This is a genomic window from Jannaschia seosinensis, assembly GCF_001408515.1.
Classification (GTDB): Bacteria; Pseudomonadota; Alphaproteobacteria; order Rhodobacterales; family Rhodobacteraceae; genus Jannaschia; species Jannaschia seosinensis.
In genome coordinates this window covers 1-54125 of sequence record NZ_CYPR01000018.1, presented here as the reverse complement: position 1 = coordinate 54125, position 54125 = coordinate 1, and the positions used below count along the sequence as shown (strand labels likewise).

The 54125-nt window shown below is 68.0% G+C and carries 55 protein-coding genes and 1 pseudogene (1 of these 56 running past the window's edge); 24 read left to right on the top strand and 32 right to left on the bottom strand.

All coding sequences use genetic code 11. The annotated features are described in order from the left end of the window. Positions 1 to 1055: the 3' portion of an alanine dehydrogenase gene (ald, locus tag JSE7799_RS01770; RefSeq protein WP_055662064.1), read on the top strand. 64 nt of this gene lie to the left of the window's left edge; 1055 of the gene's 1119 nt are visible here — the last part of the coding sequence; the start codon falls outside the window, past its left edge; it ends in the stop codon at positions 1053 to 1055. A 38-nt stretch (positions 1056 to 1093) separates the two neighbouring features. Here ald and mscL read toward each other — a convergent pair whose 3' ends face one another. Continuing rightward, positions 1094 to 1495, bottom strand: a complete 402-nt coding sequence (gene mscL / locus JSE7799_RS01765; protein WP_055662063.1) for a large conductance mechanosensitive channel protein MscL — start codon at positions 1493 to 1495, stop codon at positions 1094 to 1096. A gap of 152 nt (positions 1496 to 1647) precedes the next feature. Between mscL and JSE7799_RS01760 the strand changes: the two genes are divergently transcribed. Then, the gene (locus JSE7799_RS01760) at positions 1648 to 2346 is read left to right on the top strand and encodes a glutathione S-transferase family protein (RefSeq protein ID WP_055662062.1); all 699 of its coding nucleotides are present in this window, start codon (positions 1648 to 1650) and stop codon (positions 2344 to 2346) included. A gap of 430 nt (positions 2347 to 2776) precedes the next feature. Here the strand turns inward: JSE7799_RS01760 and pnp are convergent, their stop codons facing one another. Together pnp and rpsO are read right to left on the bottom strand one after the other, a co-directional pair. Further along, positions 2777 to 4921: a polyribonucleotide nucleotidyltransferase gene (pnp, locus tag JSE7799_RS01755; protein ID WP_055662061.1), complete on the bottom strand. Its 2145-nt coding sequence runs from the start codon at positions 4919 to 4921 to the stop codon at positions 2777 to 2779. Between the two features lie 230 nt (positions 4922 to 5151). Then, positions 5152 to 5421, bottom strand: coding sequence for a 30S ribosomal protein S15 (gene rpsO / locus JSE7799_RS01750; RefSeq protein WP_055662060.1), 270 nt, complete (start codon positions 5419 to 5421; stop codon positions 5152 to 5154). A 234-nt stretch (positions 5422 to 5655) separates the two neighbouring features. Here rpsO and JSE7799_RS01745 point away from each other — a divergent pair, with 234 nt between their 5' ends. Then, positions 5656 to 6507 carry a hypothetical protein gene (locus JSE7799_RS01745; RefSeq protein ID WP_055662059.1) on the top strand — a complete coding sequence of 284 codons (852 nt, stop codon included), beginning with the start codon at positions 5656 to 5658 and terminating at the stop codon, positions 6505 to 6507. Between the two features lie 114 nt (positions 6508 to 6621). Here the strand turns inward: JSE7799_RS01745 and JSE7799_RS01740 are convergent, their stop codons facing one another. The 5 genes from JSE7799_RS01740 to rbfA all read right to left on the bottom strand — a co-directional run bounded on the left by JSE7799_RS01740 (position 6622) and on the right by rbfA (position 10147). Then, complete coding sequence (locus tag JSE7799_RS01740; RefSeq protein WP_055662058.1) at positions 6622 to 7500, bottom strand: alpha/beta hydrolase; 879 nt, start codon at positions 7498 to 7500, stop codon at positions 6622 to 6624. Next, a complete protein-coding gene (locus JSE7799_RS01735) occupies positions 7497 to 8027 on the bottom strand; it encodes a DUF1643 domain-containing protein (protein ID WP_055662057.1) in 531 nt (176 codons plus the stop codon). Before JSE7799_RS01735 ends, JSE7799_RS01740 begins: the two co-directional genes overlap by 4 nt. 70 nt (positions 8028 to 8097) lie before the next feature. Then, positions 8098 to 8997: a tRNA pseudouridine(55) synthase TruB gene (gene truB, locus JSE7799_RS01730; protein ID WP_055662056.1), complete on the bottom strand. Its 900-nt coding sequence runs from the start codon at positions 8995 to 8997 to the stop codon at positions 8098 to 8100. Then, positions 8997 to 9713: a phosphodiester glycosidase family protein gene (locus JSE7799_RS01725; protein ID WP_055662055.1), complete on the bottom strand. Its 717-nt coding sequence runs from the start codon at positions 9711 to 9713 to the stop codon at positions 8997 to 8999. Before JSE7799_RS01725 ends, truB begins: the two co-directional genes overlap by 1 nt. Next, on the bottom strand, positions 9710 to 10147 hold the full coding sequence (gene rbfA, locus JSE7799_RS01720; RefSeq protein ID WP_055662054.1) for a 30S ribosome-binding factor RbfA: 438 nt from the start codon (positions 10145 to 10147) through the stop codon (positions 9710 to 9712). The genes JSE7799_RS01725 and rbfA overlap by 4 nt, the downstream gene beginning before the upstream one ends. Before the next feature lie 106 nt (positions 10148 to 10253). On the opposite strand from rbfA, the gene dapB reads away from it, so the two are divergent. Next, positions 10254 to 11063: a 4-hydroxy-tetrahydrodipicolinate reductase gene (gene dapB / locus JSE7799_RS01715; protein ID WP_055662053.1), complete on the top strand. Its 810-nt coding sequence runs from the start codon at positions 10254 to 10256 to the stop codon at positions 11061 to 11063. A gap of 65 nt (positions 11064 to 11128) precedes the next feature. Here the strand turns inward: dapB and JSE7799_RS19400 are convergent, their stop codons facing one another. After that, positions 11129 to 11425 carry a DUF1674 domain-containing protein gene (locus tag JSE7799_RS19400; protein ID WP_245624764.1) on the bottom strand — a complete coding sequence of 99 codons (297 nt, stop codon included), beginning with the start codon at positions 11423 to 11425 and terminating at the stop codon, positions 11129 to 11131. 67 nt (positions 11426 to 11492) lie between these two features. On the opposite strand from JSE7799_RS19400, the gene JSE7799_RS01705 reads away from it, so the two are divergent. The 10 genes from JSE7799_RS01705 (at position 11493) to JSE7799_RS01660 (ending at position 25422) form a co-directional block, all read left to right on the top strand. Next, complete coding sequence (locus JSE7799_RS01705; RefSeq protein ID WP_055662052.1) at positions 11493 to 12764, top strand: RsmB/NOP family class I SAM-dependent RNA methyltransferase; 1272 nt, start codon at positions 11493 to 11495, stop codon at positions 12762 to 12764. A gap of 87 nt (positions 12765 to 12851) precedes the next feature. Next, a complete protein-coding gene (locus tag JSE7799_RS01700; RefSeq protein WP_055662051.1) occupies positions 12852 to 14585 on the top strand; it encodes a heparinase II/III family protein in 1734 nt (577 codons plus the stop codon). Between the two features lie 13 nt (positions 14586 to 14598). Further along, complete coding sequence (gene purH / locus JSE7799_RS01695; protein ID WP_055662050.1) at positions 14599 to 16164, top strand: bifunctional phosphoribosylaminoimidazolecarboxamide formyltransferase/IMP cyclohydrolase; 1566 nt, start codon at positions 14599 to 14601, stop codon at positions 16162 to 16164. Continuing rightward, positions 16164 to 16637, top strand: coding sequence for a signal peptidase II (lspA, locus tag JSE7799_RS01690; protein ID WP_055662049.1), 474 nt, complete (start codon positions 16164 to 16166; stop codon positions 16635 to 16637). The genes purH and lspA overlap by 1 nt, the downstream gene beginning before the upstream one ends. 53 nt (positions 16638 to 16690) lie before the next feature. Next, on the top strand, positions 16691 to 17203 hold the full coding sequence (locus JSE7799_RS01685; RefSeq protein WP_055662048.1) for a DUF3035 domain-containing protein: 513 nt from the start codon (positions 16691 to 16693) through the stop codon (positions 17201 to 17203). A 150-nt stretch (positions 17204 to 17353) separates the two neighbouring features. Beyond that, a complete protein-coding gene (locus tag JSE7799_RS01680; RefSeq protein WP_055662086.1) occupies positions 17354 to 18694 on the top strand; it encodes a M16 family metallopeptidase in 1341 nt (446 codons plus the stop codon). Beyond that, complete coding sequence (locus tag JSE7799_RS01675; protein WP_055662047.1) at positions 18691 to 20001, top strand: M16 family metallopeptidase; 1311 nt, start codon at positions 18691 to 18693, stop codon at positions 19999 to 20001. The genes JSE7799_RS01680 and JSE7799_RS01675 overlap by 4 nt, the downstream gene beginning before the upstream one ends. Before the next feature lie 51 nt (positions 20002 to 20052). Next, a complete protein-coding gene (gene mutL / locus JSE7799_RS01670) occupies positions 20053 to 21846 on the top strand; it encodes a DNA mismatch repair endonuclease MutL (protein ID WP_055662046.1) in 1794 nt (597 codons plus the stop codon). Between the two features lie 43 nt (positions 21847 to 21889). Beyond that, the gene (gene rnr / locus JSE7799_RS01665; RefSeq protein ID WP_055662045.1) at positions 21890 to 24151 is read left to right on the top strand and encodes a ribonuclease R; all 2262 of its coding nucleotides are present in this window, start codon (positions 21890 to 21892) and stop codon (positions 24149 to 24151) included. Between the two features lie 65 nt (positions 24152 to 24216). Beyond that, entirely contained in the window at positions 24217 to 25422 is a 1206-nt protein-coding gene (locus tag JSE7799_RS01660) for a lytic murein transglycosylase (RefSeq protein WP_245624762.1), read from the top strand. Here JSE7799_RS01660 and JSE7799_RS01655 read toward each other — a convergent pair. From JSE7799_RS01655 to pyk, 6 genes are all read right to left on the bottom strand, one after another. Further along, positions 25383 to 26057 (bottom strand): methyl-accepting chemotaxis protein, encoded by a 675-nt coding sequence (locus tag JSE7799_RS01655; RefSeq protein WP_055662043.1) that lies wholly within the window; start codon positions 26055 to 26057, stop codon positions 25383 to 25385. The two genes, JSE7799_RS01660 and JSE7799_RS01655, sit on opposite strands and share 40 nt — an antisense overlap. Before the next feature lie 123 nt (positions 26058 to 26180). Continuing rightward, complete coding sequence (gene pheS / locus JSE7799_RS01650; RefSeq protein ID WP_055662042.1) at positions 26181 to 27245, bottom strand: phenylalanine--tRNA ligase subunit alpha; 1065 nt, start codon at positions 27243 to 27245, stop codon at positions 26181 to 26183. Between the two features lie 259 nt (positions 27246 to 27504). Continuing rightward, positions 27505 to 27864 (bottom strand): 50S ribosomal protein L20, encoded by a 360-nt coding sequence (gene rplT, locus JSE7799_RS01645; protein WP_055662041.1) that lies wholly within the window; start codon positions 27862 to 27864, stop codon positions 27505 to 27507. Between the two features lie 12 nt (positions 27865 to 27876). Next, entirely contained in the window at positions 27877 to 28077 is a 201-nt protein-coding gene (rpmI, locus tag JSE7799_RS01640; protein ID WP_055662040.1) for a 50S ribosomal protein L35, read from the bottom strand. Positions 28078 to 28180: 103 nt separating this feature from the next. Then, complete coding sequence (locus JSE7799_RS01635) at positions 28181 to 28483, bottom strand: hypothetical protein (protein WP_055662039.1); 303 nt, start codon at positions 28481 to 28483, stop codon at positions 28181 to 28183. Between the two features lies 1 nt (position 28484). Continuing rightward, the gene (gene pyk / locus JSE7799_RS01630; protein ID WP_055662038.1) at positions 28485 to 29930 is read right to left on the bottom strand and encodes a pyruvate kinase; all 1446 of its coding nucleotides are present in this window, start codon (positions 29928 to 29930) and stop codon (positions 28485 to 28487) included. 189 nt (positions 29931 to 30119) lie between these two features. Between pyk and JSE7799_RS01625 the strand changes: the two genes are divergently transcribed. The 5 genes from JSE7799_RS01625 to JSE7799_RS01605 all read left to right on the top strand — a co-directional run bounded on the left by JSE7799_RS01625 (position 30120) and on the right by JSE7799_RS01605 (position 32750). Beyond that, the gene (locus tag JSE7799_RS01625; RefSeq protein ID WP_055662037.1) at positions 30120 to 30950 is read left to right on the top strand and encodes a DUF481 domain-containing protein; all 831 of its coding nucleotides are present in this window, start codon (positions 30120 to 30122) and stop codon (positions 30948 to 30950) included. 74 nt (positions 30951 to 31024) lie between these two features. After that, the gene (locus JSE7799_RS01620; RefSeq protein WP_055662036.1) at positions 31025 to 31777 is read left to right on the top strand and encodes an N-formylglutamate amidohydrolase; all 753 of its coding nucleotides are present in this window, start codon (positions 31025 to 31027) and stop codon (positions 31775 to 31777) included. Further along, a complete protein-coding gene (locus tag JSE7799_RS01615) occupies positions 31761 to 32096 on the top strand; it encodes a DUF1244 domain-containing protein (RefSeq protein ID WP_370736632.1) in 336 nt (111 codons plus the stop codon). The genes JSE7799_RS01620 and JSE7799_RS01615 overlap by 17 nt, the downstream gene beginning before the upstream one ends. Before the next feature lie 55 nt (positions 32097 to 32151). After that, on the top strand, positions 32152 to 32472 hold the full coding sequence (locus JSE7799_RS01610) for a hypothetical protein (RefSeq protein ID WP_055662035.1): 321 nt from the start codon (positions 32152 to 32154) through the stop codon (positions 32470 to 32472). Next, complete coding sequence (locus JSE7799_RS01605; RefSeq protein ID WP_055662034.1) at positions 32472 to 32750, top strand: hypothetical protein; 279 nt, start codon at positions 32472 to 32474, stop codon at positions 32748 to 32750. The genes JSE7799_RS01610 and JSE7799_RS01605 overlap by 1 nt, the downstream gene beginning before the upstream one ends. A 7-nt stretch (positions 32751 to 32757) precedes the next feature. On the opposite strand, the gene JSE7799_RS01600 is transcribed toward JSE7799_RS01605, so the two are convergent. After that, positions 32758 to 33609 carry a D-amino-acid transaminase gene (locus JSE7799_RS01600; RefSeq protein ID WP_055662033.1) on the bottom strand — a complete coding sequence of 284 codons (852 nt, stop codon included), beginning with the start codon at positions 33607 to 33609 and terminating at the stop codon, positions 32758 to 32760. Between the two features lie 61 nt (positions 33610 to 33670). On the opposite strand from JSE7799_RS01600, the gene JSE7799_RS01595 reads away from it, so the two are divergent. After that, positions 33671 to 34492 carry a M15 family metallopeptidase gene (locus JSE7799_RS01595; RefSeq protein WP_055662032.1) on the top strand — a complete coding sequence of 274 codons (822 nt, stop codon included), beginning with the start codon at positions 33671 to 33673 and terminating at the stop codon, positions 34490 to 34492. Here the strand turns inward: JSE7799_RS01595 and JSE7799_RS01590 are convergent. Both JSE7799_RS01590 and cobM read right to left on the bottom strand, forming a co-directional pair. After that, complete coding sequence (locus tag JSE7799_RS01590) at positions 34474 to 34851, bottom strand: hypothetical protein (RefSeq protein WP_144431512.1); 378 nt, start codon at positions 34849 to 34851, stop codon at positions 34474 to 34476. The genes JSE7799_RS01595 and JSE7799_RS01590 overlap by 19 nt on opposite strands. 86 nt (positions 34852 to 34937) lie before the next feature. Then, positions 34938 to 35705 (bottom strand): precorrin-4 C(11)-methyltransferase, encoded by a 768-nt coding sequence (gene cobM / locus JSE7799_RS01585; protein ID WP_055662030.1) that lies wholly within the window; start codon positions 35703 to 35705, stop codon positions 34938 to 34940. Between the two features lie 17 nt (positions 35706 to 35722). On the opposite strand from cobM, the gene JSE7799_RS01580 reads away from it, so the two are divergent. Further along, positions 35723 to 36163 carry an SgcJ/EcaC family oxidoreductase gene (locus JSE7799_RS01580; protein WP_055662029.1) on the top strand — a complete coding sequence of 147 codons (441 nt, stop codon included), beginning with the start codon at positions 35723 to 35725 and terminating at the stop codon, positions 36161 to 36163. A 20-nt stretch (positions 36164 to 36183) separates the two neighbouring features. On the opposite strand, the gene cobJ is transcribed toward JSE7799_RS01580, so the two are convergent. The 9 genes from cobJ to JSE7799_RS01535 all read right to left on the bottom strand — a co-directional run bounded on the left by cobJ (position 36184) and on the right by JSE7799_RS01535 (position 44781). Next, a complete protein-coding gene (cobJ, locus tag JSE7799_RS01575) occupies positions 36184 to 37998 on the bottom strand; it encodes a precorrin-3B C(17)-methyltransferase (RefSeq protein WP_083480141.1) in 1815 nt (604 codons plus the stop codon). Continuing rightward, entirely contained in the window at positions 37989 to 38684 is a 696-nt protein-coding gene (gene cobI, locus JSE7799_RS01570) for a precorrin-2 C(20)-methyltransferase (protein WP_055662028.1), read from the bottom strand. Before cobI ends, cobJ begins: the two co-directional genes overlap by 10 nt. Next, positions 38681 to 39883, bottom strand: coding sequence for a precorrin-6y C5,15-methyltransferase (decarboxylating) subunit CbiE (gene cbiE / locus JSE7799_RS01565; protein ID WP_144431511.1), 1203 nt, complete (start codon positions 39881 to 39883; stop codon positions 38681 to 38683). Before cbiE ends, cobI begins: the two co-directional genes overlap by 4 nt. Beyond that, positions 39880 to 40506 (bottom strand): precorrin-8X methylmutase, encoded by a 627-nt coding sequence (locus JSE7799_RS01560; protein ID WP_055662027.1) that lies wholly within the window; start codon positions 40504 to 40506, stop codon positions 39880 to 39882. Before JSE7799_RS01560 ends, cbiE begins: the two co-directional genes overlap by 4 nt. Positions 40507 to 40572: 66 nt before the next feature. Continuing rightward, positions 40573 to 41658 (bottom strand): sirohydrochlorin chelatase, encoded by a 1086-nt coding sequence (locus JSE7799_RS01555; protein WP_055662026.1) that lies wholly within the window; start codon positions 41656 to 41658, stop codon positions 40573 to 40575. Continuing rightward, positions 41655 to 41867 carry a DUF6732 family protein gene (locus JSE7799_RS01550; protein ID WP_055662025.1) on the bottom strand — a complete coding sequence of 71 codons (213 nt, stop codon included), beginning with the start codon at positions 41865 to 41867 and terminating at the stop codon, positions 41655 to 41657. Before JSE7799_RS01550 ends, JSE7799_RS01555 begins: the two co-directional genes overlap by 4 nt. Positions 41868 to 42044: 177 nt before the next feature. Continuing rightward, a complete protein-coding gene (locus JSE7799_RS01545) occupies positions 42045 to 42767 on the bottom strand; it encodes a DUF3750 domain-containing protein (RefSeq protein ID WP_055662082.1) in 723 nt (240 codons plus the stop codon). A 46-nt stretch (positions 42768 to 42813) separates the two neighbouring features. After that, a complete protein-coding gene (locus JSE7799_RS01540; RefSeq protein ID WP_055662024.1) occupies positions 42814 to 43188 on the bottom strand; it encodes an HIT domain-containing protein in 375 nt (124 codons plus the stop codon). Between the two features lie 15 nt (positions 43189 to 43203). Continuing rightward, positions 43204 to 44781 (bottom strand): DUF5928 domain-containing protein, encoded by a 1578-nt coding sequence (locus tag JSE7799_RS01535; protein WP_055662023.1) that lies wholly within the window; start codon positions 44779 to 44781, stop codon positions 43204 to 43206. A gap of 124 nt (positions 44782 to 44905) precedes the next feature. On the opposite strand from JSE7799_RS01535, the gene JSE7799_RS01530 reads away from it, so the two are divergent. Together JSE7799_RS01530 and JSE7799_RS01525 are read left to right on the top strand one after the other, a co-directional pair. Beyond that, complete coding sequence (locus JSE7799_RS01530) at positions 44906 to 45724, top strand: sulfotransferase family protein (protein ID WP_055662022.1); 819 nt, start codon at positions 44906 to 44908, stop codon at positions 45722 to 45724. 159 nt (positions 45725 to 45883) lie between these two features. Further along, positions 45884 to 46420: an SH3 domain-containing protein gene (locus JSE7799_RS01525; RefSeq protein WP_055662021.1), complete on the top strand. Its 537-nt coding sequence runs from the start codon at positions 45884 to 45886 to the stop codon at positions 46418 to 46420. Between the two features lie 15 nt (positions 46421 to 46435). Here the strand turns inward: JSE7799_RS01525 and JSE7799_RS01520 are convergent, their stop codons facing one another. Genes JSE7799_RS01520 through JSE7799_RS01510 form a run of 3 tightly spaced genes read right to left on the bottom strand, consistent with a single transcriptional unit; the run spans position 46436 to position 49955 of the window. After that, positions 46436 to 47278, bottom strand: coding sequence for an inositol monophosphatase family protein (locus JSE7799_RS01520; RefSeq protein WP_055662020.1), 843 nt, complete (start codon positions 47276 to 47278; stop codon positions 46436 to 46438). A gap of 51 nt (positions 47279 to 47329) precedes the next feature. After that, positions 47330 to 49357 (bottom strand): M3 family metallopeptidase, encoded by a 2028-nt coding sequence (locus JSE7799_RS01515; protein WP_055662019.1) that lies wholly within the window; start codon positions 49355 to 49357, stop codon positions 47330 to 47332. Positions 49358 to 49412: 55 nt separating this feature from the next. Next, positions 49413 to 49955, bottom strand: a complete 543-nt coding sequence (locus JSE7799_RS01510) for a cytochrome b (RefSeq protein ID WP_055662018.1) — start codon at positions 49953 to 49955, stop codon at positions 49413 to 49415. A 143-nt stretch (positions 49956 to 50098) separates the two neighbouring features. On the opposite strand from JSE7799_RS01510, the gene JSE7799_RS20795 reads away from it, so the two are divergent. After that, complete coding sequence (locus JSE7799_RS20795) at positions 50099 to 50239, top strand: hypothetical protein (protein WP_186201808.1); 141 nt, start codon at positions 50099 to 50101, stop codon at positions 50237 to 50239. 497 nt (positions 50240 to 50736) lie between these two features. Here JSE7799_RS20795 and JSE7799_RS01505 read toward each other — a convergent pair. Together JSE7799_RS01505 and JSE7799_RS01495 are read right to left on the bottom strand one after the other, a co-directional pair. Next, positions 50737 to 51707 (bottom strand): annotated as a pseudogene (locus tag JSE7799_RS01505) (IS481 family transposase). 828 nt (positions 51708 to 52535) lie between these two features. Beyond that, positions 52536 to 54002, bottom strand: a complete 1467-nt coding sequence (locus JSE7799_RS01495; RefSeq protein WP_055662016.1) for an IS1380 family transposase — start codon at positions 54000 to 54002, stop codon at positions 52536 to 52538. Between the last annotated feature and the right edge of the window lie 123 nt (positions 54003 to 54125).

Genomic DNA, 54125 nt, shown 5'->3' with positions numbered 1-54125 from the left:
CCGCGCTCGAAGCGGTCAATCACGGCCACGAGGTCCTGATCGAGACCGGCGCCGGGCTGGGCTCCGGTTTCGAGGACGCGGAATACGTCACCGCGGGCGCCCGGATCGCCGACAGCGCGGAGGAAGTCTTCGCCGAAGCCGACATGATCGTGAAGGTGAAAGAGCCGCAGGCCGTCGAGCGCAAGCGCCTGCGCGAGGGTCAGGTCCTGTTCACTTATCTGCACCTCGCCCCCGATCCGGACCAGACGCGCGACCTGCTGGAATCCGGCGCGACCTGCATCGCCTATGAGACGGTGACCGACCGCACCGGCGGTCTGCCCCTGCTCGCTCCGATGTCGGAGGTGGCCGGACGGCTGGCCCCGCAGGTCGGCGCATGGACCCTGCAGAAGGCCAATGGCGGACGCGGCACCCTGCTGGGCGGCGTGCCCGGCGTGGGACCGGCGAGCGTCGTCGTCATCGGCGGCGGCGTGGTCGGCACCCATGCGGCGCGAATCGCGGCGGGCATGGGGGCGGATGTCACCGTGCTCGACCGGTCGCTGCCGCGGCTGCGCTACCTCGACGACGTGTTCGGCTCGGTCTTCCGCACCCGCTATGCCAGCGCGGGCAACGTGGCCGAAATGGTGCTCGGCGCGGATCTCGTGATCGGCGCGGTGCTGATCCCCGGCGCGGCGGCGCCCAAGCTCGTCACGCGGGACCAGTTGCCGCAGATGAAGACCGGCGCGGCCATTGTGGACGTGGCGATCGACCAAGGCGGCTGCTTCGAGACGTCGAAGGCGACCACGCACGAGAACCCGATCTACGAGGTGGACGGGGTGATGCATTACTGCGTGGCCAACATGCCGGGCGCAGTGGCACGGACCTCGACGCTGGCGCTCGGCAACGCGACGCTGCCCTTCCTTCTGTCGCTGGCCGATCATGGCTGGAAGGCGGCCTGCGCGGCCGACCCGCATCTGGCGGCGGGCCTGAACGTCCATGCCGGGCAAATCACCTATCGTGCCGTGGGCGATGCGCTGGGCCTGACCTCCATCGATACGAAGACGCTCCTCACCGCGTGAGGGGCGCCTTGTGCGGCGCCCCCCCCTTCGCATGCGGATCATTCCGTCGGGGTGGCGCGGCCGCTGCGCAGGGAATCGCGGATCTCAATCAGCACGTCGACCTCCGAGGGTCCGGTCGGAACCTCGGGGGCGACATCGTCCGGCTTCTCGGCGGTGGACTTCACCCGGTTCACCGCCTTGACCAGCAGGAAGACCACGACCGCGATGATCAGGAAGTTGATCACGGCCGTGATGAAATTGCCGTACATGAACTGCGCCTCGCCGAGCCCGAAGCTGAGCCCGCTGAAGTCGTAGCCGCCGACGAAGAGACCGATCAGCGGGTTGATCAGGTCCGCGACGAGGCTGTTGACGATGGCCGTGAAGGCCGCGCCGATGATGATCCCCACGGCGAGATCCATCACGTTGCCCTTGGCGATGAAGTCCTTGAATTCCTCGATCATGGTCTGTCCCTTGTGTCGTTGCGGCCTTGGGTTCCGCCGTCGCGCGGCCCCGCTGCGCACAGCCCTGTCCTCATATCCGCACGATTTCCACCGGTTTCGTTCGGCGTGTGGCGGCTTAGTTGTCGTGGGCAATCGCGACAAAGGAGCCATTCATGGCCGACCTCTCCGCCTTTCCAATCGCCCGAAAATGGGTACCGCAGGACCCGACGAAGCTGCAACTCTTCAGCTTCCCGACGCCGAACGGGGTCAAGGCATCCATCATGCTCGAGGAGACGGGGCTTCCCTACGAGGCGCATCGCGTGACGCTATCGGATGAAGACGTGAAATCCGAGGCATTCCTGTCGCTCAACCCAAACAACAAGATCCCCGCGATCATCGACCCGGACGGGCCCGGCGGGCCGATCGGCCTGTTCGAGAGCGGGGCAATCCTGCTCTATCTTGGGGAGAAGACCGTCAAGTTTCTCGGGCGGGATGCGGCGGCCAAGGCGCATGTGACCCAGTGGCTGATGTGGCAGATGGGCGGACTTGGGCCGATGTTCGGGCAGCTCGGCTTCTTCGTGAAGTTCGCGGGCAAAAACATCGACGACCCGCGCCCCCGCGAGCGTTACGTCGGCGAGGCGAAGCGGCTTCTCGGCGTCGTGGCCGGGGCATTGGAGGGGCGGGAATGGATCGCGGACGACTTCTCGGTCGCCGACATCGCCATCGCTCCGTGGCTCAACGCGCTGAACTTCTATGAGGCGAAGGACCTGGTCGGCTGGAACGATCATCCCGTCCTGCAGGACTACCTCGACCGGTTCATGGCACGAGAGGCGGTCAAGCGGGGCATGAACATACCGCCGCGCGAAGCCTGAACGCCCGACGGTGCCCGGTGCATCCCCGATGTGCCGAGCGCGATCAGGCGATGGACGAGGCGGCCCAGAGCAAAGATCCGAGGAACAGCGAGAGAGCGGCCGCCATAACGGCGATTTCGGTACGATCTGTCATGATGGCGTTATGGCCCTCGAATCTTCATGTTTGTTTAACAGGGGCATTCCGACCACGGGGAAGTTCCACCCGTGGTTAACGTCGCGCGCAAAAGTGGCAAAAATTAGAGCAATCCGACTCAGACGGAATTGATTGCACGGCAACGCATCGGCTTTGCGGCCGCACCCGAAAAACAACGATGTCTGAGGTCGGTCGCCGTCCCGCAGAACCCGCAGGCGGTCGGTTCGGATGCCGGGCACGCGCCCCCGCGATCCGGAATGGCGGCGGCCGGAAAACCCGGCCGCCGCGCATGTTCGATCAGGCTTCTTCGCCCGTCTTTTCCTCGTCCGACTTCTCTTCGCCGGTCTCCTGGTCGACCATCTTCATGGCCAGCCGGACCTTGCCGCGATCGTCGAAGCCCAGAAGCTTCACCCAGACCTCCTGGCCCTCCTTGAGGACGTCGGACGGGTGGTTCAGCCGCTTGTTCTCGATCTGGCTGACATGGACCAGCCCGTCGCGCTTGCCGAAGAAGTTCACGAAGGCGCCGAAATCGACGATCTTCACGACCTTGCCGCGATAGACCTTGCCCTCTTCCGGCTCCGCCACGATCGAGTGGATCATGTCGTAGGCCTTCTGGATGGCCTCGCCGTTGGCGGACGCGATCTTGATCGTGCCGTCATCCTGAATGTCGACCTTGGCGCCGGAGGTTTCCACAATCTCGCGGATGACCTTGCCGCCCGAGCCGATGACTTCCCGGATCTTGTCCGTCGGGATCTGCATCGTCTCGATGCGCGGGGCGTGGGCCGAGAACTCGGTACGTCCCTGCGTGAGCGCCTTCGACATCTCGTCGAGGATGTGCTGACGGCCCTGCTTGGCCTGGGCCAGCGCAGTCTCCATGATCTGGGGCGTGATGCCCGCGACCTTGATGTCCATCTGGAGCGAGGTGATCCCCTCTTCCGTGCCGGCCACCTTGAAGTCCATGTCGCCGAGGTGGTCCTCGTCGCCAAGGATGTCCGTCAGGACCGCGTAGTCGCCGTCATCCTCGAGCACGAGGCCCATGGCGACGCCCGCAACGGGGGCCTTGAGCGGCACGGCCGCATCCATCATCGCCAGCGACGCACCGCAGACCGTGGCCATCGAGGACGACCCGTTCGATTCCGTGATCTCGGAGACGAGACGGATCGTGTAGGGGAAATCCGTCGCCGAGGGCAGAACCGCCTGCAACGCACGCCAGGCGAGCTTGCCATGGCCGATCTCGCGCCGGCCCGGAGGTCCGAAGCGGCCCGTTTCGCCGACCGAATAGGGCGGGAAGTTGTAGTGCAGCAGGAAGTTGGAGCGGAAGTTGCCGTGCAGCGCGTCGATGATCTGCTCGTCATCGCCGGTGCCCAGCGTGGTGACGATCAGGCCCTGCGTCTCGCCGCGGGTGAACAGCGCGGATCCGTGCGTGCGCGGCAGCAGGCCCACCTCGCAATCGATGGCGCGCACCTCGTCGAGGGCCCGGCCGTCGATCCGCTTCTTGTTCTTCACGACGTCGCCGCGAAGCACCTTGGACTCCAGCTTCTTGAGCGCGGTGCCGAGATTGGGATCCTCAAGCTCCTCCTCGCTCAACTCGGCCTTGATGGCCTCCTTGGCGGCGGAGACGGCGTTCGTGCGCGCCTGCTTGTCGAGGATGCCGTAGGCGTCGCGCATCTTCTGCTCGCCGATCTGGCTGACGCGGTCGAGGAGCGCCGAGTAATCGGGCGCCTGGAAGTCGAACGGCTCCTTCGCGGCGTCCTCGGCCAGGTTGACGATCAGGTCGATCACCGGCTGCATCTGCTCGTGGCCAAACTTGACCGCGCCCAGCATCTCGGTCTCCGAAAGCTCATAGGCCTCGGATTCGACCATCATCACGGCGTCCTTGGTGCCCGCGACGACGAGGTCGAGACGCTGCTCGGGGTTGGTCTTGAGCCCCTGCATGTCGTCCACGGACGGGTTCAGCACGTATTCCCCGTCGACGAAACCCACGCGGGCGCCGGCGATCGGACCGCGGAAGGGCGCGCCGGAGATCGTCAGCGCGGCGGATGCGGCGATCATCGCGACGATATCGGGGTCGTTCTCGAGGTCGTGGCTCAGCACGGTGCAGATCACCAGCACCTCGTTCTTGAACCCGTCGACGAAGAGCGGGCGGATCGGCCGGTCGATCAGACGCGACGTCAGCGTCTCTTTCTCGGTCGGCCGCGCCTCGCGCTTGAAGAAGCCGCCGGGCACTTTGCCGGCCGCGTAGTATTTCTCGTTGTAATGCACCGTCAGGGGGAAGAAGTCCTGCCCCGGCTTGGGCTGCTTGGCATAGGTAACGGCGGCCATGACGGAGGTTTCGCCATAGGTGGCGATCACGCAGCCGTCGGCCTGACGGGCGATCTTGCCCGTCTCCAGGGTGAGGGTGTCGTGCCCCCACTCCATCTCTTTCTTCACGATGTTGAACATGTGTCATCCTGTCTGGGGACGGTCCCGGCCCTCCGGGTTCCCCGTTGATTGGCGGCCCCATTGCCGCCGGCCCCCTCATCGTTTCCATGCGCCGGGGCCGTGGCGTCACGTCTCAGATGGGCGCCACATAAGCGCTTTTCATGCAAATGGGAAGCACGCCGCGCCCGCCCTCACGAACGAAAAAGGGCCGCATCCGAAGATGCGACCCTTTGGTCGGAATGTCCTCGGCCTCAGCGGCGGATGCCGAGGCGCTTGATGAGATCCTGGTAGCGGGCCTCGTCCTTGCCGCGGGCGTAATCCAAAAGCTTCCGGCGCTGCGCGACCAGCTTGAGCAGGCCACGGCGCGAATGGTTGTCTTTCTTGTGCGTCTTGAAGTGCTCGGTCAGCGTGGTGATGCGCGACGTCAGGATCGCGACCTGCACCTCCGGAGAGCCGGTATCGCCGTCCTTGGTGGCGAATTCCTTGATCAGACGGTTCTTTTCTTCGACAGTGATCGACATCGGGTCCTCCTTCGGGTCGGGACGGCGCAAGCCGGGATGTCGTCCAGCAGGGCCCATATGGAAGCGCGCCGCATAGGACATGGACGCCGCGAAGGGAAGTGGAATTCGACGTGCCGCCGTTAACGTTTTGACCACTTTCGCATGTCACGGATAACAAAAGGTGCGAATGCTGCGGTAAAACACCTTCATCCCGTTCCGCCCCGCCGGAACGCCGCCGTGTCGAGAGGTGATGTCATGTTCCTGATCGCGGGCCTCTTTGGCCTCTTCGTATCCGGATTGATGATCGCCCTTCCCGCAATGAAGGCCTCAAGGGAAGAAGATGCCGTGGCCGAAGGGCCGAACGCGATGAGCGACGCGGACAGGCAGGAAGATGCGCCTCCGGGCAACAAGGGAAGTTCGCCGCTGCTCGACGCTTTGGGCCTCGGAGATCGGGCGCATTCGGGTGGCGGGGCAACCGATGAGCCGGCCGATCCCTTCGACGATCTCGACGATGACGCGGAGGAGCTTGCCGTGCCCGACGCCTCCGGCGCGAAGGCGCGCGACTTCGAAGGGCATTCGCTGTTTGGTGGTTCGTCGGGCAGCACGGTCATCGGGTCGGCGGCCACCGACCTCCTTTCGGGCGACATTGTATCCGATGACGCTGTTCCGACCGACAATGCCGGGACGGATAGCCATACAAGCGACGACGTCGGCGATATGGTCGAAGAACGCTCGGGCGCGGAGCGGCTTTTCGAGGACGAGGAGCACGAGACGATGGAAAGCGCGGCAGACGACGAGATCTTCGACGCTACGGAGACGGACAGCGACCGGAGCGACCCTGTCGCCGAAGCCCCTCAGTCCGACGCGGTTACGAAGGCGCCGGAGGCCGATCCGGAACATGAGAGCGACGCGCCGGTGGTCATGGATTTCGATCTGGCCGAGGACGTGATCGAACTGGCGGTCGCGGGCGATGCGGAGGATGTCGAGGTCGATCTCCTCGAGGACGAGGGCGGCACCTCGATCAGCATCGACGGAGAGATCGTGCTTCGCGTCGTGGGGGTGACAGGCCTCGAGGCTCATCACCTTCGGCTCGTCGAAGCTGCCTGACGGGAGGCTGTCGGTCGAGGCCTCGCCGCGTCGGGACCAATCCTTGAAGCTCCACATCCAGTGCACCCGAACGACGCATCAAACCGGTTGCGCCGCGACCGGCACCGGACGACCTTAGCGGAAGAATCCGGCCAGCGCGGCGGCCACCGCCTCCGGCGCCTCCTCCATCGCGAAGTGACCCGATTTGACGGAACTGTCCGTCACATCGTCGGCCCAGTTGCGCCAGATCGCCGCCGGATCTCCGGTCGAGGCGGGAAAGCCATGCCGCGCCCAGACGAAGTGGAGCGGTGCTGCGATGCGACGGCCGGCGGCGCGATCCTCCGCGTCGATCCGGCGGTCGAAATGAAAGCCCGCACGGTAATCCGCGCACATCGCGGCAAGGCGCATGGGATCGGCGGCCTGCGCACGGTAGCTGCGAAGCGCATCCGGCGCGAAAGGCTCAAGGGACTTCGACAGGGTCCAGGAGGCGAGCGTGTGGTCGATCCAGGCCTCCGGCGCGCCGCCGATCAGACGCTCCGGCATCGGCGCTGGCTGCGCGAGGAAGTTCCAGTGGTAGGCTTTGTGCGCCAGATCCGCCGACCAGGCCTCCCAGAAGTCGAGCGTCGGGACGACCTCCAAGATAGCGAGACGGCGCAGACGCTCCGGATGGTCCAGTGCGAAGCGGTAAGCCACGCGCGCGCCGCGATCGTGCCCGGCGACATCCGCCGCATCGATCCCAAGCGCATCGAGCACCGCGACGAGATCCGCGGCCATGCGACGCTTGGAATAGGTTGCATGTTCGTCATCGTCCTTGGGCGCGTCGCTCTCACCATAGCCGCGCAGATCCGGCAGGATGCAGGTCCGCCCCTGCGCAAGCGCGGGCAGGACCGGCAGCCAGCAGCGGTGATTTTGCGGAAACCCGTGGAGCAGGACCAGCGGCGGTCCCTCCCCCGCAACCCGGACCGCGATGCGGGTGCCATCCTCGGCGGTGACATCATGACGGCTCAGGTTCATCGGCTCACCTCCGGCGCGGGCAGCCAAGGCTCCGGCTGCACCGCATAACCGATATAGAGCGGATGCTTCGGATGCCCGCCCTTCGACAGGCCCAGCGTGGCAAGAGGCCGGTCCGTTGCGCGTAGCAACCGCGCGACCTCCTCTCCGCGACCCAGATGCGCGCCATGCGTGCCCCAGGCGCACACCGTCAGGTCGGCCCAAAGCGCCGCATCGCGGATCGCGGCATCGTTCGCCGGACCGCCTACCGGATCGGCGGCGGCGCGCATATCCTTCGGATCGGTCGCCCGCCACGCGAAGATGTTGGTCACGCGGAAGGCGCCGAAGCCCAGCGCGCGGGCCCGACGCTCGCACCGCTCGACCGTGGGATCGTTGGCGATCTCGGTCGCGGTCGAGGGATTGAGCATGACGAACGCGACCCGCCCGCCCGTCGCGTCCCAGACCCGGGTCAGGTCGTAACGGTAGAGCATGTCGGGGGAATAGGTGGCGGTCGACGGCGCGTCGCCTTTGGTATGGGTCCGGACGATCATGCCACCGATGTGCCAGCCCCGGCGCGATCCGGCAACCTGTTCGGCCCGGACCCCGCGCCGTGGCGAGGTCTCAGCTTCGGAACACCTTGAACGGATGCAGCGCGCCCGCCCGGTAGGTGCCGATGGCGACGGCCCGGCCGTCGCGCGCGGCCCAGCAGGTCGCGCCATGCTCCGCCCCCGACAGGACCTCTCCGGGGTTGCCGTTGCGCAGCCGCGCGGCGGCGGCCTCCGAAACCGGCAGTTCGGGAAGCTCCGCCAGACCCGTCTCGAGCGGCAACAGCCGGGCGAGAAGTGCGGGCGTCCGGGCCTCGGCCTCGATGGTCTCGACCGAAACGCCCTCCTCGGCGCGAAACGGCCCCGACCAGACGCGGCGCAGCCAACCGACATGCCCGAGACATCCCAGCGCATCGCCCAGATCGCGCGCGATCGCACGGACATAACCGCCCTTGCCGCAGACCATCTCCAGCTCGACGCCGTCGGCATCGCTGGCCACCACCTCCAGCCGCGAGACGTGGAGCGGACGCGCGGCAAGCTCCATCTCCACCCCTTCGCGGGCGAGGTCGTAGGCCCGCTCCCCCTCAACCTTCACGGCCGAAACCTGCGGCGGCACCTGCATGATGTCGCCCCGGAAACGGTCGAGCGCCGCCTCCACCGCGTCCGCATCCGGGCGGGCGTCGGACATCTCCGTCACCGTGCCCGACGCGTCGTCGGTCGTCGTACGCGCCCCCCAGACGACGCGGAACCGGTAGCATTTGTCGGCATCGGTGACGAAAGGCACGGTCTTGGTCGCCTCGCCCAGCGCAATCGCCAGAACCCCGGTCGCGTCCGGATCGAGCGTCCCGGCATGGCCGGCCTTCTGCGCGTTCAGCGCCCAGCGGACCTTGCCCACGATATCCGTCGACCCCATGCCCGCCGGCTTGTCCACGACGAGCCAGCCATCGACCGGATCCCCCTTGCGCCGCCGGGCCATCAGTTCCGCTCCGTCACGACGAGGATCGGCCCCATTGCACGGCCCTGATCGCTGCGGCCCAGGGCCGGCGCGTGGAGCCGCGAGATCGAGCCGTCGAGGAACAGCGCATTCGGCGTGGCGAGGACGTCGCGGAACAGCGTGCCCATCTCGTGGAACGTGACCGGCGCGTCGGAGATGGCGAAATGGACCATCCCGTCCGGACCGACCCCGACGCCATTGCGGAACTTGGCCGAATCGCTGTCCGGCAGGAACCGGGGATGGAGCGCGCCGTCGATGACCAGCATCGGCCCAGATTGCGTCGCCGAGACGCAGTCGCGCGGATCGGCCGCGAAGGCGCGGCTTTCGATCACGGCGGCGCGCTCTTCCATCACGCAAAAGACGCCGTTCGGAACCATCCCGAAATTGCCGGGACCCGCGCGGGTGACGATGCCCCGCCGCGTCTCGCCGTCCTCGACATAAAGCCCGACGGGCGCGCGGTCCGCGTGGTACATCCCGCCATTGGTCGCGAACAAAATCGGCGCCTCCGTCTCCCGCTCCAGCGCATCGAAGGAGCCCAGCGGCGCGCCATCCGCCCCCGAAAGCCGCGTCGCGATGTCATGACGCGCCGGGTCGGCGGTGCAGATCGTGAAGGGCTGGCCGCGATGCGTCACCGCTTCGCAGGCCGCCGCCGCCGTTCCGGCCAGCGCGAGCCACAGGAGCGCCGCGAGGCGGATCATTCGCCCCCCTCCCCGTCTCCCTCCAGGTCGTCCTCCTCGCCCGCGGCGATGTCGCGCTGGACGGTCTCGTCGGCGAACATGCGACGGGTGTCGTCGAGCCGGTCGAACGTCTCGTCGATGCGGAACCGCAGGTCGGGCGCGAATTTCAGCGTCATGTCCTTGGAGATCGCATGCCGCAATTCGCCCTTGTTGCGCTTGAGCGCGGCGATGGCCGCCTGCGGGTTCTTTCCGCCCAGGGGCAGAACCCACGCCGTCGCGACCTTGAGGTCGGGCGAAACCGTCACCTCGCCGACGGTGATCGACATGGACAGCAACTCGTCATCGTGGATGTCGCCGCGCATCAGCACATCCGACAGCGTTCGCCGGATCAACTCGCCCACGCGAAGCTGCCGCTGCGAGGGGCCGCCGCCCCTGTCGAACCGGGATCGTGCCATTTGTGGACCCTCCTTGAAGTGGTGGGGGATATTTGCCCGCGCGCCGGGGCGCAAGCGTTGCATGGGACGCGGGGCTGGCCCAAGAGGGAACGGGGAGGATCGTGACATGGCGGCACCGGGAATCGTGGTAATGGGCGGCGCGGGCCGCATGGGGCGGATGCTTTGCGATCTGGTCGCGGCCTCCGATGCGGTGCGGCTCGTCGGGGTGACGGTCGCGCCGGGCCACCCCTGGGCGCACCGCGATCTGGGCGAGGTCCGGGGCGGGACGCCCGACGGCGTGCCGGTAACCGACGACCCGATCGAGGTGGTCGCGCAGGCGCAGGCGGTGATCGACTTCACCACGCCCGCCGCCACGATCGCCATGAGCGAGCTGACCGCGCAGGCCCGCGCCGTCCACGTGATCGGCACGACCGGCCTGACGCCCGAGGATCTGGGCGCGCTGGACCGTGCCGCGCGTCATGCGACCATCATCCGGGCGGGCAACATGTCGCTGGGCGTGAACCTTCTGGTGCAGCTCGTGCGGGAGGTGGCGGGCGCCCTCGGCCCCGATTACGACATCGAGATCGTCGAGGCCCATCACCGCCACAAGGTCGATGCGCCGTCGGGCACGGCGCTGATGCTGGGCGAGGCGGCTGCGGAGGGACGCGGCGTGACGCTGGATTCGGTCGCCGATCGCGGGCGCGACGGCATCACCGGCGCGCGGCGCGAAGGGGCCATCGGGTTCCACGCGATCCGCGGGGGCGATATCGTCGGCGAGCACGACGTCCTCTTCGCCGCCGAGGGGGAGCAGGTGACCCTGCGCCACCGCGCGACCGACCGCTCCGTCTTCGCACGCGGCGCGTTGCGCGCGGCGCTGTGGGGTCAGGGCAAGGGCCCCGGCTCCTACGATATGCTCGACGTGCTGGGCTTGCGGTAAGCTGACACGAACCGACCGCGCGAAATCAAGGACTTGCACCGCAATTACCCATGGGTAATCGCGCATCAGAAATCGATGGCGAGCCCCTTGCGCTCCCAATCGCCGTAGCGAACCGGCTCCGGCCCGTCGCGCCCGCCGAGTTCGGTCGGCATGTCACACGCCTCGCCCTCCCGCTGCCGGACCTCCGCCTCTTCCAGCGCCCGACGCGCCACTTCGGGCAGCGCCGCACGACGGGCCGCCTCCTCGGCGGGCGAAAGCGGGGTCAGGACGGGCCCGCGATTGCGCGGCGTCGTCGGACAGGCCGGCGCGTCGGCGGCCGCCTGCGGTATGGCATCGGGATCGACATTCATGCGCGCGGCCATGGGGGCCTCCTTGCCTTCGGGCACCCTTGGATATACGCGCGGACGCTTGTTCTGCAAGGGATCCGGCATGCCCAAGACCGCCTCCGACCTGCCCGAAAGCCTCGCCGCGCGCATGGGCGCGCTGCGACTGATGGCGCATGTGCTGCGCGATGGACGCATGCTGGGCGACGGGGCTTCGGGTCTCGAGGGGCCGGCGGCGGCGCGGGCCCTGCGTCTGGCGGGCCTCACCCTGCGACATATGGGCCGGGCGGATGCGTTGCTCGCGCAGCGTCTCGACCGGCAGCCGGCCGCGCGCACCCGCGATATCCTGCGGCTGGCGCTGGTCGAGATCTTCGAGGACGGCGCCGCGCCGCACGGGGTCGTCAACGATGCCGTCGCCATGACCCGGCAATCGCCCAAGAGCGTCAAGCAGGCCGGCCTCGTCAACGCCGTCCTGCGCGCGCTGTCAGGGCCGGAGGGCCGGGCGGAGTGGGATGCCCTGCCGCCCCCGGCCCTTCCGCCCTGGCTGCGCAAGCCGCTGGCGAAGGCTTGGGGGCAGGACCGGCTTCGGGCGATAGAGGCGGCGCATCTGGTCTCTCCGCCGCTGGATCTGACGCCGAAGCCGGATGCGCAGATCCTGCCGGAGGGTGCGCGCCTGCCGACCGGATCGCTGCGCCTTGCGGGCGGGCAGGTCTCCGCCCTGCCTGGCTACGAGGCGGGCGCGTGGTGGGTGCAGGATGCCGGCGCCGCGATCCCGGCGCGGCTTCTGGGCGATGTTGCGGGTCTGCGGGTGCTCGACCTCTGCGCGGCGCCCGGCGGCAAGACGATGCAGCTTGCGGCCGCGGGCGCCGACGTCACCTCCCTCGACCTGTCGGAGGGGCGGCTGCGGCGGCTGCGCGAAAACCTGACCCGAACGGGGCTGTCGACTGAGATCGTCGTCGCCGACGCGCTGGAATGGACGCCCGAGGCGCCGTTCGATGCGGTGCTGCTCGATGCGCCCTGCACCGCGACCGGCACGATCCGCCGCCACCCCGACCTGCCGCATCTGCGCGAGGCGCGCGATGTCGAGGCGCTGACCATGCTGCAATACAAGCTGATCGACCGGGCGCTGACCTTCCTGCGCCCCGGCGGGCGGCTGGTCTACTGCACCTGCTCGCTCCTGCCGGTGGAGGGGGAGCATCAGGTGACCGCCGCGCTGAAACGCCACCCGGACTTGGCCGCGGAGGCGCCCGACCCCGCCGAATTCGGCCTGCCACCCGAGGCGGCCTCGCCGCACGGGCTTCGGCTCCTGCCCGACCTCTGGGCCGAACGCGGCGGGATCGACGGGTTCTACATGGCCTTGCTGCGCCGCCCGGAGTGACGGGGATCGCGTGACAGGACCGTGCGCGCATCCTAGACGTGCCGCACAGGGCGCGGGCCGGAACGGGTCCGCAGGGGGAAGGTGGGCATGAAGAGGCCGGGACAGGGCATCCGCGACAGGTGGCGCACCCGCCTCGCCGTGCTGCGCGCGCGGCCGGGGCGGGGACCGCGCGCGATTGTCTGGGGCCCGGAATCGCGCGGCATCGGATCGGCCCGTCGCGGACAGCTCATGCTTTCCGGCATCTGGCATCTCGGGGGCAATCTCGTGGAGGCGCCGGGCGCGAACCCCTGGACCATCGACCCGCCCTCGGCCCCGTTCGAGATGCAGATCCACGGACAGGGCTGGCTCGACGACCTGTTGGCCGCCGATGGCCATCAGGTTCGCGCGGCGGCGCAGGAATGGGTTCTGGACTGGGTGCGGCGCTACGGGCGCGGGACCGGGCCGGGATGGGATCCGGCGCTGACGGGGCGGCGGGTGCTGCGCTGGATCAGCCACGCGCCGACACTGCTGCAGGGGATGCCGCCGGGCGACCGGGCGATGTGGTTTGCGGCGCTCTATACACAGGCGAATTACCTTCAGCGGCGCTGGCGGGATGCGCCCGCGGGCCTGCCCCGGATCGAGGCGCTGACCGGCCTGCTCCATGCCCGGCTGGCGCTGGAGGGGCGGGCTGGTGCCGTGCCCGAGGCCGCAGCGGCGCTGATCCAGGCGGTGACGACCGATCTCGGCCCCGAGGCGGGTGCCCTGCCCTCGCGCAACCCCGAGGCGCTGATGGAGGTGGCGATGCTTCTGGGCTGGTGCATCGACGCGCTGGCCACGCGCGCCGAGGTGCCGGAAGGGATGCGGGAGGCGCAGGCCGCGATCATCCCGACATTGCGGGCGCTCCGCCACGCCGATGGCGGGCTTGCCCGGTTCCACGGCGGCGGACGCGGACGGCCGGGGCGGCTGGACCGGGTGCTGTCGCGTTCGGGCGTGCGGGCGCGTAATTCGACCGGGCTCGCCATGGGGTTCGCGCCCCTCATGCACGGACGGACCAGCGTTATCGTCGACGCCGCGCCGCCGCCCTCGGGCGCGGCCAGCGGGTCGGCCCATGCCTCGACGCTCGCCTTCGAGATGACGTCGGGCCCCTGTCCGGTCATCGTCAATTGCGGGCCCGGCGGCGGCTTCGGGGTCGAGTGGCACCGCGCCGGCCGGGCCACGGCCTCGCATTCCACGCTGGAGATCGAGGGGTATTCCTCGTCGCGCATCGGCGCCCCCATCCCGCAGGGCCACCGCCTGATCGCCCCCCTCGTGCAGCAGCCCCGGCGCGTGCAATGGCAGGCCAACGCCTCCCGGCGCAGTTCGACCATCGTGATGGCGCATGACGGCTACGGCGCGTCGCACGGGCTGACGCATCTGCGGCGGCTGGTCCTGTCGACCGATGGCCGCATCCTGGCCGGCGAGGACAGCCTGCGCGCGGTGTCGCGCGGCGACAAGGACCGGTTCGACGACGTGCAGGTCGGCCAGAAGCCGCACGGCGTGCCGTTCCACATCCGCTTCCACCTGCATCCCGATACCGAGGCGGAGATCGATCTGGGCGGCCGGGCGGTCTCGCTCGGGCTGCCCTCGGGCGAGGTGTGGATCTTCCGCGCCGGCGGCGACCTGCGCCCCACGCTGGAGCCTTCGGTCCATCTGGAGCCCGGCCGCCTGAAGCCGCGCCCGGCCGAACAGGTGGTTTTCTCCGGCCGCGCGGTGGCGTATGCGACCACCGTCGAATGGAGCCTGAAGCTGGCGCAGGAAGCGGCCCCTTCACCATCCGGCCCGCAGGCCAACCCGCAGAATTGACGAGGAGAACCCGATGACCGCCATTCCCGTGAAGCGCGCGCTGATTTCGGTGTCGGAAAAGGCGGGGCTGGTGGATCTGGCCCGCACGCTTGCGGAGCGGGGCGTGGAGATCCTGTCGACCGGCGGCTCGGCCCGCGCGCTGCGCGAGGCGGGGATCGCGGTGCGCGACGTGTCGGACCTGACCGGGCACCCCGAGATGATGGACGGGCGGGTCAAGACGCTGCACCCCAAGGTGCATGGCGGGTTGCTGGCGCTGCGCGACGAACATGCCGCCGACATCGCGGCGCATGACATTGCGCCGATCGACCTGCTGGTGGTCAATCTCTACCCGTTCGAGGCCACCGTCGCGTCCGGCGCGGACGAGGCCACCTGCATCGAGAACATCGACATCGGCGGCCCGGCGATGATCCGCGCGGCGGCCAAGAACCAGCGGTTCTGCTGCGTCGTCACCGACCCCGAAGATTACGACGCCCTGCTGGCCGAAATGGCGGCCAATGACGGCGCGACCACCCTGCCCTTCCGGCAGCGGCAATCGGCGATCGCCTACGGGCGCACGGCGGCCTACGACGCGGCGGTCGCCACATGGATGGCGCGGTTCGAGGAGGTGCCCCGTCGCATCGCCGCCGCCGGTCGGCTGGCGCAGCCGCTGCGCTATGGCGAGAATCCCCATCAGGGCGCGGCCTTCTATACCGACGGCTCCGACCGGCCCGGCGTGGCCACGGCGAAGCAGCATCAGGGCAAGGCGCTGAGCTACAACAACCTCGGCGACACCGATGCGGCGGTGGAACTCGTCGCCGAGTTCGACCGCCCCGCCGTGGCGATCATCAAGCACGCCAATCCCTGCGGCGTGGCCGTGGGCGAGACGCTGGCGGCGGCCTACGGGCGGGCCTTCGACTGCGACAGGACCTCGGCCTTCGGGGGGATCGTGGCGCTGAACGGAACGCTCGACGAACAAACGGCGCGCGCCATCGCCGAGATCTTCACCGAGGTCGTCATCGCCCCTGACGCGACCGACGCGGCCAAGGCGGTGTTCGCCGCCAAGAAGAACCTGCGCCTGCTGACCACCGGCACCCTGCCCGACCCAAAGGCGCCGCGCCGCGCGATGAAGCAGGTGGCCGGCGGCTGGCTGGTGCAGGATCACGATACGGGTGTGCTGCGGCCGTCGGCCCTGAGGGTGGTAACCAAGCGCGCGCCGACCGACGATCAGATGCGCGACCTGCTCTTCGCGTGGCGGGTGGCCAAGCACGTGAAATCCAACGCCATCGTCTATGCCAGGGACGGCGCGACCGTCGGCATCGGCGCGGGCCAGATGAGCCGGCTCGATTCCTCGCGCATCGCCGCGCGCAAGGCCGAGGACGTGGCCGAGGCAATCGGCCTGCCGCATTCCGCCGCACGCGATTCCGTCGTGGCGTCGGACGCGTTCTTCCCCTTTGCCGACGGGCTTCTGGCCGCGGCCGAGGCGGGCGCGCGCGCGGTGATCCAGCCGGGCGGGTCGATGCGCGACGCCGACGTGATCGCGGCGGCCGACGAGGCGGGGCTGGCCATGGTGTTCACCGACATGCGCCATTTCCGTCACTGATGCGCGCGCTGCTTCTTTCCGCCGCCGGCGCCTTCGCGGTCGATCAGATCTCGAAGATCGCCGTGGTGCATTGGCTCGACCTCAAGCATCTGCTGGTCATGCCGGTCGCGCCGCCGTTCCTCGTGTTCCGCATGGGCTGGAACGCGGGGATGAATTTCGGCCTGCTTTCGGGGGCCGAGGCCCGGTGGATCCTGATCGCGCTGGCGGTCGTGGTGTCGGTCGTGCTGATCTGGTGGGCGCGGGGCTTCACGCGGACACGGGCCCGTGTCGCGGCGGGGCTGATCGTCGGCGGGGCCCTCGCCAACGCGTTCGACCGGGTGCTCTACGGGGCGGTGGCGGATTTCCTGAACATGTCGTGCTGCGGCATCGAGAACCCGTTCGCCTTCAACCTCGCGGACGTGTTCATCTTTGCCGGGGCGGCGGGGCTGGTCCTGTGGGGCGAGGATCGGCCGCGCGCGGCGAAGACCCCGTGACGATGCGGCACGGCTGCGCTAGGGCTGCGCAAGGGGCGCGACGGAGGGATGCGATGACGGGACGGTTCTGCATGGCGGCGGCGCTCGCGCTCGGCCTCGTGGGCTGCGGCGGCGGTGAACCGGATCTGCTCACCCTGCGCAAGGCCGACAGCACGCCCGACGAGTTCTCCATCCTGCCGACCCGGCCGCTGCAATCGCCGCCCCCGGGCGCCGGCCTGCCGCCGCCGACGCGCGGCGGGGGCAACCGCGCCGATCCCGCGCCGCAGGCCGAGGCGATCGCCTCGCTCGGCGGCAACCCGGCCGCCGGCGCGCAGGGCGACGGCGCGCTGATCGCCACGGCGACGCGTTACGGCCTGAGCGATAACATCCGCGGCCAGCTTGCCGCCGAGGATCTCGCCTTCCGCCGGGCCAATGACGGCCTGCTGCTGGAGCGTCTGTTCGACCTCAACGTCTATTACCGGGCGTATCAGGTGCAGGCGCTCGACCAATATGCGGAGCTGGAGCGTCTGCGCCGTTTCGGGGTGCGGACGGTGGCCGCGCCGCCGGACCCGGCGACGCTGGACTGACGGCTCACGGGATCGTCATGTTGACGCGGGTGTCCGCGCGTTTGAAAACGCATCGCGGCCTCCGTATCTGACGTGAGACAGTATTCCACCGCCGGAGGACAGACCTTGCGCCAGACATTCCTAGCCGCCGCCCTTGCCTGTGTGCCGGTGATGGCGACGGCCGCCGAGGAGCAAACCGGCGCCGTCACGACCTTCACGCTCGACAACGGGCTTGACGCGATCGTGATCGAGGATCATCGCGCGCCCGTGGCCGTCCACATGATGTGGTACGATGTCGGCGCCGCGGATGAGCCGCCGGGCAAATCGGGCATCGCGCATTTCCTCGAACACCTGATGTTCAAGGCGACCGACGACATGGAGGCGGGCGAGTTCTCCCGCGTGGTCGAGGCGCAGGGCGGATCCGACAACGCCTTCACCAGCCAGGATTACACGGGCTACTTCCAGCGCGTCGCCGCCGACCGGCTCGGCCTGATGATGGAGATGGAAGCCGACCGGATGCGCGACCTGCAATTCGACGACGCGGACATGCTGACCGAACTTGATGTCGTGCTGGAGGAGCGGGCCCAGCGGACCGACAGCGATCCGGGCGCGCTGTTCTCGGAGATGCGCAACGCGTCGCAATATCTCAACCACCCCTACCGCATCCCGATCATCGGCTGGCAGCACGAGCTTGAGGCCCTGACGCTTCAGGATGCGCTCGATTTCTACCGGACGTATTACGCGCCCAACAACGCGACACTGATCGTGGCCGGCGATGTCGATCCGCAGGAGGTCCGTGCGCTGGCCGAGACGCATTACGGGCCGCTCGATCCGACGCCCGGCCTGGAGCCCCGCACGCGCCCCGCCGAGCCGCCGCAGCGCGCGCCGCGGCGCCTGACCTTCACCGACGAGCGGGTGTCGAACCCCTACGTCATGCGCACCTATCTCGCCCCGGAACGCGATGCCGGCGCGCAGCAGGAGGCCGCCGCCCTGACGGTCCTGGCGCAGATCCTGGGCGGGTCCTCGGCCACCTCGCTGATGGGCCGCACGCTGGAGCAGGACGAGGGCACCGCGCTCTACACCACCGCCTTCTATGACGGGACCAGCTATGACGACACGACCTTCGGCCTCGTAGTCATGCCGGTGCCGGGCCGCACGCTCGAAGAGGCGGAGGCGGACATGGACCGGATGATCGAGACGCTGCTGACGGAGGGGCTCGACCCCGCGCAGCTTGAGCGGATCAAGACGCAGGTCCGCGCCTCCGAAATCTATGCGCGCGACAGCTTGCAGGGCCTTGCCCGACGCTACGGCGTGGCGGTGACGTCCGGCCTGAATGTCGCGGATGTGGACGAATGGCCCGACTTGCTGGACAATGTGACCGAGGCCGACGTGCGCGAGGCCGCGCGCGCCGTCTTCGACCCGAACCGTTCCGTGACGGGCTATCTGACGCGGCCCGAACCCGCGGCCGTGGCAGAGGCCGCACCCGAATCCGAAATCGAGGCCACCGAATGACCCGTCTGATCCTCACGCTCGTCGCCTGCCTGCTGCCGCTCAAGGCGCTGGCCATCGAAATCCAGGAAGTCACCTCTCCCGGTGGCATCACCGCCTGGCTCGTGGAGGAGGAGTCCATCCCCTTCGTGTCGATGGACATCCTGTTCGAGGGGGGCGCCAACGAGGATGCCCCTGCCCGGCGCGGGGCGACCAACATGATGATGGGCCTGCTCGAAGAGGGCGCGGGCGAGCGGGACAACCGCGAATTCGCCGAGGCCGTCGAGGCCGCCGCCGCGCGCCTGTCCTTCGAGACGAACAACGACACCGTCGGCGTGGGCTTCACCTTCCTGACCGAGAACCGGGAGGAAAGCGTCGCGCTCCTGCGCGATGCGCTGGTCTCGCCCCGTTTCGACGCCCCGGCGGTGGAGCGCGTTCGCGATCAGGTGCTCGCGGGCCTCGCCTCCGACGCCCGCGACCCGCGGGAGATCGCTTCGCGCACCCTGGCCGCCCTGTCCTTCCCCGGCCATCCCTACGGCACACCGCTGGAGGGGACGCCGGAGACGGTCGCCGCCCTGTCGATCGAGGATCTTCGCCACGCGCATCAGCGGGCCCTGACGCGCGACCGCGCCGTCATCGGCGTCACCGGTGACATCACGCCGGAGGAACTTGGCCCCCTGCTCGACCGCCTGCTGGGTGACCTGCCGACCTTCGACGGCGAACCGGTCTCCGACATCGATCCGGCGACCGAAGGCGGTGTGACGGTGGTGGATTTCCCGTCGCCGCAATCGGTCGTGCTGTTCGGTCATGAGGGGATCGATTTCGACGATCCGGATTACTTCGCGGCCTATATCCTCAACCACATTCTGGGCGGTGGCGGCTTCGGCTCCCGCCTGACCGAGGAGTTGCGCGTCGATCGCGGCCTGACCTACGGAATCGGCACCTCCCTCGTGCCGCGCGATCACGCCGCGCAGATCCTGGGCCAGTTCGCCTCCTCCAACGACAAGACCGCCGAAGCGGTGGAGTTGGTGCGCGAGGAATGGACGCGGATGGCCGAGGAGGGCGCGACCGAGGCCGAGATCGACGCCGCCAAGACCTACATCACCGGCGCCTATCCGCTCCGCTTCGACGGCAATTCGCGAATCGCCGCGATCCTTGCGGGAATGCAGTCGAACGACCTGCCGATCGACTATATCGACACGCGCAACGACAAGGTGATGGCGGTCACGCCCGAAGACATCGCCCGCGTGGCGGAGACGCTGCTCGATCCGGAAGCGCTGCATTTCGTGGTGGTGGGCAAGCCGGAGGATCTTGAGACGAAGGCCTTCTGAACGGTCTTCCGATCTGGCCGAGCGGGGGGCGTCCGTGCTAGCGGTTGCGCCATGGGCGCGACCGACCGCAATATGATGCTGCCACGCATCCGGCAGCTTGACGAGGCGGCGACGAACCGCATTGCCGCGGGCGAGGTGGTCGAACGTCCTGCCTCGGCGGTGAAGGAGTTGGTGGAAAACGCGCTCGACGCGCGGGCCCGGCGGATTTCGGTCGAGATTGCCGACGGGGGTCGGACCCTGATTCGCGTCACCGATGACGGGCACGGCATTGACGCCGACGATCTGGAACTGGCCCTGTCGCGGCATGCGACCTCCAAGATCGACGGCAGCGACCTGCTCAACATCCACACGTTTGGCTTTCGCGGCGAGGCGCTGCCGTCGCTGGGCGCGGTCGGGCGGCTGACGATCACGTCCCGCGCCGAGGGCGCATCGGAGGCCGCGCAGATCCAGGTCTCCGGCGGCCGGATCGCGCCGCCGCGCCCCGCCGCGCTGCGCGCCGGTACCGTGGTCGAGTTGCGCGATCTGTTTCACGCCACGCCCGCGCGGCTGAAGTTCCTGAAATCCGAGCGCTCCGAGGCGATGGCGGTGACCGATGCGCTCCGCCGCCTCGCCATGGCGGAACCGGGCGTGGCCTTCACCCTGCGCGACGTGTCGGACGGGGGCGATCGCGTGCTGTTCCGCGCCGATGCCGCCTCCGACCGGGCGGAGCGTCTGGCCGCGATCATCGGCCGCGATTTCGGCGCCAATTCCCTGACGCTGGAGGCGGAGCGCGACGGCGTGCGCCTGTCGGGTCAGGCGGCGCTGCCGACCTATTCGCGCGGCAATGCGGTGCATCAATATCTCTTCGTCAACGGCCGCCCGGTGCGCGACCGGATGCTGACTGGCGCGCTTCGCGGGGCCTATATGGACGTGCTGGCCAAGGATCGGCACGCGGTCGCGGCGCTCTACCTCGATTGCGATCCGGTTCTGGTCGATTGCAATGTGCATCCGGCCAAGACGGAGGTGCGGTTTCGCGATGCGGGCGTGGTGCGCGGCCTGATCGTGGCGGGGGTTCGTCATGCGCTGGCCGAGGCCGGCCACCGGGCGTCGACCACCGTCGCCGACGACACGCTGGGCAAGATGGCGCCCGAGCGGCCCAAAGCGCCGGTCTACCAGATGGACCGCCCGTCGCAGGCTGCCCGCGCGACCGCTTATGCCGCCCAGATGCCCGGCCTCGCGGAGGCCCCCTCCGCACGCGTGGAGCCCGAGCCCCGGCAGGAGGACGCGGCCCGGCCGCTCGGCGCTGCGCGCGCGCAACTTCACGGCAACTGGATCATAGCGCAGACGCAGGACGGCTTCGTTCTCGTCGATCAGCATGCCGCGCATGAGCGGCTGGTCTATGAGGGGCTGAAGGCGCAGATGGCGGATCGCGGGATCCGGACGCAGGCGCTTCTGATCCCCGAAGTGGTCGAGATCGGCGAACTGGCCGAGCGGCTTCTGGAGCTGGACCTCGGCCGCCTCGGCCTCGTGCTGGAGCCGTTCGGGCCGGGAGCCGTCGCGGTGCGCGAGACGCCGGCGACGCTCGGCAATTGCTCCGCCCGCGCGCTTCTTCTCGACATCGCCGAGGAGATCGAGGCCGAGGAGGAAAGCGATCCGCTGACGCTTCAGGCCCGGCTCGACGCGATCCTGAGCCGCATGGCCTGCCACGGCTCCGTCCGGTCCGGTCGCCAGATGGGCGCCGACGAGATGAATGCCCTGCTGCGCGAGATGGAGCGCACCCCCGCTTCCGGGCAGTGCAATCACGGGCGGCCCACCTATGTGGAGCTGAAGCTCGCCGATATCGAACGTCTGTTCGGTCGCCGTTGAGCCGGCATGGATAAGACGGGGGTCGCGTGCTAGCTCCCCCACCATGAGCCAGCTACCTACCAAAGCGGACATCCTGCAATGGATCGCCGACAATCCCGCCCTCACCTCCAAGCGTGACGTCGCAAAGGCGTTCGGCATCAAGGGCGCCGCCCGAATCGACCTCAAGCGTCTCCTCAAGGAGCTCGAGGCCGAGGGGCACCTGACGAAGCGCAAACGGTCCTACGACGATCCGAACCGCCTGCCCCCCGTCTCGGTGCTGCGCGTGGTGGGCACGGATCCGGATGGTGATCTGTTCCTCGCACCGCATGATTGGCAGGGCGACGAGCCCGAGCCGCGCATCCTGTTCATCCCCAAGGAGGGGGACCCCGCGCTGGCCGAGGGGGACCGCGTTCTGGCGCGCCTGACGGAGGTGGAGGACGAGGATCATTCCCACGAGGGACGCCTGATCCGCAGGCTTTCGACCGGGCCGCGCAAGGTGCTGGGCATCTTCCGCCGCACCTCGGAGGGCGGACGGATCGAGCCGATTGACAAGGGTGTCGACCGGGAATGGCTGGTCCCCTCCGGCGCGACGGGCGACGCCCGCGATGGCGAGCTGGTCGAGGCGGAGCAGAGCGGGCCGAAGGGGCGGATGGGCCTGCCGAAGGCCAAGGTCGTCACACGGCTGGGCGATCCCGGCGCGGCGAAGGCGGTCAGCCTGATCGCCATCCACCAGCACGGCCTGCGCGACGAGTTTCCGGACGACGCCATTGCCGAGGCCGAGGCGGCGGAGCCTCCGGTGCTGGGCGAGCGGACCGATCTGCGGGACCTGCCGCTCGTCACCATCGACCCGTCGGATGCACGTGATCACGACGATGCCTGCTACGCCCATGCCGATGACGACCCGAAGAACCCCGGCGGCCATGTCATCTGGGTCGCGATTGCGGATGTCGCGGCTTACGTCACGCCGGGCTCCGCGCTCGACCGGGAGGCGCTGCTGCGCGGCAACTCCACCTACTTCCCCGATCGCGTGGTGCCGATGCTGCCCGATGCGCTGTCGGGCGATCTGTGTTCGCTGCACGAGGGGGTGGAGCGTGCCTGCATCGCGGTGCGGATGCGCGTGACCGAGGACGGGCGCCTGATCGAGGCGCTGTTCCACCGCGGGCTCATGCGCTCACCCGCGAGCCTGCATTACGAGGAGGTGCAGGCCGCGTTCGACGGCGATCCGAACGACCGCACCGCGCCCCTGCTCGACGATGTCATCCGCCCGCTCTACGCCGCCTATGGCGCGCTGCGCCGCGCGCGTGCCGCGCGTGAGCCGCTGGACCTCGACCTGCCGGAGCGGCGGATCGAGTTGAGCGAGACGGGCGAGGTGACGTCGGTCGCCTTCAAGGACCGGCTCGATGCGCACCGGCTGATCGAGGAGTTCATGATCCTCGCCAACGTCGCCACCGCCGAGGAGTTGATCGCCCGGCGTGTCCCCCTCCTCTTCCGCGTCCACGAGGAGCCGGAGGCTGACCGGATCGAGAGCCTGCGCGAGACGGCGCAGGCGTCGGGCTTTTCGCTGCCCAAGGGTCAGGTCCTGCGCACGGCCGCGCTGAACCGGCTGCTGCGGGATGCGGCGGGGACGGAGCTGTCGGAGCTGATCTCCATGTCGACGCTGCGCGCGATGCAGCAGGCCTATTACGCGCCGGTCCATCTGGGGCATTTCGGCCTCGCGCTGCGGTCCTACGCGCATTTCACCTCGCCGATCCGACGCTATGCGGACCTCGTGGTGCACCGCGCGCTGATCACGGCGCATGGATGGGGGCCGGATCCCGCAAAGGACGGGCTGTCGGAGAGCGAGATCGAGTTGCTTGACGCCACCGCCAAGGCCATCAGCGAGGCGGAGCGCCGGTCGATGGTGGCCGAGCGGGACACGAACGACCGCTATCTCGCCGCGTTTCTGGCCGATCAGGTGGGGGCCGAGTTCACCGGCCGCATCTCGGGGGTGCAGGCATTCGGCGTATTCGTGAAGCTCGACGAGACGGGCGCCGACGGACTGATCCCGGTGCGCTCGCTCGGGGCGGAGTATTTCCGCTACGACCGGGATGCGCAGGTGTTGACCGGCACCGAGAGCGGCACGGAGATCGGACTGGGCCAGCGGGTAACCGTGCGTTTGGCCGAGGCGGTGCCGGTGACCGGGGGTCTGACGCTGGAGCTTCTGTCGATCGAGGGGGAACGGATGCGGCCGAAGGGACGCGGACGCGGTCGCCCCTCCGGCGCGAGCAAGCCGAAGAAGGGCAAGCTGCGCAAGGCGCCGGGGCGTGGTCGCGCCAAGCGGCGCTGACGGGGTTTCGTTCGCCGCCCGAGCCGCTAGACTCGCGGATGTCTTTCCGACCCACAGGTATTCCGATGCGCGCGTTACTGGTGTTGCTGTTCCTCGCCCTGCCCGCCGCGGCAGACATCCGGCCGGTGGCACGCCCGGAGCGGGCGGAGGCGTTTCCCTTCGCCGAATGGGTGGCCGGATTTCGCGACCGGGCGTTGGCCGCCGGGCTCACCGCCCCGACCTTCGATGCGGCGATGGCGGATGTGGAATACCTGCCCAACGTGATCCGCCTCGACCGCCGGCAGTCGGAGTTCACCAAGACCATCTGGGACTATCTCGACGCGGCCGCGAGCGATACGCGCGTGCGCAACGGGCGTCAGGCACTGGACCGCCACGCCGCGACTTTCGACGTGATCGAGGCCCGGCACGGTGTTCCGCGCGAGGTCGTGGCGGCGATCTGGGGGCTGGAGACGAGCTACGGCGCGGTGCGCGGCGACACGCCGACGCTTTCGGCGCTGGCGACGCTGGCTGCTGATTCGCGGCGGGGGGCGTTTTTCGAGGAGCAGCTTCTCGATGCGCTGCGAATCCTCGATCAGGGCGAGGCCGCGCGGGCCGATCTGCGCGGCTCCTGGGCCGGTGCCATGGGCCACACGCAGTTCCTGCCTTCGTCGTGGCATGCACATGCGGTCGATCATGACGGCGACGGTCGCCGCGACATCTGGGGTGCCGATCCGGCCGACGCGCTGGCATCGACTGCGGCCTATCTCGTCGCGAACGGCTGGGTTTCAGGGCAGCCATGGGGCGCGGAGGTCATCCTGCCCGAGGGGTTCGACTATCGCCTCACCGGCGAGCGGGTTGAGAAGACCGCACCGGAATGGGCTGCCCTCGGGGTGCGGACGGCGACGGGTGCGCCGCTGCCGGAGGCGGGACCGATCTCCATTCGCGTGCCGGGGGGGCACGAGGGCGCGGCCTTTGCCACCTATGGCAACTTTCGCGCGCTCGAGAGCTACAACACCGCCGACGCCTATGTGATTGCCGTGGGGCATCTCTCCGACCGTCTCGCCGGGGGCGGGCCGCTGGTCGGCGGCTGGCCTCGCGGGGATCGCGCGCTGAGCTATGACGAGCGGATCGCGCTGCAGGAGGGGTTGCGCGCCGCTGGGTTCGATCCGCTGCGGATCGATGCGCGGATCGGGCCGGACACGCTGGACGCGATCCAGCGTTGGCAGGCCTCCGAAGGGCTGGCTCCCGATGGCTACATCGATGCGGACCTGCTGGCGCGATTGCTGCGCTGACCTTCCTCGCCCGAGGCCGTCTGTGCGTGCGCGTCGTCGCCGAGGCGGCTGCGCATTTCGGCCACAAGTTGCGATGATTGCGTAGCGAGGCCCCGCATTTCGGCGGAAATAACCTTGAATGTACGGCCCGATTCGCCGCCGGCGCGCGCTGCTTCGACGGAGGCGTTGATCGAGACCATCCCGATCATGCGGCTGATGCGGCTCATATCCCGGGTCATCCTGTCCAGCAGGGCGCTCCGCTCGGCCATCTGTTCGATCTGCTTGCTCAGGCGCGCATCCTGACGCTCCTGCACATGCGCGATGAGGTCGTAGATCGCTTGGAGAACCTCCTGCCGGGCCATGTTCGCCAGCGCCACCGCCTCCGCCCGGTCGAAGCACATGGCCCGATCCGGAAGCGTCTCGATCCGGTCGAGGAATGTCTGAATGGCCTGTTGCTGCGGCTTGATCTTGTCCATGTCTGCGAATGACGTACCATCGCGGAGCGCCTGCTCCATCGCGCCATGGAACCGGCCGCAATAATCGGACAGGTCCTCCGCCGCGTCGGACCGCTCTTCCTGCGTCGCGGCGGTCGCGCAGATCACGGCCAGCGCCCCGATGTTGAGCGCGTAGCCGCGTGTGCGCCCGATGAGCGCCATCAGGCTGCTGGCAACGTCGTCGGGATTCCCGGCTACAGGACCTACGGGAAACCCTTGTATTGCGTTCATCTCGGCTCCCGGTCCACGTGCCGGGAAGGCTACCAAGCGGAAGTTGACGAAGGGTTACCCGGCGTGCCGCGTCGGTGCCTGCAGCGCGCCGAAGCCGTAATGGCGCAGCCAGCGCAGATCGCTGTCGAAGAAGGCCCGCAGGTCGGGGATGCCGTATTTCAGCATCGCGATCCGGTCGATGCCCATGCCGAAGGCGAAGCCCTGCCAGACATCCGGGTCAATGCCGCCGGCCGCGAGCACCTTCGGATGGACCATGCCGGAGCCGAGGATTTCCAGCCAATCGTCGCCTTCGCCCAGCTTGAGCGTTCCGCCCTCCCAGGAGCAGCGGATATCCACCTCGGCCGAGGGTTCGGTGAAAGGGAAGTGCGAAGCGCGAAACCGCAGGGCGATGTCGTCGACCTCGAAGAACGCGCGGCAGAACTCCTCCAGGCACCATTTCAGATTCGCCATGGAGATGTCGCGGTCGATGGCCATGCCTTCGACCTGATGGAACATCGGCGTGTGGGTCTGGTCGTAATCGGCGCGGTAAACCCGGCCGGGGCAGATCACCCGCAGGGGTGCGCCGGTGGCCTCCATCGCGCGGATCTGCACCGGCGAAGTATGGGTGCGCAGGACGTGGGGCGGCCGGTCGTCGCCCTCCGCGCGCGCCATGTAGAACGTGTCCATCTCGGCGCGCGCGGGGTGATGGCCGGGGATGTTGAGCGCGTCGAAATTGTACCAGTCCGTCTCGATCTGGGGGCCTTCGGCGACGCTGAACCCCATATCGGCGAAGATCGCGGTGACCTCCTCGGTGACCTGGCTGACGGGATGGATGCTGCCCCGCCGACGAGTTCGCGCGGGCAGCGTGACGTCGAGCCATTCGCCTCGCAGCCGCTCGTCGAGGGCGGCATCCTCCAGCCCGGCCTTGCGCGCGGCGATGGCGGAGTTGATCTCGTCCTTGAGGGCGTTGAGCGCGGGGCCGACCTGTTGCCGCTCTTCGGGGGTCATCCGGCCGAGCTCGCGCATCTTCAGCGCAACCTCGCCCTTCTTGCCGACCGCCTCCAGACGCACGGCCTCAAGCGCGGCCTCGTCGCCGGCATCGGCAATCCGGGTGAGGTACTTGTCGCGCAGATCGTCCATGCGTGGCTCCGTTCGATAACGGCCGCTAGCTAGCCTGCGCGCCCCGCCCCCGCAACCGCTGACGCCGCCGGCGCGGCGGAAGGTTCGGCTTCGCGCGGCGCGGTGGCGAGGGTGCCCCATTGGACCGACCTGCACCTTGCTTGCGAGGGAGACAGATCAGGCGGGTGCACCGCTTGCACAGCCAATCAGGTGCCCCCGGAACGTGAAAAGGGGCCCCGTGAGGGACCCCGACTCGGATGTCTTGCTTTCAACGGGTGATTCAAGCCGCGGCCTTGGCCTGCTCCACGATGGCGGCGAAGGCGTCAGGCTCGTGCACCGCGAGATCGGCGAGAACCTTGCGGTCGACCTCGATCCCGGCCTTGGACAGCGCGTTGATGAAGCGCGAATAGCTCATTTCGGCATCATGCGCGCGCACGGCCGCGTTGATCCGCTGGATCCACAGCGCGCGGAAGTTGCGCTTGCGGTTCTTGCGGTCGCGGGTGGCGTACTGGTTCGCCTTGTCCACAGCCTGCGTGGCGGTGCGGAAGGTCTTGGACCGACGGCCGTAATAGCCTTTGGCGGCGGTCAGGACCTTCTTATGGCGGGCATGGGTGACCTTGCCGGACGTAACTCGGGACATATCCGATCCTCCTCAGCGATCGTAGGGCATAAAGCCCTTGACGATCTTGGCGTCCGGCTCGGACAGGGTGGTCAGGCCGCGGGCATCGCGGATGAATTTCTTGTGGCGCTTGATCATGCCGTGGCGCTTGCCGGCCTGGCCGGCGAGCACCTTGCCCGTCGCGGTCACCTTGAAGCGCTTCTTGGCGCTCGACTTGGTCTTCATCTTGGGCATTTCGGGCTCCTTGCTGCAACGCGCGCCTCGGCATCCCAATCGCCGGGCGTGCGGGTATTCGAGCGGGCCGTGTAGCGGGGATGTCGCGAGGTGGCAAGCGGCTCTAGCGCAGGATCCCCATCAGGATTTCACCGATGGCCGCGGGCATGGCGCGGGGGCCAAGATCCGCCCGGTGCGCCTCCGCGAGCCAGTAGAGGATCGCGAGTCCGGCGAGCAGCATCACCAGCGACAGCCAGGACAGACGCCGCTCCGTCCCGGCCACGGCGAGACCCGTCAGGCCCAACCCCGCCACCAAGATCGCCGCGACGGCGAGCAGGGCCGGATCAGGGGGCGCGGGGACGGGAATGGGCGGCCGTGCCGCCCACCAGTTTGACAGGGCGGCGAGAAGGTCGCCGGCCCGATCCATGTCAGTCGACTTCGGACCCGAAGATCAGCCGCTCGTCGCAGGGAGCGACCCGCAGGATGTTCGTCGAGCCGGCCACGTTGAACGGGATGCCGGCAGTGACCACGACCTGATCGGGGAGGTCGACGAAACCGCCCGCCTTGGCCGCGCGAACGGCGGAGACGACGGCGTATTTGAAGCGCTCCACCGACTGCGTCTCGACCGAATGGGTCCCCCAGGACAGCACGAGCCGCCGGGCCGTCTTGGCGATCGGGGTCAGGGCGATGATCGGCACGCGCGGGCGTTCCCGGCTGACCTTCAGCGCGGTGGAGCCCGAATGCGAGAAGACGCAGATCGCCTTGATGTCCGTCGTCTCCGCGATTTCGCGCGCGGCCGCCACGATGCCGTCCGCCGTGGTGGTCAGCTTCGACGAGCGGCTCGCCTCGATGATCTCGCGGTAGACCTCGTCGCCCTCGACCTCGCGCGCGACGTTGTCCATCGTGCGCACCGCCTCGATCGGATAGGCGCCGGCCGCCGATTCCGCCGACAGCATGATCGCGTCCACCCCTTCGTAGATGGCGGTCGCGACATCGGAGACCTCGGCGCGCGTGGGCATCGGGCTGTCGATCATGCTTTCGAGCATCTGCGTCGCCACGATCACCGGCTTTGCCGCGGCGCGGCACTTGCGGGTCAGGCGCTTCTGGATCGGCGGCACGGCCTGAACCGGACATTCGACGCCCAGATCACCGCGCGCGACCATGATGCCGTCGGAGGCAGCGAGGATCTCATCGAACGCGGCAACCGCTGCCGGCTTCTCGATCTTCGACAGGATCGCCGCGCGGCCCTGCACGAGGTCGCGCGCCTCGTCGACATCGGCCCGACGCTGCACGAAGGACAGCGCCAGCCAGTCGACGCCGAGGCCGCAGACGAAGTCGAGGTCCTTGCGGTCCTTCTCCGACAGCGCGGCGAGCGGCAGTACCACGTCGGGCACGTTCACGCCCTTGCGGTTGGAGATGGTGCCCCCGGTGACGACGGTGCATTCGGCGAAATCGGCGCCGCACCTGTCGACCGTCAGGCGCAGCTTGCCGTCGTTGACCAGCAGGGTCTTTCCCGGCTCAAGTGCGTCAAAAATCTCACGGTGCGGCAGTTGGACGCGGGTGGCGTCGCCCGGTGTTTCGTCGAGGTCGAAGCGGAAGCTCTGGCCCTCTTCGATCTCGGCGGAATCACCCTCGAATACGCCACAGCGCAGCTTGGGGCCCTGCAGGTCGGCGAGGATCGCGATCGGGCGGCCCAGATCGCGTTCGATATCGCGGATGATGTTGTGCCTGCTGCGAATATCGTCGTGATCTCCGTGGCTCATATTGAGGCGAAAAACGTCCGCGCCCGCCTCGAAGAGCGCACGAATCATGTCGTAGTCGCTGGAAGCGGGACCGAGCGTAGCGACGATCTTGACGTTGCGGTGGCGTCTCATGGCTTATCCTTGCGAATTGTACGTCGTGCGTTTCGACGCTTCATGCCCGCAGGCGGGCGCGCGGGCAACCGCCTAGGGTTAATGGGGCTCTGGCCGTTTCTCGTTAATTGTGCAAATAGGCCGGCAACTGCGGGAACAATCACATCCCCGTGGGGTTTTAAACGCTCAACGATGATTCGGAGTAATTTCATGGACAAACTGTTCGCCAGTGCCGCTACGGCCGCATTGCTGGTGGCGTTCGCCGCCCCCGTCCACGCTCAGGCGACCGATCTGACAGGCGTCCAAAGCCTCGATGACCGCATCGACGACATCCGTGAAGATGTTGAGGACGATCTGGCCGAAGCCGATGACGACCTGCGCTACAACATCAACGGCGTGCCTCAGGGCTTTCGTGGCTCCATCGCGCTCCGCGCGTCCGGCACCGACGGCAACACCGAGACGGCTGATCTGTCCGGCGCGGGCCGCCTGACCTACGGGATCGGCAACTGGTCGCACAGCTTTGGCATCGCGGCCGAGTACGGCGAGTCCGACGGCGACACCGACGAGGAAGAGATCTACGCGACCTACGAAGGTCTGCGGGCTTTCACGCCGCGCCTCTTCGCCTTCGGCACCGGCCGTCTGGAGTATGACAACTTCGACACCGTCGAGCGTGACGCGTTCCTCGGCGCCGGTCTCGGCTACCGCATCCTGAACCAGCCGAACAACACGTGGCGCGTTCAGGCGGCACCCGGTGTGCGTTACACCGAGCTGCAGACGGGCGAAGACGACACCGAGTTCGCCGGCATCCTGTCCTCGCGCTACTACTATGGCTTCAGCGAGAATGTTTCGCTGACGAGCGACATCGATGTCCTGACGTCCGACCAGAACACGCTGGTCACCAGCGACTTTGGCGTGAACTACCGCATGTCGAACAACCTCTCGACGCGCTTCAGCGTTCGCAGCGAGTACAACAGCGACCCGCTGCCGGGCTTCGACGATGTCGACAACACCTTCGGCGTCGCGCTGATCGTCGGCTTCTGATCCGACTCGGCGGGCCGGTGATCCGGCCCGCCACCACCTTCCCTTCCGGGGGATCGCGGCCTATCTCGGCTGCCATGACCGCACCCTTCCACATCATCAATTCCGACGGCGCCGCGCCTTGGGTTCTGGCTTGCGACCACGCGACCAATCGCGTCCCGCCAGACGTGGCCGAAGGAGATCTCGGCCTGCCCCCCGCCGATATGTCGCGCCACATCGCGTTCGACATCGGGGCCGCGGGGGTGACGCGGGAATTGTCCCGCCTGCTCGGCGCGCCAGCCATCCTGTCGGACTTCTCGCGTCTCGTAATCGACCCCAACCGGGGCGAGGACGATCCGACGCTCCTCATGAAGCTCTATGACGGGACGATCATTCCCGGGAACCGCCACGCCGATGCCGAGGAACGGGCGCGGCGGGTGGCCCTGTTCCATCGGCCCTATCACGAGGCGCTGGCCGGGCTGCTCGAAGCTCGCGGCGCCGCCTCAGTGACCTGCGGCATCCACAGCTTCACGCCGCAGCTTCGCGGCCGCCCGCCCCGGCCTTGGCAGATCGGCGTTCTCTTCGAGGAAGACCGACGCCTCTCCGACCCCTTTGTCGCGCGCCTGCGGGCGGAGCCGGACCTGTGCATCGGGCTGAACGAGCCCTATCCCGGCGGCTATCCGGGCGACACGATGGACCGGCATGCGCGGGCACGGGGGCGGCCGAGTCTCTTGATCGAGATCCGAAACGACCTCATTTCCGATGAGGTGGGGCAGGCCTATTGGGCCGCACGCCTCGCCCCGCTCATGCAAGCCGCGCTGGAGGATGCCAATCATGCCCAACCCGCCTGAGATCGACGACACGACCCGGACCGAAATTGAGGCCGCCGCTTTCCGCCGCCTGCGGCAGCATCTTCTGGAGGATCGGCCCGATGCGCAGAACATCGACCTGATGAACCTCGCGGGGTTCTGCCGGAATTGCCTGTCGCGCTGGTACGGCGAGGCCGCGTCGGAGCGGGGGATCGATCTCTCCAAGGAGGAAGCGCGGGAGATCTTCTACGGGATGCCCATGTCCGAGTGGAAGGCTCGCCATCAGCGCGATGCCGATGCGGAGACCCAGGCCGCCTTCGAGAAATCCTTTGCCGAGAATGTCGGACCGAAGGAGAGTTAGTCGCGGCAATCTGCGCCCTCGAACCGCACGCCGCATCCTGACGAAGGAGATTGTCATGTCCCGCCTCGCACTCTGCGCCACATTCGCCGCCCTGCTTGCCACGCCGACGGTCGCGCAGGGGGTCTTCGTGCCGCCGCCCGATGCGGTCATGGGCGGCGAGGTCGATCGCGGGCTGACCGGACAACGGGCCCGCCTCGCACGGGAATTGCCGCATTACGGGTATGGCAACGTGGATGTCGCGCGGCTGTCGGAACGCAAGGTCGCGCTGATCGCCAATTCGATCAGTGCCGGCCGCTCGTTCAATTACACGAGCGCGCGAATCGGCTCCATCCTGCGGGGGGGCGGCCTCCTGCAGCGCGCCATCGACGGGCTGTGATGCGCGGCCACGTCCGCAGCATTCTTCTCGCCGCGTCTCTGGCGGGGGTCAGCCTCGCCGCCGCGCCGGTCCACGCCGAGGAGCCGCCCGCGCAGCTTGCCGCGACGGTCCAACATCGGTTGAACCTTCTCGGATTCGGTCATGTCCATGCGCGCGAGCTGTCGGTCCGCCAGCTCGCCGCGCTTCACCTGGAGTTGCAGGGCCGCGCACTCGCCCTTGGTGGATTGCACCGGATGAAGACCCGTCAGCGCGTGGAGGTCATCCTCGGCTGGGACTGAGCCTGGCTCAGATGGCGTTCGCCCGGCTCTCCTCGAGGTAGATCTCGCGCAGCCGCGTCGCGATCGGGCCCGGGGTGCCACTTCCGATCCTCGTGCCGTCGATCTCGACCACCGGCATGACGAAGGCGGATGCCGAGGTGACGAACGCCTCGTCCGCCGCCTGCGCCTCGGCCACGGTGAAGGGGCGCTCCTCCACCTTCAACTGCGCCTCTTCTGCCATGCGCAGCACCGCGGCGCGGGTGATTCCGTGCAGGATCTCCTCGCCCAGATGGCGCGTGATGATCGTCCGGTCCTTGACGATGTAGGCGTTGTTCGACGTCCCTTCGGTGACGTGTCCGTCCTCCACCATCCAGGCGTCGTCGGCCCCTTGGGCCTTCGCCGCCGTCTTGCCCATGGAGGGATAGAGAAGCTGCACCGTCTTGATGTCGCGCCGGCCCCATCGGCGGTCGGGCAGAGTGACGATCCGGATGCCCCTTCGTGCCGCCGGCGCGTCGGCGAGGCCCGGCACCGATTGCGTGAAGAGCACGACGCCCTGCTCCGCCCCTTTGGGAAAGACGAAATCGCGATCGGCAGCCCCGCGCGTGATCTGAAGGTAGATCATTCCCTCCTCCAGCCCGTTGCGCGTGACGAGTTCGCGGTGGATCGCCAGCAGGTCCGCCTCCGGCATCGGCATCGGCATGTCCAGCTCCGACAGCGAACGGGCCAGTCGCGCGGCATGGGCCGGAAAATCGACGAGCTTGCCCTCCAGCACGCCCGTCACCTCGTAGACGGCGTCGGCAAACAGGAAACCCCGGTCAAAAACCGAAATCTTCGCCTGATCCTCGGGCACATAATCACCGTTCACGTAGACCGTTCGCATGGGGCACCTCCTGTTGGACCCCTCTTGCGGAGGGCCGCGCGGCGGGTCAAGCCTGCGCACCATGACGCAGCCCCTCTCCCTCACCGAAGGCCCCCTCGCCGCGATTCGCGACCGCCCGCTTCTGGACCCGGTGGCGGATGCCGCCATGCGGCGCACCGGCTATCGCAGCCACCCCGTCGACCTCTCCGATCCGCGCGGCGGCGATCCGATGACGGATCTGCGCGATTGCGGGATTGCCGGCGCGAACGCGTATCATGTGGGCCTGCCGCCTTATCATGCGCCTGTGACGGGCGCCGTGCCGGACCTGCTGCTGCGGGCACCGCTTGCCGAAAGGCTGGCTGGCGTCAATGCGCGTCTGGCGCCTTATGCGCTGGAGCTTTGGGTGTTCGATGCATGGCGGCCAGTCGCGGTGCAGAATTACTTTCACGATCGCTGGATGCCGGCCCGTCTGCGCGCGCTGCATCCCGACTGGTCCGAGGATCGCATCGCGACGGAGACCGAACGGTACTGGGCGCGCGGAGCGCGCGGCGTAATCGATCCCGCCTCGCCGCCGCCGCACGCCACGGGCGCGGCCTTGGATCTCACGATCCGCCGGCGTGACGGGGCGGAGCTGTTCATGGGCACGATCTTCGACGACGTATCGGAAGCTTCCAACACCGCCGCCTTCGAAGCCGAGCCCGACGGTCTCGCCTTTTCCGCGCGCGAGGCACGGGCAAATCGCAGGCTGCTCTACTGGCTGATGGCGGAGGCGGGCTTCGCCAACAACCCGACCGAATGGTGGCATTTCTCCCGGGGCGACCAAATGTGGGCGCGCATCACCGGCGCGGCGGCGGCGTTCTACTCGGTGCCGCCGAACGCGCCGGATCAGAGCGCGGGAAGATAGGCGAAAGGCAGGTCCGCGGCCTGTTCGTAATCCACCGGGGGCGAGGTGCGCGCCGCAGTCGTCCGCTTGAAGGCATAGCGCATCACGTCGCCCGACGGCTCCATCGCCACGATCAGAACGGAGCGCAGAAGACGCGGCCCCTGGTGGATCTCGACCAGTCCGCGCAGCTTCGGCGCGACCTCGATCGCCACCTCGAACCCGTCCTCGCTGTAGGAGCGGAGAGGATACCAGACCTCCCCCATCTGCACGCGCAGCCCGCCGCCCGTCGCCTTGCGATCCTTGGCACGGGCACGGGCCAGACCCTCACGAATGTCATGAGGCAAAATGTCTTCGCCGAGATTGGTGTCGAATTCACTCATCGCATCCTCCTCGCGCATGTCGTCTAAAGGATGCCCGACCTGTGTAACGAGTCAATGAACCCTTCGAGAAATTGCAGGGATTATCGTCAACCTCGCGGGCGGGGGCGCAGGACATGCGGCATGGCGGGATCATACAACGCCGAATCGCGAAAGTCTCCTACCGCGCCGAGCGCGGGCCCCACGAGGACAAGCGCGGTCCGCGTGATCTTGGCCGCCCGGACCTTTTCGCGGATGTCCGACAGCGTGCCGCGCAGAAACATCTCGTCGGGCCAGCCGACGCGGTAGGCCACCACCACGGGGCAATCGGCGCCGTATCTCGGGATCAGGACGCGCTCGATCTCGCGCAGGGCGCGGATGCCGAGATGGATCGCGAGCGTCGCGCCGGTGCGGGCGAAGTTCTCCAGCGTCTCACCGGCGGGCATGGAGGTCGACTTCATCGAGACGCGCGTCAGCACGATGGATTGCGCGATCTCCGGCACCGTCAGTTCCTGCCCCAAGGCGGCGGCGGCGGCGGCATAGGCGGGCACGCCGGGGCAGATTGCATAGTCGATGCCGTCGCGCTTCAGAAGCCGGATCTGCTCGGCGATCGCACCATAGAGGGAGGGGTCGCCGGAATGCACGCGTGCCACGTCCTCGCCCCGGTCGCGCGCGGCGCAGATCTCGGCATGCGTCTCCTCCAGCGTCATCGCCGCGGTATCGAGGACGCGCGCCCCTTCGGGCGCTTCGGCGACGACCGCCTCGGGCACGAGCGACCCGGCATAAAGGCAAACGGGGCAGCTCCGGATCAGGCGTTGCGCCTTGAGCGTCAGAAGTTCCGGATCGCCGGGGCCGGCCCCTATGAAATGCACCTTCATGCCGCTACCCTTTCGCGATGGTTTCCGCCCCGCAGGCCTTTGTTCCCGCCTTCATCGCCGCCTGGGCCGCGCGCGATGGCGATGCCCTGGCCGCGCTGTTCGCCGAGGATGCCGATTTCGTGAACGTGGTCGGCATCTGGTGGGAGGACCGGCCCGCCATTGCCCGCGCCCATTCCCATGCCCTGCACTCGTTCTTCGCGAAGACGCGGCTTGTGGCCGGACGGCTGAAGATCCGGGATCTGGGCGACGTGGCCATCATCCATGCGCGCATGGCCCTGACCGGACAGGTGACGCCTGGGGGCGAGGCGGCCGGGGCGCGCACGACGATCCTGTCCTTTGTCCTGCACCGCCGAGACGGCGGGTGGACCTGCGTGTCGGCCCAGAACACGGATGTCGTACCGGGGATGGAGACGCATCTGGCCGGGGACGGCACGTTCGGGGCGGTCGATTACCGCTAAGCCGGTCTGCGCGCTCACGGTCATGTCGCCTCGCCTGCGGCAAGGTCGCCGCCGGCCATCTTGCGGGCATAGCCACGCGGCGTGAACATGCGCAGACCATCGCCCGTCCGCACGATCCGGGTATTCGACGAGCCGATCAGCACGACCGTCAGCATGTCCACCTCGTCCACCTCCAGCGCATCGAGCCGCCGGTGGCGGAGCGCCTCCTCCGGCCGGCCGAGCGACGTGGCCAGCAGGACCGGCGTGTCGGCGGGCCGGTGGCGCAAAAGGATGTCGCGCGCCTCGGCCAGAAGGGTGCGGCGGCGCTTGGAGACGGGATTGTAGAACGCGATCACGAAGTCCCCCTCCGCGGCCGCGTGCAGACGGCGCAGGATATCCTCGCGCGGAGTCAGGAGATCCGACAGGGAGATCGCGCAGAAGTCGTGGCCCAAGGGCGCCCCCGCCCGCGCGGCCGCCGCCTGCAGGGCGCTGACGCCCGGCGTGCCGATGACCTCCACGCGCCGCGCCGCATCCGACAGCGCCGAGGGATCGGCCGGATCGCGCGCCATCAGCTCATAGACCAGCGCGCCCATGGCGTAGATGCCCGCATCGCCGGAACAGACGAGCGCGACGTTGCGCCCCTCCCCGGCCCGTTCCAGTGCATGGCGGCACCGGGCCTCCTCTCCGCCCAAAGGGAAATCGGCACGCGGCTTGCCAGCGGCCAGCGGCCCCAGAAGGTCGATATAGAGGCCGTAGCCCACAAGCTCCTCCGCCTCCGCGATCAGACGCGACGCTTCGGGCGTGCGCCAGGCGGACTGGCCCGGCCCGATCGACACAATCGAGACGCGGCCGCGCGGGCGGCCCGGCGGCGTGGCAATCGGTTCGGGCGCAACGGCGAGGGCGGCGGTGGTGTTCGGCGTCTTGCGCTTGGCGGTGACGATTTCGCCCCCCGTCGCGGCGCGTGCGGAGGCCTCGGCCACCGAGGGGGTGCCGACTTCGGCGCGCACCACCTCGGACGGATTCGGCACCTCGATCTCCGCAAGCTCCGCCGCCGTGAAGGCGCGCAGCGGGCGGTCGAGCCGGGCGGCGAGCGCGTTCATCGCCGGCTCGTCGAGCTTGAGGTCGAGCGTGTTGACCGAAGCCACGGCACCGGTTGCGATACCGGCCTCCGCCAACACAGCGCAGACGTTGTCCCATAATTCCTGCGGGTCGGTATCGCGGGCGCAGCCGACGCCGAGCGCGTAGCGCTTGGGGTGATAGACCAGCCGTGCCGGCCCGCCCGTCTCCGGCGCCTCGGTGACGGCGATTTCGACCGCATCGCCGGGCGGCAGGTCGAAGAGCGGTGCCCCCGTGACACGCGCTCCGCCCCCAGACAAAAGCGCCGCCATGACCGGCTTGGCGTCTTCGGGATTGGCGAGAACATAGCCCTGCGGCGGCTCGTCCAGGGCCACGCCGAGCGCCACGTCCCCCGCCGTCGTCACCGCCGCCAACCCCCCGAGCGCGTCGGCCACGCGCCGCGCCAGACGGTTGGCGCCCCGGTGTCCGCCCAGAAGCGGCACCACGACCCGCCCGTCATCGGAAACCGAGATCACCGGCGGCTCCCGCGTCTTGTCCGACAACATCGGCGCGACCGCCCGGATCAGGATGCCCGCCGCGCAGACGCCGATGACCGGATGACCGGCGGCAAACAGATCGCGCGCATGGACCAGCGCATCGGGAAAGGTGATCTCCGCCTGCGTCCGTCCGGCCCGGCCGTGCAGCGGGCAGCCCAGAGCCTCGGCCACCGCGCGGGCCGTGGCCTCTCCCGCGGCGTTGAGGGCGAGGACGACGGGGGAGACAGGCGGAGTCAGAGCCACGGATCGGCCCCTTTCGTGATGAGGATCATGGAGAAATACGGCGCATCGTCGGGTGCCTCTGACAGCGGCAGGACACGCTCCGCCCCGAGGGTCGCGCGTTCGATATAGGTGCCGGACAAGCCTTCCTCCGATAACAGCATGCGCAGGCGCCGCAGGTGGCGACCGACCTTCATCACCACGAGCGTGTCGGCCGCACGCAGATGCCGCCGCAACGCGTCGTCCGGCAACGGGCCGGGCAGAATCGTCACAACCTCGTCGCGCGCGGCCAGCGGCATCGCGGCGCGGGCTGCGCAGGCGGTGACCGAGGTCACGCCCGGCACAATCTCCACCTCGAACCGGCCGCGCAGCCGGGCAAAGAGATACATGAACGAGCCGTAGAGAAACGGATCCCCCTCGCACAGGCACACGACGTCGCGCCCGGCCCCGAGTTCCGCCGCAATGGCGTCCGCGCCCGCATCGTAGGCGGCCTGCGCCGGGGCGCGGTCGCGCGTCATCGGGACGTCCATGCGGATTTCGCGCGCGTCGGGGGCGATGAGGTCGGCGGCGATGGATCGCGCGAGGCTGTCGCCGCCCGCGAGGCTGGGATAGGCGACGACCTCCGCTTGTTCGATCAGGCGGGCGGCGCGGCGGGTGATCAGATCCGGGTCGCCGGGGCCGAGGCCGACGCCGTAGAGGATGCCCGTCATCGCTTCACGAGGCTCCATTGCGTCACGCTCATCGATGGACGCCAGCCGCGATAGCGTCCGATCGGCTCCGCCCGGTCCACCGACAGGCGCACGAGGTCGCCGCCATGGCGGGCGTGCAGGTCGAGGATCACCGCCTCGCTCTCGAGCGTCACCGCATTGGCCACCAGCCGCCCGAGAGGGCGAAGCGCGGCGAATGCGTGGTCGAACACAGCCTCGGACAGCCCACCGCCGATGAACACCGCGTCGGGCGGCTCCAGCCCCGCCAGCGCCTCGGGAACCGCACCCGCCCGCAGGTCGAGCCGGGGCGCCCCGAGGGCGAGCGCGTTCTCGGCGGCCATGGCGCGCCGGTCGTCGCGCGGCTCGATCCCGATGGCGCGGGCCGATCGGGCTGCGCGCATCCATTCGATCGCGACCGACCCGCTGCCGGTGCCGATATCCCACAACAGGGCCCCGCGCATCGGCATCAGCTTGGCCAGCGTCGCGGCGCGCACCTCGCGCTTGGTCATCGTGCCGTCGGAGCGGAACAGATCGTCGGCCAGCCCCGGCACGCGCGGCAAAAGTGCTGCATCGGGCGCGGCGCGGCATTCGACGGCGAGCGTGTTGAAGGCGGGCACCTCGTGCGACCATTCCGCCGCGATGCCATCGAAGCGCGCCTCGTCCGGCCCGCCCATATTGGCCAGAACGGTCATCGACGACTGACCGAAGCCGCGTTCGGTCAGAAAGGCCGCAATCCGCGCCGGCGTCTCCGCGCCGGTCGTCAGGATAAGAAGGCGGGCATCGGGCTGGATGAAGGCGATCATCTGCTCGACCGGCCGGCCATGAACCGTAAGCGTTTCCAGGTCGGCCATCGACCAGCCCATCCGCGCGGCGGCAAGCTGGAACGCCGAAAGCTGGGGGTGGTAGGCGATTTCCGTCGGCGGGATCGCGCGGCCGATCCGCGCGCCGACCGAGAACCAGAGCGGATCGCCGGTGGCCAGCACGACGACGCGGCGGTCGCGCAGGGATGTGAGGGTTTCGATGAGTGCATCGAAGGGCGACGGCCAGGCGATACGCTCGGCCGTGACCGCGTCCGACAACGAATGGTGGCGGTCGCCGCCGACGATGATCTCGGCGGTTTCGACGACGGCACGGGCGGCGGGGGTCAGGCCGGCCATTCCGTCTTCGCCGATGCCGACGATATGGAGCCACGGGCCGATCACTGCACGCCCCCGCCGGCGAGGATCGCCAGCGCATTGACCGCGGCCGACGCCATCGCCGAGCCGCCGCGCCGTCCGCGCAGCGTGAGGAACGGGGCGCCGCGCGGACGCTCCGCCAGTTCCGCCTTGGATTCGGCGGCACCGACGAACCCGACGGGAAAGGCCAGGATCGCAGCGGGCGGCGGCGCGCCGGCCTCGAGACGCTCCAGCAGGCGGAACAGCGCCGTCGGGGCATTGCCGATGGCGATGACGGCGCCCTCCGTCTCCCACAGATCGACGGCGGCGGCGGAGCGGGTGGTGCCCTGCCGCTGCGCCGCGTCAGCGCTGACGTCGCCGAGCGTGCAGCGGACCGGATTGCCCGCAAGCAGGCGGCGGGTGATCCCTGCGGCGACCATTTCGCAATCGGCAAGGATCGGAGCGCCGCGGCGAAGGGCGTCGGTGGCGGAACCCGCAACGTCCGGCGAGAAGGCGACGCGGTCGGCAATCTCGACCATGCCGCAAGCATGGATCACGCGGACGACGATCTCGGCCACGTCGGCGGGAAAGCGATCCAGCGCGGCCTCGCGGCGCACCGTGGCGAAGGACGCGGCATAGATCGCCTTCGGGTCCGTCTCGTACGGGCGCATGTCAGCGGGTCGCCGCGCGGAGGAAACGGTCCTGTTGCCAATTCCGGCGGATGGCGCGGCAAGCCCTCACGGCTTGGTCTTCCGCGCCGATTCCGGCCCGTGCGGGTGGTCGGCATGCGGATAGGTCGCGTGATGGTGATGATCGTGGTGGTGCCCGTCGCCGTGGTGGTGGTGATCGTGGTGGTGGTGATGCGCCGCCTGCCCCTCCAGCCGGCACAGACCGGTGCAGAAGTCGCCGCAGAGGGCACAATCCGCCACGTTCGATCCGGGCGCGCTGGCGCCCTGCCCCTCGACATGGTGGTGATGGCTTTCCTGCACGGCGCCGACCTCGGCCTCGAAGCCGAGGACCTGCGTGCGGTACTTGCACATCGCGCAGTTGGGCGGCGGCACCTCGCCCACTTGTTCCGTCGCCCGTTCGGCAAAGGTCCGCAGCACCTCGGGGTGGTCGCCCAGATAGCCGGCCTTGACGAACTGGACCTGCGGATTGGCCGCGGCGACACGGTCGGTGAAGCCGTAGATACGGTCGATGAGGATGCCGGAAAACAGGAAATACGGAAACACGACGATCCGGCGGTAGCCGAGGCGCGCGGCATGTTCGAGGCAAGGCTCCACCAGCGGGAAGGTCACGCCGGAATATCCCACCTCCAGCCAGCCGGTGCCGATGCCTTCGTGCAGCATCCGGGCGATCTTGGCGACGTTGCCGTTGGCGTCCGGATCGGAGGCGCCCCGGCCGATCACGACGAGGCAGGTCTCGTGGAGGGGGACGGCCTCGTGCGTGTCGGCCTCGGCCAGCGCGTCGCGGATGCGGGCCCCTGCGGCGGCGATCATCTTGGGATCCACGCCCAGTTCGCGCCCGTAGGACACCTCGATTCCGTGCTTGGCGGCGTAGGTATTGAGAACGGTGGGAATGTCGTTCTTCGCGTGCATCGCCGCGAACAGCATCCCCGGCACGGCCAGGATGCGGTCGCAGCCCGCCTCGCGCAGGCGGTCCAGACCGTCGCGGATCACCGGGTTGGCGAATTCGAGGTAGCCATAATCGACCAGCCAGTCCTCAGGCAGATGCGGCGGCAGTTTTTCGGCCAAAGTGGCGAACTCGTCCACCGCCGATTGCGACCGGGACCCGTGACCGCAGACCATGACACCGGTCTTCATGCGGGCTGCTCCTCGGCTTCGTGATCGGGCGCGGACGCTTCGGAATCGGCGTCCTTCTTGCGCCCCTTGAGCCAGCCCGCGACGGCCGCGCCCGCGATGACCCCGAGGCCCACGCCCACGGTCCAGTGATCGTGGCCCGCCACCTGGCCCAGATGGCCGACATGCGCGTTCGCGGGCGCGCCGAGAAGAAGCAGAGGGAGAAAGCGCATCGGGTCGGCCTTTCGCTGTAGGGCCGCCTCCGGATCCGGGTTCCGACGATGCCGGATTGCGCCCCCGGTGCGGGTCGGCGCGCAACGGCCACCTGTCCGGCCCCCGGCGGGGGCGTCGTCACCGGACGGGTAGCGACCGGACGCCCCGGACGCAACGCGATTCCCGACCGGTCGCGGTCAGGTGCCGACGCGCCCGATCCCGGGCAGCTTCAGCGCCGGACGCGCGAAGTCGAACCCGAACGCCTGCCCCAGAAGGTTGACCTCCAGCCCGGTGCGCGGGCCGAACGACAGCCCCGCATAGCCGCCCGCCGACAGGTGCAGGTCGCCGCCCGCATCGCGTCGCAGTGCAATGCCCGGGCCGATGTAATCCTTGCCCACCGCATTCGGCGGCAGCGCCGCACCAATGCCGGACACCTCGCGCAGCACATGCGCCACGAAGGAATTGGAATTCGGGCCGGGCCAGATGCGATAGGTGTCCCGGTCGTTGGGATAGGCCGCCACCGCCGCCTCGACCCGCGGGATGAGCGCCTCGGCCGCCTCTCCGGTGACGGAGCCGACGAACCACGGCGTGTTGGAGTACCACCGCCCGTCGGGTGCGTAGGCGTTGCGGCGCACGGGCCGCCCCCAGCCGACGACCTCGGCCCGGGTCCAGGGATCGCCCTGCCGCTTCCAGACGAGCCACGAATGCACCGCCACCGCCCCCTTCGCGCCCCCGGTACGGGCGGCGAGAACGTGGATCGCGGCGCCGTCGTCGCGGGGCAGAACGCCCGAGGCGCTCCAATCCGCGGTGCGCCAGCTGTCGGGGCGGTCGAGGCTCTGCCACCAGATCGCGGCGGCGGCGAGCGGCAGCAGGAAGCATATGAGAAGGAGCGCGATCATGCCGCGCAGAATCCGGAGCATGCGCCTCGGAATCATGCGCCGCATCTGACGCGTCCGCTCGCCCCTCTCACGCCTCGCGGGCGAGCATCCGGCCGAGAGGCCGCCCGCCGATCAGGTGAAGGTGGAAATGCGGCACCTCCTGCACGCCGTGGACGCCGGCATTGGTGATCGCGCGGAATCCGTCGCCGGGCAGCGCGACCCCGCGCTCGGCGCAGATGCGGGCGGCGGTGCGGTGGAAATCAACGATCTCCGCATCCGAGGCATTGGCGTGGAAGTCGTCGTAGCTGACGTAGCGGCCCTTGGGGATCACCAGCACATGGACCGGGGCCTGGGGCGTGATGTCGTCGAAGGCGAGCGTATGCTCGGTCTCGGCCACGGTGGCGTTCGGGATCTCGCCGCGCAGGATGCGGGCGAAGATGTTCTGGTCGTCGTAATCGGACATGGAAGTCTCCTGCGGTCAGTCCTCGAAGAGATAGGGCGTGCGGGCCAAAGCAAGGCCCGTTTCCGGGGCGATGTCCAGAAGCCGGGTCAGCACGTCGGCATTGGCCTCGGGCGGCGCGTTCTGCTGGATCACATGGATGCCGGGCAATCCGGATTCCCGGATGCAGGCGCTCTCGGTGGCGAAATCCTGCTTCAGTGTCGGCATCAGGCGCGCGACCGTGCTGTCCGGCGTGCGATCCCCGATCAGCCCCAGCCGCCCGGCATGCCCGCGCAGGTAGTCGGCGTCGTAGTCGCAATCGATGAGCAGGGTGCGGATCGTGGCCCGGTCGGCATGGAGATCCTCCAGCAGGTCGAAATTGGCGGGATCGAGACAGATCGCCAGCCGGTCGCTGCCGGTGCGGCGGAACAGCATCCGCAGCAAGGCGCGGCGATGGCGGTGCCGTTTGGTCATCAGGTGCTCTACCCCGCCCAGATCGGGCAGCGGCGTATCCTCCTCCTCGAAGAGATAATCGACCGCCGGCATGACCCGATGGTCGCGCAGCGCCTGCGCCAGCCGCTTGGCGACGTGGTACTTCTTGCAGACGAGGACCACGAGCGTCCGCTCCCGCCCCAGCGTCGCCGCCCGCTCCCAGAAGCGCGGGGCGAAGCGGCGACCGACGCGGCCCCGCTGCGTCAGGAAGGCGAACAGCGCCCGCCCGTCGCCGGAGACCGGAAAATCGGTCCTCGGGCTTTTCCACAGCGTCTCGAGCGCGGCCTTCAACCCATGCGCCTCGGGCGAAATCTTCCGCGCGAAGATGAAATCCTGCCCCAGAAGCAGATCGTAATGGTCGTCGTAGAACGTCGCGGGCATCCCGTAATCGGTGAAGACCAGAAAGGTCAGCGTGCGCGAATCGATCTCGACCCGCGGCACGAGATGACGCACGAGGGTCTGGAAGAATGTCTCGTCGGGAATCCAGGTCGTGCGGAAGAACCGCACCACATCGGGGCGCATCCGGCAGAACTCGCGGATCGTCTCGATCGTGGCGCGGCGCAGGCACCACCATTGCGATCCGATCATCGGCTCGATATCGGCGGGAATTGCGCGTTCGAGCCCGAACCGCCGCTGGAGGTCGAGCAAGCCGTAAAAGAGCCGCTTGTGCCGCCGTTCGTTGACGAAGTGGCGGTAGATCAGGCGGTCCTCCTTCATCCCGGTCTTGATCCAGTCGGAGGCGAAGAAGTCGAAGCTTTCGATATAATCGACGTCGCGGGCGTCCAGCACGGCATGGGCATAGGCCGCCGATTTCACCGGCCGGCAATCGCCGGAAACCATGTAGAAATGCGTGGCCCTCGGAAACGCCTCCAGCGCGGTCTCGATGCAGTTGAGCGTGGCCTGAACGAGGCTCCATTCCCCCCAGCCGCAGCGCACGCGGCGGCGCACCAGAACGGCCCTGGGATTGTCGGCCACACCCGCCTCGATCTGTGCGAAATCGGCGGCGGGCATGCGGGCATCGACATGGATCGACACATGGTCGCCCGCCCCCGTCAGTCCCTCGGCCTGCCGGATCACCGCCTGCGGATCCTTGTGACACAGCAGCAGGAACGCGATCTTCGCCATCGGTTTCGTCCCTCGCCCCCACGGATTGGATTTCGCGCAACGTCCGCGGCAATAGCGCGGCGCAGACATTGATTAAACACCTCGCCCCCGCCTAGATGCGCCGAGACACCGACGGGGTAGAGAAATGGGCTTTCCGGGCACCTGGATGACCGAGAGCGAGAGCGTCGTTTACCGGGTGGTGCCGAAATGCGCCTGCTCCTCGATCGGGCAGATCCTGTTCTATTCCGACCACGGACGGTTCTACGACGGCGACATTCATGATGCGACGTCCGGCCTGCACAAATGGGCGTTCGAGGCCAGCCAGCCGCGCATCGAGGCTAATGCCAAGGCGCACCGGTCCCACGTCTTCACCTGCGTCCGAAACCCCTACACGCGCATCCTGTCATCCTTCTTCGACAAGATCGCCGGCATCCAGCGCAACGGCAAACGGTACCGCGGCAACCTCGTGCCGATGCTGATGCAGAAATACGGCGTGGAGGTGGGGCGCCCCGAGGACGGGTTCGCCTTCGACCAGATCGCGTCGTTCCGGCGGTTCCTCCTGTTCGCGCGCGACACGATCCGGTTTCGAAAGCCGATGGACGCCGACATCCACTGGTCGGCGATGTCGGGGCATGTCGGCACCTTCGTGACGAATGGCGGACGCTACGATCAGGTGATCTTCACCGAGAATTTCAATTCCGGCATGCAGGCCGTCCTAGACCGCATCGAGACGCCGGTGAAGGTCGATCTGGCGCAGGTGCCGCGCTTTAACGAGAGCGAAGGTCACGGCCCCACGCGGGCGCATCCGGTCGCGGCTTATTTCGACGACCTGTCGATGCATCTGATGTGGGAAATCTACCACCGGGATTTCCGGCTGTTCCGCTACGACTTCGACGACCCGTCCAACAAGATGCCCAAGGGCGAGGTGGATCTCGACGAGATGCATGCCGTGCTGGGGGATTGAGAGACAGCACAGAGGAAGACGTCGCGGCGGGACAACACCGCGAGAGGAATTTGCCAGAAGCGGCGCGGATTCCTTGCCTGCATGCGGCGAAATGGCATGATATGCACCGGCCGAAGGGGCGCGAGACCCCGAGGCGAACGAGAGCAGGATCGGCAGTCCATGCGAATGATGCATGTCCTCGCGGCACTTGCCGCGTTTTACTTTCCTCATGCGGCCGTTCTGGCCGAAGAGGCCGCGCCCCGCGTCGAGCAGGATGCCGGTCCGGTGGAGCGTGGGCCCGTCACTGGCCTGCCGATGCCGCGTTTCGTGTCGATGAAGGCGCCTGAGGGCTTTGCCCGCCGCGGCCCGTCCTCGACGCATCGGATCGACTGGGTGTTCAAGCGCCGGCACATGCCGCTTCTGGTGACCGACGAATACGGTCATTGGCGCCGTGTGCAGGACCGCGAGGGCACCGGCGGCTGGATGCACTATTCGCTGCTGTCGGGCAACCGCACGGTGATCGTCGAGGCCGACGACCTGCACCTGCGCCGCCGCCCCCGGCCCGATGCCCCTGTTTCGGCCCGGCTGCAGGCCGGGGTCGTGGCGTGGCTGGGGGAATGCGAGGCGGGGTGGTGTGCGCTGGAGGTCGATGGCGCCGAAGGTTGGGCCGCGACCACCGCATTGTGGGGCGTCGCGCCGGACGAGTTGCGCGAATAGCGGATGCCGGTGCGGTCAGGTCCCGTCGCGCACGACCGCCTCGTTGAAGATCCCGGCGAGTTCCTCCCATATCGCCTCGCTCCGCGCGTTGAGCAGCCAGCCCTCGCGCATCTTCGGCATGTATTCCCGCCCGTCGAGCAGGCGCGACACGCCGCCCGCCTCGGCCAGGATCAGGATGCCCGCCGCATGATCCCAGACATTGAGCATTCCGTTCAGAACGAAATCGGACCCGCCCAGCGACATGACGCGATATTCGTGCAGGCTCGCCCCTAGGGAGGAGGACCGGCGGAAGCGCGGCTTGGTTGCCGACAGGGCCGCCTTGTGCTCGACGGGAAAGAGATAGTCGGCGACATTGCCGCGCAGCGTGTCCAGCGGCGCGACGGCCTGAGAGACGTGGAGGCGCCGGGCGCGACCTTGCCGGTGGAACCACGCGCCGCCGCCGCGATGCGCCACGATCCAGTCGTCGAAGGACGGATCGTAGAGCAGGCCCCAAACCGTTTCGCCCCGCTCCAGCACCGCGACGATGACGCCGTAATTCGCGATCCCGTGGGCAAAGTTCCACGTCCCGTCGATCGGATCGATTACTACGCACCGCTCCGCCGTGACGCGGCCGAGAACGCCGGCATCCTCCGCCACGGCCTCCTCGCCCACCACCGCGGCGTCGGGCAGGATCTTGCGAACCCGTTCGGTCAGCGCGATTTCGGCGGCGCGATCGGCCACCGTCACGAGGTCGTCGAAGGCGGCCTTCGCGTCGACCTCTCCCTCGGCGAGGTTGCGGAAGCGCGGCAGGATCTCGGCCGCGGCGACGGCGCGGACGGCTTCGATCAGCGCGTCGGATTGTTCATCGTTGAGCGGCATGGGAAGTCCTTCACAAGATTTCGGCGCAGAAAGTTGGAGACGACGCGACCCTCAGGCCGCGTCGTCGAGCCCCCTGCCCCGCAGGAGCGCCTCCACCCCCGGCATCCGGCCGCGGAACGCCGTGTAGAGGCTGGCCGCATCGGCGGAGCCGCCGGTTGCGAGGATGTTCTCCTCAAGCTTGCGGGCAAGATCGGGATCGAACGGATCGCCCGCCGCCTCGAAGGCCGCGAAGGCATCGGCGTCCATCACCTCCGACCACATGTAGCTGTAATAGCCCGAGGAATAGCCGTCGCCGGAAAAGATATGGGCAAAATGCGGCGACGCATGCCGCATCCGGATAGCGCGGGGCATTCCGATCGTCTCGAGCACCTCGGCCTGACGCTGCATCGGATCGGCGGGCGCGGGCCCGTCGTGAAATGCCAGATCCACCAGCGCGGAGGCCACGTACTCGACCGTCTGGAACCCCATATCGTAGGTGGCCGCCCGCAGGAGCCGGTCGCGCAGATCGTCGGGCATGGATTCGCCGGTCTCGGCATGGGTCGCGAATTCCGACAGGATCGCGGGCACGTCGAGCCAATGCTCGTAGAGCTGACTGGGGAGTTCCACAAAATCGCGCGCGACCGAGGTGCCCGAAATCGACTGGTAGGTCACGTCGGACAGCATCTGGTGCAGGGCGTGGCCGAATTCGTGGAACAGCGTCCGCGCATCGTCATAGGACAACAGCGCCGGATCGCCTTTCGCGAAGTTGCACACGTTCACGACGATGGGCCGCACATCGCCGTCGAGCTTCGACTGCGACCGCATCGCGGAGCACCATGCGCCCGACCGTTTGGAGGGCCGTGCGAAATAATCCCCCATGAAGACAGCGACATGGGTCCCCTTCCGCGTCACGTTCCAGACGCGGACGTCGGGATGGTAGGCTTCGATGTCGAGCGGCTCGAATTCCAGCCCGAACAGGCGGTTCGAAACGGCGAAAGCCGCCTCGATCATGCGGTCGAGTTGGAAGAAGGGCTTGAGCGCCGCCTCGTCGAGGTCGTGCAGCGCGGCGCGGCGTTTCTCGGCGTAGTAGCGCCAGTCCCAAGGCTCCAGCGGGCCGACAATTCCGTCTTCGCGCGCCATGCGGGCGAGATGCTCGGCATCGGCGAGCGCGGCCTTCCGCGCGGGCTGCCAGACCTCCATGAGCAGGTCGCGCACGGCGTCCGGGCTGCCGGCCATCTCGGTCTCGAGCTTGTAGGCGGCGAAGTTCTCGTAGCCGAGCAGCTTGGCCCGCTCCTCCCGCAACGCGAGGATCTCGGCGGCGATCTCGCGGTTATCCGTCTCTCCCCCGTTCGCGCCGCGCGCGGACCAGGCCTCGTAGGCGCGCTGACGCAGATCGCGACGCGACGAGAATTGCAGGAACGGCACGATGAGCGACCGGTTCAGCGTGACGACGGGACCGGGCCGGTCGCGTTCCTTACCGGCGGCGCGTGCGGCGTCGCGGACGAAGGCCGGCAACCCCTCCAGATCGTCTTCGGAGAGGTCCATGTACCACTCCCGCTCATCCGCCAGCAGGTTCTGCGCGAAGGTCGTGCCCAAGGTGGCGAGGCGCGCCTTGATCTCCGTCAGGCGCTCCGCCTCGGCGCCATGCAAGGCCGCGCCGGACCGCACGAAGCCCCGGCGGGTCAGCATCAGAACGCGCGCCTGCTCATCGCTGAGGCCGAGCGTGTCGCGGCGGGTCCAGAGGTCGTCGATCCTCGCGAAGAGGGCCTTGTCGTTCGTGATTTCAGAGGAGTAGGCAGAAAGTTTCGGCGCCATCTCGCGCTGCAGCTTCTCCCGGGTAGGGGTGCTGTCGGCGCCGGCGAGGTTGTAGAAGACGCCCGCCACCCGGTCGAGCAGGGCATCCGCCCGCTCCAGAGCCTCAATGGTGTTGGCGAAGGTCGGCGGCTCGGGGTTTGCGGAGATGGCATGGATGGCCGCGCGTCCCTCTGCCATCCCCGCCTCCAGCGCGGAACCGAATTGGTCGTCTTCTATTGCGGCGAAGGGCGGCAGGCCGAACGTCCCCTCCCAAGAGGCGAGCAGCGGGTTGGTCTTGTCGGTCATCGGGCAGTCTCCTTTGCTGCCCGAGATAGGACGCCAATCGCCGCCGCGCCACCAATCAGTCGATGCGCGGGGGTTGCCCCGTGATGACGCGCTTGATGATACCGTCGCGCTTGAAAATGTGCATGAACGCCCCCGCCACGTGCAGTGCGATGATCGCGAGGAGCAGCCAGGATGACCAGGCATGGATCAGGCCGATGGTTTCATTCAGCGTCAGCACCGCGAACAGCCCGAATATCGGCATCGCGATCAGGACGCCATAGAAGGCGTAATGCGTCGAGCGGCTGAGGATCTGGATGGGGCGGGACTCATTCTCGGGCGGCTCCGGCGCGCCGTGCCGCATCCGTAGGACCGCCCGCACCAGCATGGCCGTCAGGATCGACAGGCCGAAGATGCCGTGCACATAGATCACACCCGCGGGCGGCAGGGCATTGAAGTCATATCCGTATTCCATTGCCGCCGCCATCGTGCCGCCGGTCAGGAACTGAAGGATCACGAGCGAGACGACGAGCCAGTGGATGGCGATCTGATTGGAGTGATAGCGGCCCGCTGGACGCACGTCTTCGCCGACGGCCTCATGGGTTCCGGTGGTGATGGCCATGTGGTGCTCCCTTTGATTTCGGGCAAAAACTGTCAAACGGGGCCCGTTGTTCCGGTGCAGATCCGCGCAGGGGGGCCATGGGGCTGGGAACTTATTCCGGTGATTTCGCATTTCCCCGGCGTAACCGCTTGAGGAGATACGATATGAGACGTCCACTTTGGATGGTTCTGGCGCTGGCCTTTACGGCTCCCGCGCTGTCCGCTTGCGCTCCGGCCGCCGGTGCGGGTGCCGCGATCGCCGCCGATCAGGTGGCCGAGGAAGAAACCGGGGAGGGCCTGTTTTGACGCGCTTCATTCTTGCTCTCAGCGTGATGTTCGGCCTTGCCGCGTGTGATGACACCGTGGGCGGCTTTATCGAAGACAGCGAAGAAGTCGGCGGCGAGGTTGCGGAAGAGATTTGATCTCGTGCCGACGGATTTTTGAGACGCCCCTGCCGCAAGGCGGGGGCGTTCTGGTTTCGGGAGGATGAGTGCGGGTGTCAAAGTACGGGGTAAGTCCGCCCCCTACCCCATTTTGTACAAATTTCGGAGCCCGGGCTGTTCTTCCAGAACCCGAACACCACGCGCATGCCGCCGTCGCAGGCGCTGGAGCGGCTGTCCGCGATTGTCCCCGCAGTGCAGGACCGGCCCGCCTCCTGTGTGATGACGCGGCATGTCCGTAGCCGACAGTTTAATCAATATTATCACCTATGGAATTTAGATATTTCCAAGAATGTCCCCCACTGTATTCTTGTTCACTTCATAGGAAACGCCACCAGCCAAGCCGCAATGATGCCTTACGACTTAGGTGTCACATCCCGGAAGGTAGTATGGCTGTTTCTTGAACAGCTCTGGCTTGATTTTGTGCCAGTCCTTCATGGCCTGCAAGGGCGCCTTGCTGGCCAACGCTGATTGCGGGAGCTGCTGGTTGTAGAGCCAGACGTATCGGTGGAGCGTGGTCTCCAGGTCCTCGCCTGATCGGAAATGGTGGCTCTGCAGGACCTCTTCGATCCGGCCGTTGAAGCGCTCGACCATTCCGTTGGTCTCGGCGACTTCGGCGGGGTCAGGCGGTGGTCGATGTCGAGGGCGGCGCAAAGCGCGTCGAACGCGTGCTCTCCCGTGGCAGTCCGCTTGCGCAGGCCGAAAAGGCGGTCGGTGAACTCCTTGCCATTGTCGGTGAGAATGGTGCGGATGCGGATCGGGCAGGCGCGCTCCAGATCGCGCAGGAAGCGCCGTGCGTTGGCCGCGGTCTTTGCCGGGAAGACACGGATGAAGACCCATCGGGTCGCCCGGTCGATGGCCACGAAGAGGTAACGGCGGCGGGTCTCATCGGCCATTTGCGGCAGGTATTTCACGTCGATGTGGAGGTAGCCCGGCTCGTAGGCCTTGAAGGCGCTGTGCTTCGGCTTGGCCGCCTTGGTCTTCAGGTCGCGCAGGTTCCCCACGCCATGCCGGCGCAGGCAGCGGTCCAGCCCCGAGCGCGAGGCGTTCGGGTTCAGGAACTCCCGCACAACCGCCAGCAGATCATCCAGCGACACCAGCAGCGCCTTTCGCAGGGCCACCGCGACGGCCTCCTGCGGTGGTGTCAGCGTCGTCTGGAGCCTGTGCGGCGTGTGGCTGCGATCCGCGACGCTGTCGCGCTTGCGCCACTTGTAAACGGTCTGCTCCGTTATGCCGAAGCGCTCGGCCAGCACCGGAGCAGGCTCCGTGCTCGCCTGGATCGCCGCCCGCACCTTCGGCGTGGTCGTGGCCTGCTTGTGAAGATGTATCAGCATGGTCGTGCCCCGTCTCGAAGGTCCCTCAGAACCGATCTTGCCATGAAGAGCGCGGATCGTCGCGGGGAAAGGTGATCATCCGGGACGGAACACCTACCTACGACAGCCAAGACTGCTGTGCGAGATGCACAATGTCCTGATAGCGGCGCAGACCCTTGATTGAAACCTTGCCCTCAGCAGGGTGGCGAAGCCCCCAATCCGGCATCTTTTCCCGCGGTGCGCCGTCGACGCTCTCGTTGCAAAGGGACTCCCGAGACGATCCCGGCGCAATGCAGAACGCCTTCACGTAGGCTGGCCGAATCACTTCCACACGGCAGTCGCGATAGACACCATACCTCTGCCGGACCAGACATGTTTAGGTGGGCCGCGGCCGACGATCTGATCGGCAGGCGACGCCGGAACGTCCCGCTGCCGGGCCTTGCGCCCCTCGATCAGGACCAGGCACTTCCCGCCGACCTCATCGATGACGGAAGGATCCGCAGCCCGCGGCCGTCGTAGATGCACCTCTCGGCGAAGTCATGCACCCGGACGAATTCCGGCTAGAGCCCGCTGCACGCGCCGTCAGTCAGCCCTTCCCTGCGCCGGTCGCCGCGCCACCCATCTGCACGTCGCGTGCCAGCTCACCTCATATGGCAAAGCTGCGATGCGGCGGTCGCCGTACTAGCCCGCATAATTCATGAAGCTGCGGACTTGTGCTCCGTGGGATGGTTTCCCCGGTCTCGGTTTTCTTGCGCGCACCCGGTGTTTGCGTCCGGTTGGCAGGCCGGCCGGTGACTTGGGTCTTGGGCGATACGGGTTGATGTTTCTGGGTTTGTCGGGGCGCATGCGTCAGGCTGTTTTCGGTGGGGCGAGGGCGTCGAAGAGAAGGAGGAGAAGTCCCTTTCGGGGACACGATGCCGGCAGGGTCACGATGATCCGGGTCTTCTTTTCGACGATGGTGGCGGCCAGTTTGACGAGATGCAGCCGCAGCGTGTCGAACTGGGCGCGGCGCCATGGTGAACGTTTTGGGCAAGCCGCGCGAAGCTTCCACCAGACCCAGTAGGCGCAGCCGTGCAGCATCAGACGCATCTGATTGGCGTTCGCCTTCGAGCACGACGTCCGGTCTGCTGCGAGATGGGTTTTCCACGCCTTGATGTGGTTCTCGGCCTGGCCGCGAGCGGAATAGAGCTTCTCGTAAAGGTGCTTACCGCGACCGCCCTCGAGGTTGGTGACGATGTAGCGGGTGTCCCGACCCATGGGGCCAACCTCGACGCGGGCGATGACGCGGCGGGGTTTCGACCACGAGCGGGCTGCGTAGGAGAAGGTTTTGAACCGGCGCAGCTTCTGGCCCGGCGTGCGGGCGTAGCGCGCCGCAGTCGACGCTTCCAGAGCCGAGATGTTCCGCGCCAGACGGCCGTTCTTTGACAGACCGAAGACATAGCGCAGCCCGAGCCTGTCACACAGGTCCAGAACCTGCGGGGTGCAGTAGTGGCTGTCGGCTCGCAGCAGGATTTCTGTCTCGGGCCAATGCCTGGCAATCTGCCGGATCAACCGGCGGATGTGGGCCGCGCTCTCGGCCCCATTGGGGCGGCGGGCCGGGCGCAACAGTGTCCCGACGAGCCGGCCTTCGCCGTCAAACACGACGATCGGCTGGAAGCCGAACTCGTCGTAGAACGCATTGAACAGGCGCAGCTGCTGGTGGCCATGCACCGCGTCAAAGGTATCATCGATATCGAGCACGATTCGGCTTGGGGGGCGCGCAAACGAGTGGCAGTAGAACCGGATCATCTCGTGGCCCATGCGGATAAGGGCGCGGGCGTCGGGCAGGTTCTCCATGCGCGAGATCGTCGGCTGCGAACACAAGGCCGGCCCTGTTTCCGGGCCACGCTCCAGCGCGATCCTGAAGCTGGGATCGTGCCGCAGGGCTGCCGCGTCGTTGCCGTCTTCGTATCCCGCCCCGATCATCATGATCCGGAACCGGATGATGTCGCTCAGGCTATGCTGAACTTTCGCCGGGTCACGCGGATCGTGCAGGCAATCTGCGAGCCGCTGCGCCAGACCCGCCCTGCGCTCGATCTCGCGCAGCAGGGTCATCCGGAACCGGATGATGTCGCACAGGCTATGCTGAACTTTCGCCGGGTCACGCGGATCGTGCAGGCAATCTGCGAGCCGCTGCGCCAGACCCGCCCTGCGCTCGATCTTGCGCAGCAGGGTCAGTCCGGCGTCGGAGCTCATGTCGGCGCCGTCAAACCCGAGCAGGACCGGCTTACCGTTAAGGCGTGACAGGCGGGGCGTGGAGCACGTAGACTGGGTCATGGCGGAGGTCGTCCTGCTGAAATCTGAATCTTTGGCGTCGATAACCAATAAATACAGAGTTTCAGACGGTTACGCCATCTCCGCCGCCTTCTCGTGAATTATCCGGGCTAACAGAACCTCTTG

What these genes read in the sequence shown, in the direction of transcription:
- JSE7799_RS01495 (WP_055662016.1), bottom strand. Translation starts at nt 54,002, where the DNA reads ATGACCCAGTCTACGTGCTCCACGCCCCGCCTGTCACGCCTTAACGGT.
- JSE7799_RS01525 (WP_055662021.1), top strand. Translation starts at nt 45,884, where the DNA reads ATGCGAATGATGCATGTCCTCGCGGCACTTGCCGCGTTTTACTTTCCT.
- JSE7799_RS01745 (WP_055662059.1), top strand. Translation starts at nt 5,656, where the DNA reads ATGTTCCTGATCGCGGGCCTCTTTGGCCTCTTCGTATCCGGATTGATG.
- JSE7799_RS01560 (WP_055662027.1), bottom strand. Translation starts at nt 40,506, where the DNA reads ATGCGCCCGTACGAGACGGACCCGAAGGCGATCTATGCCGCGTCCTTC.
- JSE7799_RS01605 (WP_055662034.1), top strand. Translation starts at nt 32,472, where the DNA reads ATGCGCGGCCACGTCCGCAGCATTCTTCTCGCCGCGTCTCTGGCGGGG.
- JSE7799_RS01580 (WP_055662029.1), top strand. Translation starts at nt 35,723, where the DNA reads ATGGTTTCCGCCCCGCAGGCCTTTGTTCCCGCCTTCATCGCCGCCTGG.
- JSE7799_RS01600 (WP_055662033.1), bottom strand. Translation starts at nt 33,609, where the DNA reads ATGCGAACGGTCTACGTGAACGGTGATTATGTGCCCGAGGATCAGGCG.
- JSE7799_RS01530 (WP_055662022.1), top strand. Translation starts at nt 44,906, where the DNA reads ATGGGCTTTCCGGGCACCTGGATGACCGAGAGCGAGAGCGTCGTTTAC.
- JSE7799_RS01595 (WP_055662032.1), top strand. Translation starts at nt 33,671, where the DNA reads ATGACGCAGCCCCTCTCCCTCACCGAAGGCCCCCTCGCCGCGATTCGC.
- rnr (WP_055662045.1), top strand. Translation starts at nt 21,890, where the DNA reads ATGAGCCAGCTACCTACCAAAGCGGACATCCTGCAATGGATCGCCGAC.
- JSE7799_RS01725 (WP_055662055.1), bottom strand. Translation starts at nt 9,713, where the DNA reads ATGATCCGCCTCGCGGCGCTCCTGTGGCTCGCGCTGGCCGGAACGGCG.
- pnp (WP_055662061.1), bottom strand. Translation starts at nt 4,921, where the DNA reads ATGTTCAACATCGTGAAGAAAGAGATGGAGTGGGGGCACGACACCCTC.
- JSE7799_RS01760 (WP_055662062.1), top strand. Translation starts at nt 1,648, where the DNA reads ATGGCCGACCTCTCCGCCTTTCCAATCGCCCGAAAATGGGTACCGCAG.
- JSE7799_RS01635 (WP_055662039.1), bottom strand. Translation starts at nt 28,483, where the DNA reads ATGGATCGGGCCGGCGACCTTCTCGCCGCCCTGTCAAACTGGTGGGCG.
- cobM (WP_055662030.1), bottom strand. Translation starts at nt 35,705, where the DNA reads ATGAAGGTGCATTTCATAGGGGCCGGCCCCGGCGATCCGGAACTTCTG.
- lspA (WP_055662049.1), top strand. Translation starts at nt 16,164, where the DNA reads ATGCGCGCGCTGCTTCTTTCCGCCGCCGGCGCCTTCGCGGTCGATCAG.
- mutL (WP_055662046.1), top strand. Translation starts at nt 20,053, where the DNA reads ATGGGCGCGACCGACCGCAATATGATGCTGCCACGCATCCGGCAGCTT.
- JSE7799_RS01590 (WP_144431512.1), bottom strand. Translation starts at nt 34,851, where the DNA reads ATGAGTGAATTCGACACCAATCTCGGCGAAGACATTTTGCCTCATGAC.
- JSE7799_RS19400 (WP_245624764.1), bottom strand. Translation starts at nt 11,425, where the DNA reads ATGGCCGCGCGCATGAATGTCGATCCCGATGCCATACCGCAGGCGGCC.
- JSE7799_RS01680 (WP_055662086.1), top strand. Translation starts at nt 17,354, where the DNA reads ATGGCGACGGCCGCCGAGGAGCAAACCGGCGCCGTCACGACCTTCACG.
- JSE7799_RS01660 (WP_245624762.1), top strand. Translation starts at nt 24,217, where the DNA reads ATGCGCGCGTTACTGGTGTTGCTGTTCCTCGCCCTGCCCGCCGCGGCA.
- mscL (WP_055662063.1), bottom strand. Translation starts at nt 1,495, where the DNA reads ATGATCGAGGAATTCAAGGACTTCATCGCCAAGGGCAACGTGATGGAT.
- JSE7799_RS01540 (WP_055662024.1), bottom strand. Translation starts at nt 43,188, where the DNA reads ATGTCCGATTACGACGACCAGAACATCTTCGCCCGCATCCTGCGCGGC.
- JSE7799_RS01555 (WP_055662026.1), bottom strand. Translation starts at nt 41,658, where the DNA reads ATGAAGACCGGTGTCATGGTCTGCGGTCACGGGTCCCGGTCGCAATCG.
- JSE7799_RS01550 (WP_055662025.1), bottom strand. Translation starts at nt 41,867, where the DNA reads ATGCGCTTTCTCCCTCTGCTTCTTCTCGGCGCGCCCGCGAACGCGCAT.
- JSE7799_RS01655 (WP_055662043.1), bottom strand. Translation starts at nt 26,057, where the DNA reads ATGGCGCTCATCGGGCGCACACGCGGCTACGCGCTCAACATCGGGGCG.
- cobI (WP_055662028.1), bottom strand. Translation starts at nt 38,684, where the DNA reads ATGACGGGCATCCTCTACGGCGTCGGCCTCGGCCCCGGCGACCCGGAT.
- rplT (WP_055662041.1), bottom strand. Translation starts at nt 27,864, where the DNA reads ATGTCCCGAGTTACGTCCGGCAAGGTCACCCATGCCCGCCATAAGAAG.
- JSE7799_RS01520 (WP_055662020.1), bottom strand. Translation starts at nt 47,278, where the DNA reads ATGCCGCTCAACGATGAACAATCCGACGCGCTGATCGAAGCCGTCCGC.
- JSE7799_RS01610 (WP_055662035.1), top strand. Translation starts at nt 32,152, where the DNA reads ATGTCCCGCCTCGCACTCTGCGCCACATTCGCCGCCCTGCTTGCCACG.
- rpsO (WP_055662060.1), bottom strand. Translation starts at nt 5,421, where the DNA reads ATGTCGATCACTGTCGAAGAAAAGAACCGTCTGATCAAGGAATTCGCC.
- JSE7799_RS01685 (WP_055662048.1), top strand. Translation starts at nt 16,691, where the DNA reads ATGACGGGACGGTTCTGCATGGCGGCGGCGCTCGCGCTCGGCCTCGTG.
- JSE7799_RS01535 (WP_055662023.1), bottom strand. Translation starts at nt 44,781, where the DNA reads ATGGCGAAGATCGCGTTCCTGCTGCTGTGTCACAAGGATCCGCAGGCG.
- JSE7799_RS01675 (WP_055662047.1), top strand. Translation starts at nt 18,691, where the DNA reads ATGACCCGTCTGATCCTCACGCTCGTCGCCTGCCTGCTGCCGCTCAAG.
- JSE7799_RS01700 (WP_055662051.1), top strand. Translation starts at nt 12,852, where the DNA reads ATGAAGAGGCCGGGACAGGGCATCCGCGACAGGTGGCGCACCCGCCTC.
- purH (WP_055662050.1), top strand. Translation starts at nt 14,599, where the DNA reads ATGACCGCCATTCCCGTGAAGCGCGCGCTGATTTCGGTGTCGGAAAAG.
- JSE7799_RS20795 (WP_186201808.1), top strand. Translation starts at nt 50,099, where the DNA reads ATGAGACGTCCACTTTGGATGGTTCTGGCGCTGGCCTTTACGGCTCCC.
- JSE7799_RS01615 (WP_370736632.1), top strand. Translation starts at nt 31,761, where the DNA reads ATGCCCAACCCGCCTGAGATCGACGACACGACCCGGACCGAAATTGAG.
- truB (WP_055662056.1), bottom strand. Translation starts at nt 8,997, where the DNA reads ATGGCCCGGCGGCGCAAGGGGGATCCGGTCGATGGCTGGCTCGTCGTG.
- JSE7799_RS01510 (WP_055662018.1), bottom strand. Translation starts at nt 49,955, where the DNA reads ATGGCCATCACCACCGGAACCCATGAGGCCGTCGGCGAAGACGTGCGT.
- JSE7799_RS01740 (WP_055662058.1), bottom strand. Translation starts at nt 7,500, where the DNA reads ATGAACCTGAGCCGTCATGATGTCACCGCCGAGGATGGCACCCGCATC.
- pyk (WP_055662038.1), bottom strand. Translation starts at nt 29,930, where the DNA reads ATGAGACGCCACCGCAACGTCAAGATCGTCGCTACGCTCGGTCCCGCT.
- JSE7799_RS01620 (WP_055662036.1), top strand. Translation starts at nt 31,025, where the DNA reads ATGACCGCACCCTTCCACATCATCAATTCCGACGGCGCCGCGCCTTGG.
- rpmI (WP_055662040.1), bottom strand. Translation starts at nt 28,077, where the DNA reads ATGCCCAAGATGAAGACCAAGTCGAGCGCCAAGAAGCGCTTCAAGGTG.
- dapB (WP_055662053.1), top strand. Translation starts at nt 10,254, where the DNA reads ATGGCGGCACCGGGAATCGTGGTAATGGGCGGCGCGGGCCGCATGGGG.
- JSE7799_RS01515 (WP_055662019.1), bottom strand. Translation starts at nt 49,357, where the DNA reads ATGACCGACAAGACCAACCCGCTGCTCGCCTCTTGGGAGGGGACGTTC.
- JSE7799_RS01545 (WP_055662082.1), bottom strand. Translation starts at nt 42,767, where the DNA reads ATGCTCCGGATTCTGCGCGGCATGATCGCGCTCCTTCTCATATGCTTC.
- rbfA (WP_055662054.1), bottom strand. Translation starts at nt 10,147, where the DNA reads ATGGCACGATCCCGGTTCGACAGGGGCGGCGGCCCCTCGCAGCGGCAG.
- pheS (WP_055662042.1), bottom strand. Translation starts at nt 27,245, where the DNA reads ATGGACGATCTGCGCGACAAGTACCTCACCCGGATTGCCGATGCCGGC.
- JSE7799_RS01625 (WP_055662037.1), top strand. Translation starts at nt 30,120, where the DNA reads ATGGACAAACTGTTCGCCAGTGCCGCTACGGCCGCATTGCTGGTGGCG.
- JSE7799_RS01735 (WP_055662057.1), bottom strand. Translation starts at nt 8,027, where the DNA reads ATGATCGTCCGGACCCATACCAAAGGCGACGCGCCGTCGACCGCCACC.
- JSE7799_RS01705 (WP_055662052.1), top strand. Translation starts at nt 11,493, where the DNA reads ATGCCCAAGACCGCCTCCGACCTGCCCGAAAGCCTCGCCGCGCGCATG.